Origin of the sequence: Mycobacterium sp. UM_11 (assembly GCF_001414075.1) — a bacterium.
Classification (GTDB): domain Bacteria; phylum Actinomycetota; class Actinomycetes; order Mycobacteriales; family Mycobacteriaceae; genus Mycobacterium.
Genome location: NZ_LATC01000042.1, coordinates 1 through 41,125, shown reverse-complemented (window position 1 = coordinate 41,125; position 41,125 = coordinate 1). Strand labels below are relative to the sequence as shown.

The window sequence follows — 41,125 nt, the reverse complement described above, 5'->3', positions numbered from 1 at the left end:
CGAGCAGGCCAACGCCCACGGGCAGAAGGTGCAGAGCGCCGGCAGCAACATGGCCAGCACCGACAGCGCCGTTGGGTCCAGCTGGGCCTGATCCGCGTCCTCACTCGAAGGGCCCGCACACCACGGTGTGCGGGCCCTTCGCCGTTGAACCAATAGCTCTGCCCCGCAATATCTTTGGGTCGGCCGGTCGGCTTATTCGACCGGTAAGCGAGCGTCCCCGCTGCGACCCCGCCCGGCCCCTCAACATTTGAGAACTCTATGAAGTCCGTGACAGTCACATCTGTGGCTTGCCAGAATGTAGGGACATGACCGCAATGTCGGGATACGCGGGGGGTCAGCGCCCCCGCCAGGCCATCCTCGGGCAGCTGCCCCGGATCTACCGCGCCGACGGCTCACCGATCAGGGTTCTGCTGGTCGATGACGAGCCGGCGCTGACCAACCTGGTGAAGATGGCGCTGCACTACGAGGGCTGGGTCGTCGACATCGCCCACAACGGGCGCGAGGCCATGGCCAAGTTCGAGAAGACCAGCCCCGACGTCCTCGTGCTCGACATCATGCTTCCCGACGTCGACGGGTTGCGGATTCTGGAGCGCGTCCGCCAATCCGATCTGTACACCCCGACGCTCTTCCTGACCGCGCGGGACTCGGTCATGGACCGGGTCACCGGCCTGACCGCGGGCGCGGACGACTACATGACCAAGCCGTTCAGCCTCGAAGAGCTCGTCGCCCGGCTGCGCGGGTTGTTGCGCCGTTCCGGTCAGCAGACCCCGCCGGCCGCGGAAACCCTCAGCGTCGGCGACTTGCGCCTCGACACCGCCAGCCGCGACGTCACCCGCGACGGCACCCAGATATCGCTTTCCTCAACCGAGTTCGAGCTGCTGCGCTTTTTGATGCGCAATCCCCGGCGCGCGCTTAGCCGCAGCGAGATCCTCGACCGCGTCTGGAACTACGACTTCGCCGGGCGCACCAGCATCGTGGATCTCTACATCTCCTATCTGAGAAAGAAGATCGATTCCGGCCGGAAACCGATGATTCACACCGTTCGCGGTGTTGGGTACATGTTGCGGCCACCGGAATGACCCGGCGCCGGGACGCCTTGTCCGGCGACCTTCCGGGGTGGCTACCCCGTTCGCTACGCCGCCAGTTGTTGTTGGGCGTCCTGGCCGTGGTCAGCGTGGTGCTGATGACGGTGGGAATCGTCTCCGTGCTGAGCCTGCGCGGTTACGTCACGTCGATGAGCGACGCCGACGTTGCCGGTTCGTTGGACGCGTTGGGCCACTCGTACACCAAATACCGTGACAGTCAACGCAATCCGGGTGAGGGCGCCAAGCCACTGGACCAGGCGATGCTGCAGTTCACCGATCAAACGCCGGGAAACCTGATCGTCGTGCTGCACAACGGCACCGTCATCGGCTCGGCGGTCTTCTCCGAAGCCGAGGCGCGACCGGCGCCCGCCGACGTCGTGCGCGCCATCGAAGCGCAGTCGTGGACCGACGGGCCGCCACGGACCGAAAACCTGGGCAGCCTGGGGTTCTACCGGCTCGACAGCCACGCCGACGGGCCCGACGTGCTGGTTGCAGGGGTGTCGCTGAACCTCGCCGACCAGATCATCGCGCGCAAGCAGCTCACCACCACCCTGCTCATCGCGGCGGCCCTGGCGGTCACCGCGGGGCTCACCGTTTGGGTCGTCGGCTACACGCTTCGCCCGTTGCGCCGGCTGGCCGCCACCGCGGCCGAAGTCGCGGCCATGCCGCTCGCCGACGACGACCACCGGATCAGCGTCCGGGTGCGGCCCCGCGACACCAACCAGCAGAACGAGGTCGGCATCGTCGGCCACACCCTGAACCGGTTGCTGGACAACGTCGATAGCGCGCTGGCGCAGCGCGCCGAATCCGACCTGCGAATGCGGCAATTCATCACCGACGCCAGCCACGAGCTGCGGACACCGCTGGCCGCGATTCAGGGATACGCCGAACTCACCCGGCAGGACAGCTCCGCGCTGCCGCCGACCACGGAGTACGCGCTGGCCCGCATCGAGTCCGAAGCGCGGCGGATGACGCTGCTGGTCGACGAGCTGCTGCTGCTGTCCCGCCTGGGCGAAGGGCAAGACCTGCAGAGCGAGGACGTCGACCTCGCCGAGCTCGTCGTCAACGCCGTCAACGACGCGGCGGTCGCCGCGCCGACGCACCATTGGGTGAAGGACCTGCCCGACGAACCGGTGTGGGTCCGCGGGGATCACGCGCGGCTGCACCAGCTGGTGAGCAACCTGCTCAACAACGCCCGGGTGCACAACCCGCCCGGGGTCACGGTCACGACCGGGATCACCTGCCACCGCGACGGGCCCGACGCGCCGTGCGTCGAACTGACCGTCACCGACGACGGACCGGGCATCGACCCCGAGCTTCTCCCCCGCTTGTTCGAACGGTTCGCCCGGGCGGACAACTCGAGACTCAACGGCACCGGCACCGGGCTCGGCCTGGCGATCGTCAGTTCCATCGTCAAGGCCCACCACGGCTCCGTCACCGCCGAATCCACCGAGGGCAGAACGGTTTTCCGGGTCCGGATCCCGATGATCGACGGCCCGGGCGCCGACGCCGGATAGCCGCGCGGTGCGCGTGCCGGCGGGTGTTAAGAAACCGTAAAGGTGAACCGCGACGCCGTTAGGGAAGTGTCAACCAAAGGCCCTAGCCCAGGGGCGCCAGCTAATTTCAAGCTGATATCGCCTCGAGAGACGGCGCCGTGGCGGCCTCGACGAGGCCCTTTCGTATGCGCGTGGTTGCGCTGAACGGAGACAAGGTGGGCTCGGAATGGGCGTAGTGGCGTTCGTCGTGTTGACGGTTGTCGTGTTCGCCGCACTGGGCTGGGTGCAGAAGTTGGTCGAGCGGCTGTGAGCTACGAAAACATCGTCGGCCTGGTGCTTTCCGTCATGCTCGCGCTGTTTCTCGCGTGCGCTCTGCTGTTCCCGGAGCGGTTCTGATGGGCGCGACGACGGCGGGTCTGCTCTTTCTCGGCCTCCTCGTCGTGGCGCTGGTGGCGGTGCATGTGCCGTTGGGCGACTACATGTATCGGGTCTACACGTCGCCAAAGGATGGCCCCGTCGAGCGGGCCATCTATCGGCTGATCGGGGTCGACGCGCGCTCGGAACAGAGCTGGGGCGCCTACGCGCGCAGCGTGTTGGCGTTCTCCTCGGTCAGCATCCTGTTCCTGTTCTTCTTCCAGCTCCTGCAGGGCAAGTTGCCATTGCATCTGCACGATCCCGCCACCCAGATGACCCCCGGGCTGGCCTGGAACACCGCGATCAGCTTCGTCACCAACACCAACTGGCAGGCCTACTCCGGTGAGTCGACCCAGGGCCATCTCGTCCAGATGGCGGGGCTGGCCGTGCAGAACTTCGTCTCGGCGGCCGTCGGCATGGCCGTGGCGATCGCGCTGGTGCGCGGCTTCGCCCGCACGCGCACAGGCGACCTGGGGAACTTCTGGGTCGATTTGGTGCGCGGAACACTGCGCATCCTTCTGCCGATCGCGATCCTGGGCGCCATCGTGCTGATCGCGGGCGGGGTTATCCAGAACTTCCACCTGAACGACCAGGTCGTCACCACCCTCAACGGGGCACACCAGACGATCACCGGCGGCCCCGTCGCCAGCCAGGAAGTCATCAAGGAGCTGGGCACCAACGGCGGCGGGTTCTACAACGCGAACTCCGCGCACCCGTTCGAGAACCCGACCCGGTGGACCAACTGGTTGGAGATCTTCCTGTTGCTGGTGATCAGCTTCTCGCTGCCCCGCACGTTCGGGCGCATGGTGGGCAACACCAAGCAGGGTTACGCGATCGCGTCGGTGATGGCTTCGCTGTATGCGATCAGCGTGACCTTCATGATGTGGTTCCAACTGCAGCACCACGGCACGGTGCCCACCGCGGTCGGGTCGGCGATGGAGGGGGTCGAGCAGCGGTTCGGCGTCGCCAACTCCGCGGTGTTCGCCGACTCGACGACGCTAACCTCCACCGGCGCCGTCGACTCGTTCCACGACTCCTACACCAGTCTCGGCGGCATGATGGCCCTGTTCAACATGCAGCTCGGCGAGGTCGCGCCGGGCGGCACCGGCTCCGGTCTGTACGGCATGCTGATCCTGGCGGTGATCACCGTGTTCGTCGCGGGGCTCATGGTCGGGCGCACCCCGGAGTATCTCGGCAAGAAGATCACCCCACGCGAAATCAAGCTCGCCGCAAGCTATTTCCTGGTGACGCCGTTGATCGTGCTGACCGGCACCGCGATCGCGATGGCGCTGCCGGGTGAACGCGCCGGCATGCTGAACGGCGGCCCGCACGGGCTGTCGGAGGTGCTGTACGCGTTCACCTCCGCGGCCAACAACAACGGGTCGGCATTCGCCGGAATCAGCGTCAACACCGACTGGTACAACACCGCCCTCGGGTTGGCCATGGTGTTCGGCAGGTTCCTGCCGATCGTCTTGGTGCTCGCCCTGGCGGGCTCGCTGGCCAAGCAGGGCCAGACACCGGAATCGGTGGGCACGCTGCCCACGCACCGACCCCAATTCGTGGGAATGGTCGCGGGCGTGACCCTGATTCTCGTCGCGCTCACCTTCCTGCCCATGCTGGCGCTCGGACCTCTCGCCGAAGGAATCCACTGATGGCCGCGACCACCGTCGACCCGACCGAGCAGGCGCAACCCGCCGGCTCGGCGAATACCAAACGGGTGCAAGGGGGCTTGCTCGATCCGAAGATGCTCTGGCGCTCGACGCCGGACGCGCTGCGCAAACTCGACCCCCGCTCGCTGTGGCGCAACCCGGTGATGTTCATCGTGGAGATCGGCGCCACTTGGAGCACCGTGCTCGCCATCATCGATCCGACCTGGTTCGCCTGGTTGACCGTGATATGGCTATGGCTCACCGTCCTTTTCGCCAACCTCGCCGAGGCGGTGGCGGAAGGGCGCGGCAAGGCCCAGGCCGAAACCCTGCGCCGGGCAAAGAGTCACACGATGGCGCGACGGCTCAAGGACTGGGCGCCCGGCAGCCCCGGCGTCGAGGAGGAGGTCGCCGCGCCGCTGCTGCAGCAGGGCGACATCGTCGTCGTCGAGGCCGGACAGGTGATACCTGGTGACGGCGACGTCGTCGAAGGCATTGCCTCCGTGGACGAATCGGCCATCACCGGAGAGTCGGCGCCGGTGATCCGCGAGTCCGGCGGCGACCGCTCCGCGGTCACCGGCGGCACCACCGTGCTGAGCGACCGGATCGTCGTGCAGGTCACCCAGCGGCCCGGGGAGAGCTTCATCGACCGGATGATCGCCTTGGTCGAGGGCGCCAACCGGCAGAAGACCCCCAACGAGATCGCGCTCAACATCCTGCTGGCCGCGCTGACGATCATCTTCGTCTTCGCCGTCGCCACCCTGCAGCCGCTGGCGATCTATTCCAAGATGAACAACCCGGGCGTCCCGGATACCCAGGCGCTCAACGCAAACGGTGTCACCGGGATCGTGATGGTGTCGCTGCTGGTGTGCCTGATCCCGACGACGATCGGTGCGCTGCTGTCGGCCATCGGCATCGCCGGCATGGATCGCCTGGTGCAGCGCAACGTGCTGGCCATGTCCGGACGCGCGGTCGAGGCCGCCGGCGACGTCAACACGCTGCTGCTGGACAAGACGGGCACGATCACCCTGGGCAACCGGCAGGCCGCCGCCTTCGTTCCGCTCGACGGCGTCACCAACGAGCAGCTGGCCGACGCGGCACAGCTGTCCAGCCTCGCCGACGAAACCCCGGAGGGGCGCTCGATCGTCGTATACGCCAAGCAGCACTTCGGTCTTCGCGCCCGCACGCCCGGCGAACTCTCGCAAGCCCAATGGGTGAGCTTCTCGGCCACCACCCGGATGTCCGGTGTGGACCTCGACGGCCATCAGCTGCGCAAGGGTGCGGCCAGCTCCGTCGCCGAATGGGTGCGCGAGCAAGGCGGCAAGGTGCCACAACAGCTCGGCGAGGTCGTCGACGGCATCTCCGCCGGCGGCGGCACCCCGCTGGTGGTCGGGGAAAGCCGCGGCGGCGACGCCTCGGTGCTGGGCGTCATCCACCTCAAGGACGTCGTCAAGCAGGGCATGCGGGACCGGTTCGACGAGATGCGCAAGATGGGCATCCGCACGGTGATGATCACCGGCGATAACCCGTTGACCGCCAGGGCGATTGCCGATGAGGCCGGCGTCGACGACTTCCTCGCCGAGGCCACACCCGAGGACAAACTCGCGCTGATCAAGCGCGAGCAGGAGGGCGGCAAGTTGGTTGCGATGACCGGCGACGGCACCAATGACGCGCCGGCGCTGGCTCAGGCCGACGTGGGCGTGGCCATGAACACCGGCACCTCGGCCGCCAAAGAGGCGGGCAACATGGTCGACCTCGACTCCGACCCCACCAAGCTCATCGAGATCGTCGAGATCGGCAAGCAGCTGCTCATCACCCGCGGCGCGCTGACCACCTTCTCGATCGCCAACGACATCGCGAAGTATTTCGCGATCATCCCGGCGATGTTCGTCGCCCTGTTCCCCGGGCTGGACACGCTGAATATCATGCGGCTGCACAGCCCGCAGTCGGCGATCCTGTCGGCGGTGATATTCAACGCGGCCGTGATCGTCGCGCTGATCCCGTTGTCGCTACGAGGGGTGCGCTACACGCCGAGCAGCGCGTCAAAGCTGTTGAGCCGCAACCTCTACATCTATGGCCTCGGCGGCATCGTCGCCCCGTTCGTCGGAATCAAGTTGATCGACCTGATCATCCAATTCGTCCCGGGGATGTCCTGACATGAGCTTCTCGAACTTCTTCCGCATGCACTGGGCGGCGTTTCGCGCGCTGCTGGTGCTCACCGTCATCACCGGCGTCGCCTACCCGCTGCTGGTCTGGCTGGTCGCGCAAGTTCCGGGACTGCACGATAAGGCCGACGGGTCGATTCTGACCGCGAACGGCAAGGGAATCGGCAGCCGGCTGATCGGGCAGTTGTTCACCGACTCCAGCGGCAACCCGCTGCCCCAGTACTTCCAGAGCCGCCCCTCGGCGGCCGGTTCCGGTTACGACCCGCTGTCGTCGGGCGCGAGCAACCTCGGGCCGGAAAGCATTGTCGATACGGCGGGCAAGCCGAGCCTGCTCACGCAGGTGTGCACGCGCAGTGCCGCGGTGGGGCGGCTGGAAGGCGTGGACGGGTCGCGACCGTTCTGCACGGGCGGCGGCGTGGGCGCGGTGCTGTCGGTGATCGGGCCCCGCGACTCCCGCGGAAACGTCGTCCACCCCACCCGGGTGGTCAGCGTGAATGAACCGTGCCAGACGACGCCGGCGCCGTTCTTGAGCCTCTATCAGGGGGCGCGGGTCGAGTGCGCCAAGGATGGCGAGGACTATTCGACGGGGCAGATCGTGCCGATCCGCGGCGCCGCGCCGGCCAATCCGGCCGTGCCCGCCGACGCCGTCACCACCAGCGGCAGCGGGCTGGACCCGAACATCTCGCCGGCCTACGCCGACCTCCAAGTGGCGAGGGTGGCCAAGGCCCGCCATGTCGGCGTCGAGGAGATCCGGGAGGTGTTGGCGCAGAATCGAAGCGGCCGCACACTCGGCTTTTTCGGTGAACCGTGCGTCAACGTGTTGCAACTCAACCTGCAACTCGATCACAAATATCCGGTCTCGAGCTAGCGCGATAGGGGGATGATGGTTGACGTGAGTGCCGTTGACCACCGCCCCAAGCGCGGCGAGCTGCGGATTTACCTCGGCGCGGCCCCCGGGGTTGGCAAGACGTACGCGATGCTCGGCGAGGCACATCGTCGCCTGGAGCGCGGCACGGACTTGGTGGCCGGCGTGATCGAGACCCACGGCAGGGCGAAAACCGCTGAGCTGCTTGAGGGCATCGAGTTCGTCCCGCCGCGCTTCATCGAATACCGCGGCAGCACCTTCGCCGAACTTGACGTGCCGGCCGTGCTCGCCCGCAAACCGCAGGTGGTCCTCGTCGACGAGCTCGCCCACACCAACACGCCGGGCAGCAAGAACGCCAAGCGCTGGCAGGACGTCGAGGAACTGCTCGACGCGGGAATCACCGTGATTTCCACCGTCAACGTCCAGCACCTGGAAAGCCTCAACGACGTCGTCGCTGCGATCACCGGCATCGAGCAGAAAGAGACCATCCCGGATTCCATCGTCCGGCAGGCGTCGCAGGTCGAGCTCATCGACATCACTCCGGAGGCGTTGCGCCGCAGGCTGTCCCACGGAAACGTGTACGCCCCCGAGCGCATCGACGCCGCGCTGAGCAACTACTTCCGCCGCGGAAACCTCACCGCGCTAAGGGAACTGGCGCTACTCTGGCTCGCCGACCAGGTCGACACCGCGCTGGCCAAATACCGCGCCGAGAACAAGATCACCGAGATATGGGAGGCCCGCGAGCGGGTGGTGGTCGCCGTCACCGGGGGCCCGGAGTCCGAGACGCTGGTACGGCGGGCATCCCGGATCGCGTCGAAGTCCAGCGCCGAGCTGATGGTGGTGCACGTCATCCGCGGCGACGGATTGGCCGGACTGTCGGAGACACGGATGGCCAAGATCCGCGAACTGGCCAGCAGCCTGGACGCCTCGCTGCACACCGTGGTCGGCGACGACGTGCCCACGGCCCTACTCGATTTCGCCCGCGAGATGAACGCCACGCAGCTGGTGATCGGCACCTCGCGGCGATCGCGATGGGCGCGGGTCTTCGAGGAGGGCATCGGCGCGCGGATCGTCGAGCTGTCCGGCAAGATCGACGTGCACCTGGTCACGCACGAGGAATCCAAACGCGGCTTTCGCGCGGCGTCGCTGGCGGCCGGCGAGCGGCGGGTGGCGTCGTGGCTGGCGGCCTTCATCGTGCCGTCGGCCATCTGCGCGGTGATCGTCACGGCGCTTGACCCGTATCTGGGCACCAGCGGCGACAGCGCCCTGTTCTTCGTCGGCGTGCTGCTGGTCGGACTGCTGGGAGGCGTTGCGCCGGCGGTGGTTTCGGCGGTGCTGTCCAGCCTGCTGCTGAATTATTTCCTGACCGCGCCCCGGCACACCTTCACCATCGCCGAACCCGATGCGGCCGTCACCGAACTCGTACTGCTGCTGATCGCCGTCGCGGTCGCCGTCCTGGTCGACGGCGCGGCCAAGCGCACCCGCGAGGCCCGGCGCGCCTCGCAGGAGGCCGAGCTGTTGACCCTGTTCGCGGGCTCGGTGCTGCGCGGGGCCGATCTCGAGACATTGCTGGAGCGGGTGCGCGAGACCTACTCCCAGCGCGCGGTCAGCATGCTGCGCGAACCCAGCGAGGAGGAGCGCGCCGACGGCAAGAAGGGCGACGTCGTCGCCTGCGTCGGCCGGGACCCTTGTGTCACCGTCGATTCCGCCGACACCGCGATCGAGGTCGGCGACGACGAATTCTGGATGCTGCTGGCCGGCAGGAAGCTTTCGGCCCGCGATCGGCGGGTGCTGGGCGCGGTGGCCAAGCAGGCCGCGGGCCTGGTCCGGCAGCGCGAGCTGGCCGAGGAAGCCAGCCGGGCCGAGGCGATCGTGCGCGCCGACGAGCTGCGGCGCTCCCTGCTGTCGGCGGTCAGCCACGACTTGCGGACGCCGCTCGCGGCGGCCAAGGTCGCGGTGTCCAGCCTGCGCGCCGAGGACGTCGCGTTCTCCCCCGAGGACACCGCCGAACTGCTGGCGACCATCGAGGAGTCGATCGATCAGCTGACCGCGCTGGTGGGAAACCTGCTCGATTCGTCGCGCCTGGCCGCCGGCGTGGTGCGCCCGGACCTGCGCCGGGTGTATCTCGAGGAAACGGTGCAACGCGCGCTGATCAGTATCGGCAAGGGCGCCACCGGTTTCTATCGGTCCGCCATCGACCGGGTGAAGGTGGACGTCGGCGACGCCGTGGTGCTGGCCGATGCCGGTCTCCTGGAACGGGTCCTTGCCAACCTGATCGACAACGCGCTGCGGTACGCGCCCAACTGCGTGGTAAGGGTCAACGCGGGGCGGGTGGGTGACCGGGTGCTGATCAACGTCATCGACGAGGGGCCCGGCATCCCGCACGGGACCGAGGAGCAGATCTTCGAGGCGTTCCAGCGCCTCGGTGATCACGACAACACCACGGGGGTGGGGCTGGGCATGTCGGTAGCGCGCGGCTTCGTCGAAGCCATGGGCGGCACCATCGCGGCCGGGGACACCCCGGGCGGCGGGCTCACCGTGATGGTGGAATTGGCGGCGCCGGAACCGATTGGTGCGCAATGACGCGCGTGTTGGTGATCGACGACGAGCCGCAGATTTTGCGCGCGCTGCGCATCAATCTGTCGGTGCGGGGCTACGAGGTGATCACCGCGTCGACCGGTGCCGGCGCGCTGCGCGCCGCCGCCGAGCACAAGCCCGACGTGGTGATTCTCGACCTGGGTTTGCCCGATATCTCCGGCATCGATGTGCTGGCCGGCCTGCGGGGCTGGCTCACCGCCCCGGTGATCGTGCTTTCGGCGCGCACGGATTCGTCGGACAAGGTCGAGGCCCTCGACGCGGGGGCGGACGACTACGTCACGAAACCCTTTGGCATGGACGAGTTTCTGGCCCGGCTGCGGGCGGCGATCCGCCGCAATACCGCGGCATCCGAGCTGGAGCAGCCGGTGATCGAGACGGACGCCTTCACCGTCGATCTGGCCGCCAAGAAGGTCACCAAGAACGGCGCCGAAGTCCACCTCACCCCCACCGAGTGGGGAATGCTCGAGGTGCTGGTGCGCAACCGGGGCAAGCTGGTGGGGCGCGAGGAGCTGCTCAAAGAGGTGTGGGGACCGGCCTATGCCACCGAAACACATTATCTGCGAGTGTATTTGGCCCAGCTACGGCGCAAGCTTGAGGATGATCCGTCGCAGCCCAAGCACTTGCTGACCGAGTCGGGCATGGGGTATCGCTTCGAGGCGTGAGTTCGTGCGGTGTCGGGGCCGCGACTTTCGGGCTCGCGGCGCTGGCGGGCCGTGGTCACATCCGTCACTTGCGCCTCCGCCCCGGAGGATGCGACTGTTTGCCCGCCTCACAGCGACAATTTTGCCGCCTCCCGCAGAGCCAGCACGCGCTGGTGGATACGGTATTCGGTGGACCGCGGGATGGGCCCGGGCCCGTACTGTCCCCAACCGACGCGACGGACGCGGTCTCGGGCGATCTCCCAACGCAAGGCGTCCGAGATGACTTTTGATGCCCTGCCGTTGACCTGAAATCCCTGCCGGGTAAGGGCTTCGATCATTTCGCCGATCGTCGCTCGACCATTGTGGGCGAGATACGTGGTCAGCACGTAACGCAGTTCGATTCCTTGCAGCTTCATCGCCGTACCTTCGCACGCCGGTCTGACACCTCCCCGAAAGTCGCTATGAGGCGGGCAAACAGTCGAATCCCCCGGCCAGGGACGCAAGTGGCCCCTGTGACTCAACCCGATCGCATCCGGCCGATGTCGCTATGAGGCGGGCAAACAGTCGAATCCCCCGGCTAGGGACGCAAGTGGCCCCTGTGACTCACCCCGCGATCGACAGCACGATGCCGTCCAGGATGTCGTGCTCGCTGACGATCAACTCGTCGATCCCGGCACGGGCACGCAACTCGCGCGCCAACTCCTCGACCACGATCGCGCCCCCGCCGATCACGTCGGCGCGTCCCTCGTGCATGGGCGGCAACGCGGCGCGCTCGGCGCGCGGCATGGCAATCAGCCGCTCGCACACCGCCAGCAGGTCACCGCCGGGAACGCGCGAAAGGTGAATGGCCGCAGAGTCATACGTCGTCATGTTGTGGGCCAGCGCGGACAGCGTGGTCATCGTCCCGGCCAGCCCGACCCAGGTCCGCGCCCCCTGAACGGGCACCACCCCCAGCGCGACGTCGAGGCGCTCGCGCACCACGGCGCGGGCCGCCGCCACCTCCTCGGGTGTCGGCGGGTCGGAATGCAAACAGCGCTCGGTCAGCCGGACGCAACCGATGTCGGCCGAGTAGCTCGCCACCACGGCGTCCCCGCCGAGCACGATCTCGGTGGAGCCCCCGCCCAGGTCGACGACGACAAAAGGACCCGTGGCAGGGTCCAATTCACCGACCGCGCCGCGGAACGACAGGGCGGCCTCTTCGGCGCCGCTGATCACCTCCGCCACCGCGCCGGGCACGACGGCGCCCAGCACCTCGGCCGTCATCGCAAAGAAGTCATCACGATTCGCGACGTCGCGAGCGGCCGACGTGGCCACCATCCGCACCCGCTCGACCCGGTGCCGACGCAGCAGGGCGGCGTAGTCGGCCAGCGCGTCGCGGGTCCGCGCGATCGCCTCCGGCGCGAACTGACCCGTGGCATCGACACCCTGGCCCAGCCGCACGATCCGCGTCTCCCGGTGCACGTCGCGCAGCCCGCCGTCGCGCATGTCGGCGATCAACAACCGGATCGAGTTGGTGCCACAGTCGATTCCGGCGAACCTGCTCACCATCGCCCCGCCACCAGGATGCCGGCCATCGCGGGCTCGGGCGCCAGGATCGCCAGCGCCTCGTCGCCGAGCGGGTTGCAGCCGGGCCCCTTGGCCAGCGAGTGCGCGATCAACACATGCAAACATTTCACCCGGTCCGGCATTCCGCCGCCGGAGAACGTCGTCCCCAGCGGCTCGATCGCGTCACGCTCGGCCAGATATGACTCGTGGGCCCGTCGGTACGCGGCCGCCAATTCCGGGTCCTGGCGCAGCCGTTCGGACATCTCGCGCATCAATCCCGTCGTCTCCAGCCGGCTCGCGGCCGCGGTCAGCACCGGATGGGTCAGGTAGTACAACGTCGGAAAGGGCGTTCCGTCAGGAAGTTTCGGCGCGGTCTTCACCACGCCGGGCTCACCGTTGGGGCAGCGATAGGCGACCTCGAGTACGCCGCGCGGCTCCCGCCCGAGCTGACGCGCCACGGCCTCGAGGTCGCCACGATCAACCACCGGGCGTCGTGGGGTTGGGTTCGGGCGGGGGCACGTTGGCGGGCGGCAGGTGCGGCGCGTCGGCGATGGTGTGCCACAGCGACGTGTACCAGGGATCGCTGCTCGCGGGTTTCGCCGCCTGGGCCCCGGGCTCGGACGGAGCCGCCGTCGGCGGAAGCTGAACCTGGAAGGGGATGTCACCCGGTTTCACGAACCCGAGCCGCTCGCGGGCCTGCGCCGCGATGTAGGCCGGGTCCCCGAGTTTGGCCTTTCTCTGCTCGAGGTCGGCGATCTGACGGCGCAGCGCGGCTTCGCTTGCCGTCAGCTGATTCATCTCGGTGCGCTGGGCGAAGTAGGTGCGCACCGGGCCGGCGATGGTCAGGGTCAGCACGCACACGACCGCGGCGAGCACCGCCGCGCGCCGCGCCGTGAAGCCGAGCCGCTGCTCGGACCGTTGCTCGACGGACTCGGCGACCTGGCGCTTGATGGGCTCGACCACATGCTCGTAGACCGAACGCGGGCTGGCCTGCTTCGCGGTTTGGGACGGCTTGGATGACGGCTTCGCGGTGCGGCGGCGCCGAACCGGATCCCCGGCCTTCCCCGGGCGCGATGCCGGGGAGCGCCGTTTCGGATCCGGCTTGCCGGGCAAGCTATTTGGCCTCCGGCGCGTAGCGCGGGAAGGCCAGATCGCCGGCGTATCGGGCGGCGTCGCCCAGCGCCTCCTCGATCCGCAGCAGCTGGTTGTACTTGGCGACGCGCTCGCTGCGGGCGGGCGCGCCGGTCTTGATCTGCCCGCTGCCGACCGCCACGGCCAGGTCGGCGATCGTGGTGTCCTCGGTCTCGCCGCTGCGGTGGCTCATCATCGTGCGGTAGCCGCTGTGGTGGGCCAGCGCTACGGCGTCGAGCGTCTCGGTGAGCGTGCCGATTTGATTCACCTTGACCAGCAACGCATTTGCGACGCCCTTCTCGATACCTTCCTCGAGGCGCTCGGGATTGGTGACGAAGATGTCGTCGCCGACGATCTGCACGCGGTCCCCGATCGACGCCGTCAGGGCCGCCCAGCCGTCCCAATCGTCTTCGGACAGTGGGTCTTCGATGGACACCAGCGGATAGGAGTCGAGCAGCCCGCCGTAGAACTCGGCCATCTGCTCGGCGCTGCGGGTGTTGCCCTCGAAGGCGTATCCGGTGCCGTCGGTGTAGAACTCGGTGGCCGCCGCGTCCAGCGCCAGCGCCACGTCGACGCCCAGCTTGAAACCGGCCGACTCGATGGCCCGGCCGATCAGGTCCAGCGCCGCGGTGGTGCCGGCCACGTCGGGCGCGAAGCCGCCCTCGTCCCCCAGCCCGGTGCTCAGGCCCTCCTTCTTCAGCACGGACTTGAGCGAGTGGTACACCTCGGCGCCCCAGCGCAGCGCCTCGCCGAAGCTCGGGGCGCCGATCGGCGCCACCATGAACTCCTGGATGTCGACGGCGGTGTCGGCGTGCGCGCCGCCGTTGAGGATGTTCATCATCGGCACCGGCAGGATGTGCGCGTTCGGGCCGCCGATGTAGCGGAACAGCGGCAGCTCGGCGGAATCGGCGGCCGCCTTCGCGACGGCCAGCGACACGCCCAGGATCGCGTTGCCGCCCAGCCGGGACTTGTCGGGGGTGCCGTCGAGGTCGACCAGCGCCTGATCCACCAACCGCTGGTCGTCGGCGTTGAGCCCGATCACCGCCGGGCCGATCTCGTCCAGGACGGCCTCGACGGCCTTGCGCACGCCTTTGCCGCCGTAACGCTCACCGCCGTCGCGCAACTCGACGGCCTCGTGCTCGCCGGTCGACGCGCCGGACGGCACGGCCGCGCGGGCAAACGTGCCGTCGATCAGGGCGATCTCGACCTCGACCGTCGGGTTGCCGCGGGAATCGAGGATTTCGCGGGCCCCGACCTGCTCGATAATCGGCACTGGGTTTCTCCTTGTGTTCGTAGCTGGTGCCGGCCTCGCCGCCGATAGCGTAAAGCCTGATACATCCTGCTACAGCGGGTGACCCGCCGCGTAGGCGGTCGCCCAGTCGCGCACCGCGCGCGCGTAGACGCCGGAGTTGTTGTAGGCCCGCAGCGCGGTGATCCAGCCGCGGGGCGTTGCCAGATCCTTTCCGCGCCAACACAGGTAACCGGCCGCCGCGAGCGCCGCGTCGTCGATGTTGTCCGGGCTGACGCGGCCGTCGTTGTGGGCGTCGACGCCGTAGAGCCGCCAGGTCTCGGGGATGAACTGCATGGGCCCCATGGCCCGCACCACCCCGTCGTCGTCGGCCACCTCTTCCTCGCTGTCGACGATGCGCAGCGTGCCGCCGCTGCCGTCCAGGCGGACGCCGCGGATCGGGGGGCTGACATCGCCGTTGGGCGCCAGCCGCGCGCCGCGGTAGGTGCCGTGGTGGCTCTCGACCTGCCCGATGCCCGCCAGCGTGGTCCACGCGATGTGGCACTTCGGGTTTTCGACCTGGGCGACCCGGGCGGCGTACGCGTAGGCCTCCAGCGCGATCACGGGGATCTCCAAAGTCGCCGAGCGCTGTTCGGCCCACGCCCGCAGCTGATCCGCGGGCCGCCCGCTGGCGTGCGTGTCCACCGGCGGCACGGGCGCCCCGGCCGGCGGCGGGACGCCCTCGGGAATGAACAGGCTGAGCTGCCAGGTGCAGCTGGAGGCCAGCAGCATCGCGGTCGCGCCGATCACGGCGGCCGCGCGCAACCAACGCCTCGGCGACACCATGCTGGTTAAAGCTCCCTCAAATCCCCTGCGCCAACTTCCGCCTAACCATCGTCCCATGGGTTTCGGTGTTGTCCGGTTGCGTTGGTCAGTCGGCTTCGGCCGTGGCGTCGGCGGCGGGCTCGTCTTTGGGCCAGTGCGCCCGCCACTCGTCCTCGGTGACCTCTCCGAGCGGGGCCGCGTCGAGCTCCTCCGGGACGCCGTCGCCGCGGCGGGTCGCGGCGATCGCCCGCTCCACCCCGCGGACGGTGTCCACGAACTGAAGAACCGCCGCGCGCAGCGCGCCTTCGGCGTCGCCGTCGGCGGACACGGAGACGGACGTGATGTCGGCGGGGACGAGGTCGGCCGGCAGGCCCGCCTTCTCGGCACGCTGAATCACCTTCTGCGCCAACGCCAACGCCGGTTGGCCGGTGTGCACGTCGTCCATCACCGACTTGCGCGGCTTTTCGGCCGCCTTGCGCTCCTCCCATTGCGCCAGCTGCTCTTCGAGCGAAATGGTTTGACCCGCAAGCACACCTGGCACCCGATTGCCCAGCTTGCGCATCAGCGTGACGGCGACGTCGTCGATGGTGAAGGGAAGCTGCGGGGCGTCCTCGGCGATGCGGGCGTGGAAGAGGACCTGCAGCAACACGTCGCCGAGTTCCTCACGCAGCGCCTCGGCGTTGCCGCTGCGGACCGCGTCCAGCACCTCGTACGTCTCCTCGAGCAGGAACCTGCGCAGCGAGTCGTGGGTTTGTTCGCTCTCCCACGGGCCGGCGGTGCGCAGTTTGTCCATCATCGCGACCACGTCGACCAGTCGTTCGCCGCGAGGCGTCTCCGGCGCGGAGATCAACCGGGCGCCGGCCGCGAGCCGGGCGGTGACCGCGGGATGTTCGGGGTCCGACGACAGCAGCACCGGCGCCGGATGGTCGGGGTCGCCGGAGTGCACCGGGCGCGCCGCGGGCAGCGACCACGGCACCGCGACGGGCATTTCCTCGGTGTACTGGACCTCCCCGCCGAGGTGTTCGATGGCCTCCACGGGTACCAGCGACGGGCGGCGCGGGTCGAACAGGACGACGATCGTCACGCGCGCCGCTCCTCCCCGCTCGTCGGTGCCGGTGACCCCGTTATACCAATGTCTATCTGTGGTTTTCCCTGCAGTGCGGTGACCAGATCGGCCACCATCTGCACCAACTCGACGTCCCGGATGCGCGCCGCGCCGACGCCGCCGGCCCGCGGGATCGGCACCTGCACGGTGGAGGTGGTGGCGCGGTAGCCCGCCGCCGGATACATCCGCTTGAGCCGCACCTGGGCCGAATCGGGCAGCGTGATCGGCGACAGCCGCACGGTTGCCGCGGACGGCGCGGACACCTCGGTGATGCCGGCGGCCCGGCACAGCAGCCGCAACCGCGCGACCGCCACCAGCCGCAGGGCCGGCTCGGGCAGCGCGCCGTAGCGGTCGACGAGCTCCTCCACGACGGCGCCGACGGCCTCGTCGTCCGAGGCCGCGGCCAGCCGCCGGTAGGCCTCCAGCCGCAGCCGGTCGCTGGCGATGTAGTCCGGCGGCAGGTGGGCGTCCACCGGCAGGTCGATCCGCACGTCCTTGGGCTCCTCGGCGGTGGTCACCGTCTGGCCGTCGGCGGCCGCCCGGTACGCCTCCACGGCCTCGCCCACCAGCCGCACGTACAGGTCGAACCCCACCCCGGCGACGTGCCCGGACTGCTCGACGCCCAGCACGTTGCCCGCCCCGCGGATCTCGAGGTCCTTCAGCGCGACCGCCATGCCGGCGCCCAGCTCGTTGTTCTGGGCGATGGTCGCCAGCCGGTCGTAGGCCGTCTCGGTCAGCGGCGCGTGCGGCGGATACAGGAAGTAGGCGTAACCGCGCTCGCGGCTGCGCCCCACCCGGCCGCGCAGCTGGTGCAGCTGCGACAGCCCGAACGTGTCGGCCCGCTCGACGATCAGCGTGTTGGCGTTGGAGATGTCCAGGCCGGTCTCCACGATCGTGGTGCAAACCAGGATGTCGTATTCGCGGTTCCAGAAGCCCTGCACGGTGCGTTCCAGCCGGTCCTCGGGCATCTGCCCGTGCGCGACGACGACCCGCGCCTCCGGCACCAGCTCGCGGACGTGCGCCGCGGCGCGGTCGATCGAGCTGACCCGGTTGTGCACGTAGAACGCCTGCCCGTCGCGCAGCAGCTCGCGCCTCAGGGCGGCGGCCACCTGCTTGTCGTCGTGCGGCCCGACGTAGGTCAGCACGGGGTAGCGCTCCTCGGGCGGCGTCAGGATGGTCGACATCTCGCGGATCCCGGCCAGGCTCATCTCCAGCGTGCGTGGGATCGGGGTGGCGCTCATGGTCAGCACGTCGACGTGCGTGCGCAGGCTCTTGATGTGCTCCTTGTGCTCGACGCCGAAGCGCTGCTCCTCGTCGACCACCACCAGGCCCAGGTCCTTCCAGCGCACCCCGGTCTGCAGCAGCCGGTGCGTGCCGATCACGACGTCCACCGACCCGTCGGCCAGGCCCTCGACCACGGCGCGGGACTCGGCGTTGTCGGTGAACCGCGACAGCCCCTTGACGGTCACCGGGAAGCCGGCCATCCGGTCGCTGAACGTCTGCAGGTGCTGGTCGGCCAGCAGCGTGGTCGGCACCAGCACGGCGACCTGCTTGCCGTCCTGGACGGCCTTGAAGGCCGCGCGCACCGCGATCTCGGTCTTGCCGTAGCCGACGTCGCCGCAGATCACCCGGTCCATCGGGATCGGCTTTTCCATGTCGGCCTTGACCTCGGTGATGGCGGTGAGCTGGTCGACGGTCTCGGTGAAGCCGAACGCGTCCTCCATCTCGGCCTGCCACGGGGTGTCGGGCGCGAACGCGTGACCGGGGCTGGCCTGGCGCTTGGCGTAGAGCGCGACGAGCTCGCCGGCGATCTCGCGGACCGCGCGGCGGGCCTTGGTCTTGGTGTTGGCCCAGTCGCTGCCGCCGAGCTTGGAGAGCGCGGGCGCCTGGCCGCCGACGTAGCGGGACAGCTGATCCAGCGAGTCCATCGGGACATACAGCTTGTCCGAGCCCCCGCCCCGCTTGGACGACGCGTATTCGAGCACCAGGTACTCGCGCCGCGCGCCGCCGACCGTGCGTTCGGTCATCTCGACGAACCGGCCGATGCCGTGCTGGTCGTGCACCACCAGGTCGCCGGCCGTCAGCGCCAGCGGGTCGACGGTGTTGCGCCGCTTGGCCGCCAGCCGCTTGCCTTCGACCGCGGTGGCCCGGCTGCCGGTGAGGTCGGCCTCGGTGATGACGACGAGGTTGGCACCCTCGATGATCACGCCGTCGTGCAGCGGGCCCTTGAGCACGCTGACGACCCCCGGCTTGAGGGAGGTGTCGGCCGCGTCCGGTTCCAGCATGGCGGCGGGGGTGTCGGAGTCGGCAAGCCGCTCGACCACCCGGTGGGCGGTCCCGGCGCCCGGGGCGACGACGGCGGCGTAGCCACCGGTCGACACGTGCGCCCGCAGCATCGCGAAGATGCCGTCGATGTCCTGCTGGTGCCCGCGGGCCGACGGCGCCGCCCGGATGTCCAGCTCCATCGCGGACTCGGCGGACAGCTGACTCAGCGTCCACCAGGGATGGCCGGTGCGCGCCGCGGCGGCGTGCACGTCGTCCAGCTCGGCGAACCCCGACCCGCCGAATTGCGCCACGTCGACGGGCGCGTCGGTGCCCAGCGCCGCCACCGACCAGGACGCCTCGAGGAACTCGCTGCCGGTCTTGATCAGGTCGGCGGCCCGGGTGCGCACCTTCTCGGGGTCGCACAGCAGCACCGGCGTGCCCGCGGCCAGCTGGTCGGTGAGCAGCACGTGCTCACCGGGCCGCAGCACGGGCAGCAGCGCCTCCATGCCGTCGACCGCGATGCCCTCGGCCAGCTTGGCCAGCATGTCGGTGACGCTGCCGGTGATGGCGGGCCCGGGCCCGGAGTGCCGGGCGGCGAGCGCGGCGGCGCGCTCCCGCACGTCGTCGGTCAGCAGCAGCTCGCGGCAGGGCACCGCGATAACCGTCTCCACCTCGATCTCGGGGATGGAGCGCTGGTCGGCGACGGCGAACATCCGCATCTCGCTGACCTCGTCGCCCCAGAACTCGATGCGCACCGGGTGCTCGGCGGTCGGCGGGAAGACGTCGAGAATCCCGCCGCGCACGGCGAACTCGCCGCGCCGACCCACCATGTCGACCCGGGTGTAGGCCAGCTCCACCAGCCGGGCGACCACATCCTCGAAGGCGATCTCCTCGCCGACCGTGAACGTGACCGGCTCGATGCGGCCCAGCTCCGGCGTCATCGGCTGCAGCAGCGACCGCACCGCCGTCACCACCACCCGCAGCGGCGGCCCCAACCGCGCGTCGTCGGGATGGGCCAGCCGGCGCAGCACGGTCAACCTGGTGCCGACGGTGTCGACGCCCGGTGAGAGCCGCTCGTGCGGCAGGGTCTCCCAGGACGGCAAGGCCGCCACGGCGTCGCCGAAGACACCGCGCAGTTCGGCGGTCAGGTCGTCGGCTTCGCGCCCGGTCGCGGTGACTACCAGCAATGGGCCCAACCGCGCCAGCGCGCTGGCCACAAAGAGCCGTGCGCTGGCTGGACCCACCAGTGCAAGCTCGGCCGGTCGCGCGGCCGCGCTTTCGATCAATTGCTGGAAGGTCGGCGCGGTGAGCGCCAATTCAACGAGCCCCGCGATCGGGGGTTCTGGGCGAGCAGGCCCCGGTGCGGTCATGATGAATACATTCTAGGGGCGCCAAGAATCGTCAATATCGAGCCCGGCGCCGTCAAGGGATCGTCAGGAAAGCGAAATCCGGCCGCCCGCGGGCGCACGTTGGACGCATGACCTTGCTGGACATCCTGCCGTCCCTGAGCCACGCGGCGTCCCCGCGATTCGACCCCGCGATCTGGCCCGTCACCGCCCGCCCCGACGAGCGGGGCGGGCTCTGCGTCGGCGATGTGCCGCTGGCCGATATCGCCGACGAGTTCGGCACCCCGGCCTACGTCGTCGACGAGACCGACTTTCGGCGCCGGGCCCGCCGCTACCGCAAGGCGCTGCGCGGGGTTGGGGTGGTCTACGCCGGAAAGTCGCTGCTGACCACGGCGGTGGCCGGCTGGGCCCGCGACGAGGGCCTCGGCATCGACGTCTGCTCGGGCGGTGAGCTGGCGGTCGCCCTCGCCGGCGGCATCGACCCGGCGCGCATCGTCATGCACGGCAACGCCAAGTCACCCGGGGAGTTGCGCGACGCCGTCCGCGTGGGGGTGGGGCGCATCGTGGTGGATTCCGGCATGGAAATCGCCTACCTCGCGGGCCTGGCGCGCCGGCGCCAGCCGGTGCTCATCCGGGTCACTCCCGACATCGACGTCCATGGGCACCGCGCCGTGACGACCGGGATCAGCGACCAGAAGTTCGGGTTCACTCTGACCGGCGACCACACCACCGACGCGGTGCGGAAAGTGCTGGCCCACCCCATCCTCGACCTGGTCGGGCTGCACTGCCACATCGGCTCCCAGGTGACCGACCCCGCCCTCTACGGTGAGGCGATCCGCCGATTGATCGCCGCCATGGCCGACGTCCGGGCCCGGTACGGCGTCATTCTCACCGAACTCAACCTCGGCGGCGGGCACGCCATCCCCTACGTCCCGGGCGACCCCGAGCTCGACCTTGCCGAGCTGGGCCGCGTCATCGAGGACGCGCTGGACGAGGCCTGCGCCGCCGAGCATTTCCCCCGCCCGAGCGTGGTGGTGGAACCCGGCCGGGCCATCAGCGGCCGCGCCGGCGTCACCGTGTACCGGGTGTGTTCGGTGAAGACACAATCGGGCGGGCGCACTTTCGTCGCCGTCGACGGCGGCATGAGCGACAACCCCCGGGTATCGCTGTATGGCGCCCGCTACACCGTCGCGCTGGCCAACCGGCACCCGCTGGGCCCCAAGCAGCGCGTCACCGTGGCCGGCCGGCACTGCGAGGCCGGCGACGAGATCGCCCGCGACATCGAATTACCGGCCGACCTGCGCCCCGGCGACCTGCTCGCCGTCGCCTGCACCGGCGCCTATCACCACAGCATGGCGTCGAACTACAACATGGTCGGCCGGCCCGCCGTGATCGCCGTCAAGGACGGCCGGGCCCGCGAACTCGTCCGCCGCGAGACGATCGCCGACTTGCTGGCGCGCGACCGGGGCTAACCGTCCTGCAGCCGGGGGTCGGCCTCCAGGTGGGTCAGTCCGTTCCACATCAGGTTGACCAGGTGCGCCGCGACCACCTCTTTCTTGGGCTCGCGGGTGTCGAGCCACCACTGGGCCGTCATCGACACCGAGCCCACCAGCGCCTGGGCGTAGAGCGGCGCCAGGTCCGGATCCAGCCCGCGACGGGCGAAGTCGCCGGCCAGGATGGAACTGACCTGGCTGACGGCGTCGTTGAGCAGGCTGGAGTAGGTGCCCGAGCTGATCGCGGCCGGCGAGTCGCGGATCATGATGCGGAAGCCGTCCGTCCGCTCCTCGACGTAGGTGAGCAACGCCAGCGCGACCCGCTCGACCCGCACCCGGGAGCGGTTGTTGGTCAGCGACGAGGTGATGCCGTCCAGCAGCGCCGACATCTCGCGGTCGACGACCACCGCGTACAGCCCCTCCTTGCCGCCGAAGTGCTCGTAGACCACCGGCTTGGACACGTTGGCGCGCAACGCGATCTCCTCGATCGAGGTGCCCTCGTAGCCGCGTTCGGCGAACAGCGAGCGCGCGATGCCGATGAGCTGCTGTCGGCGATCGCTACCGGTCATGCGGGCGCGCGGCGCCCGGGCTTCCTTGTCGGGCTCCTTGTCCAGAACGGCCACGTCAACCAGCCTATAGCGTCGCCCGCACCGATCCGGCCGTCTTTCCCTTGCCGCCGCGATCGGCCCGCCGACCGTCTAGAGTCTTGTTGGCGTGGGCCTCCGGGGCCCGCAATCCGTCGTGGTGTAATCGGCAGCACATCAGATTTTGGTTCTGAGAGTTCAGGTTCGAGTCCTGGCGACGGAGCCCCAAAAGGCACGAGCCCTTTGCCGCGAGCGCCCATGAGGTGACACGCTTAACGGCGTGTCGGCGTACCGACCCGCACGCTCGCGTCGAAAGGAGAAGCGTGGCGTCTCGTGGTGATACCGCGGTCCTGGTGCTCGCGGCCGGGCCCGGCACCCGGATGCGCTCGGACACCCCCAAGGTGCTGCACACCATCGCCGGGCGCAGCATGCTGTCCCATTTGCTGCACGCGATCACCAAGGTCGCGCCGCAGCACCTGGTGGTGGTGCTGGGCCACGATCACCAGCGCATCGCGCCGCTGGTCGCCGAAGCGGCCGACGCGTTGGGCCGCGGCATCGAGGTCGCCCTGCAGGACCGGCCGAGGGGCACCGGCCATGCGGTCGGTTGCGGCCTGTCGGCGCTGCCCGACGACTACGCCGGCGTGGTCGTCGTCACCTCGGGCGATACGCCGCTGCTGGACGCCGACACCCTGGCCGAGCTGATCGCCACGCACAACGCGGGATCGGCCGCCGCGACCGTGCTCACCACGACGCTCGCCGACCCCAGCGGCTACGGCCGCATCCTGCGCACGCAGGACAACGAGGTCACCGCGATCGTGGAACACGCCGACGCCACCCCCTCGCAGCGCGACATTCGCGAGGTCAACGCCGGGGTGTACGCCTTCGACGTCGCGGCGTTGCGCTCGGCGCTGAGCCGGCTGAGCTCGAACAACGCCCAGCACGAGCTCTACCTGACCGACGTCATCTCCATCCTGCGCGGGGACGGGCAGGCCATCCACGCCCAGCACGTCGACGACAGCGCGCTGGTGGCCGGCGTCAACAACCGCGTCCAGCTGGCGCAGCTGGGCGCCGAACTCAACCGCCGGATCGTCGCCGCCCACCAGATGGCCGGTGTGACCATCGTCGACCCGGCCACCACCTGGATCGACGTCGACGTCACGATCGGGCGCGACACCGTCGTCCACCCCGGCACGCAGCTGCTCGGCCGCACCCAACTCGGCGGCCATTGCGTCATCGGTCCCGACACCACGCTCACCGACGTCACCGTCGGCGACGGCGCATCGGTGGTGCGCACCCACGGCACGTCGTCGTCCATCGGTGCCGGCGCCACCGTCGGCCCCTTCACCTACCTGCGGCCCGGCACCGTGCTGGGTGACGACGGCAAGCTCGGGGCGTTCGTCGAGACCAAGAACTCCACGATCGGCACCGGCACCAAGGTCCCCCACCTGACCTACGTCGGCGACGCCGACATCGGCGAGCACAGCAACATCGGGGCGTCCAGCGTCTTCGTCAACTACGACGGAACATCGAAGTCGCGCACCACCATTGGCTCGCACGTGCGCACCGGGTCGGACACCATGTTCGTCGCGCCGGTCACGGTCGGCGACGGGGCCTACACCGGCGCCGGAACCGTGGTCCGCGACGACGTCCCGCCGGGCGCGCTGGCGGTGTCCGCCGGCCCGCAACGCAACATCGAGGGCTGGGTCAAACGCAAGCGGCCGGGCAGCGCGGCGGCCCAAGCGGCCGAGAAAGCCGCCGGCAACCCCGGCGAAACATCCGCACCCGAATAGACATGGTGATTTTGGTATCTGGTAACCCGGCCATATTTCCGTACCATTCGCTACGTACGATGGGGCGTCCCATTCCCGATCCCGATACGGCGAGGGCAGTGCGTTGAGCCACGACTGGACCGATAACCGCAAAAACCTGATGCTCTTCTCCGGGCGTGCGCATCCGGAACTGGCCGAGCAGGTGGCCAAGGAGCTCGACGTCCACGTCACCGCCCAGACGGCGCGGGAGTTCGCCAACGGCGAGATCTTCGTCCGATTCCACGAGTCCGTCCGCGGGTGCGACGCGTTCGTCCTGCAGTCCGCCCCGGCGCCGGTCAACGACTGGCTGATGGAACAGCTGATCATGATCGACGCGCTCAAGCGGGGCAGCGCGAAGCGGATCACCGCGGTCATGCCGTTCTACCCCTACGCCCGGCAGGACAAGAAGCACCGCGGCCGCGAGCCCATCTCGGCGCGGCTGGTGGCCGACCTGCTCAAGACGGCGGGCGCCGACCGGATCGTGACCGTCGACCTGCACACCGACCAGATCCAGGGGTTCTTCGACGGGCCGGTCGACCACATGCGCGCGCAGAACCTGCTGACCGGTTACATCGGGGACAACTACCCCGACGGCAACATGGTGGTCGTCTCCCCCGACTCGGGCCGGGTGCGCATCGCCGAGAAGTGGGCCGACGCGCTGGGCGGTGTCCCGCTGGCCTTCATCCACAAGACCCGGGACCCGCGGGTGCCCAACCAGGTGGTCTCCAACCGCGTCGTCGGCGAGGTGGAGGGGCGGACCTGTGTGCTGATCGACGACATGATCGACACCGGCGGGACCATCGCCGGCGCGGTGCAGCTGTTGCGCGACGACGGCGCCGCCGACGTGATCATCGCGGCCACCCACGGCGTGCTGTCCGATCCGGCCGCCGAGCGGCTCGCGGCGTCCGGCGCCCGCGAGGTCATCGTCACCAACACGCTGCCGATCGGCGAGGAGAAGCGTTTCCCGCAGCTGACGGTCTTGTCCATCGCGCCGCTGCTGGCCAGCACCATTCGCGCCGTCTTCGAAAACGGCTCCGTCACGGGGCTTTTCGACGGAGACGCCTAGATGGCCGACACCGTCATCTACCACAACCCCAAATGCAGTACCTCCCGCAAGACACTGGACTTGTTGCGGGACAACGGTTTCGAGCCGAACATCGTCGAGTACCTGAAGACCCCGCCGTCTCGGGCCGAGCTGGTTCGGATGATCCGCGACGCCGGCATCGACGTGCGCACGGCCGTGCGCAAGCGTGAATCCCTGTACTCCGAGCTCAACCTCGCCGACGCGACCGACGACCAGCTGCTGGACGCGATGGTCGAACACCCGATCCTGATCGAACGACCGTTCGTCGTCACCCCGAAGGGCACCCGGCTGGCCCGGCCGGTCGACGCCGTCCGCGAGATTCTGTGAGACGTGCGTGTGCGGCCGCGGCCATCGCGCTGACACTGCCCGCTGCGGCGTGCGGCCCGAAAACGCCTGACTATCAATCGATCTGGTCGACCACCCCGACGACCACCACCACCACGACGAGGGCCGCGAAGCCGGTGCCGCTGTCGCAGTACCTGCAGAACATCGGCGTCACCGGGCAGCAGGTGGCGCCGGGCAACCTGCCGGACCTGACGGTATCCATCCCGACACCGCCGGGCTGGTCGGCGGCGAACAACCCGCACATCGCACCCGAGACCGTGATGATCTCCAAGGGCAACAAGTATCCGACGGCCAGGCTCGTGGTGTTCAAGCTTAATGGCAATTTCGATCCGGCCCAGGTGATCCAGCACGGCAACGACGACGCCCAACTCTTCGAGGACTTCAAGCAGCTCGACGCCTCGACGGCGCCGTACGACGGCTTCCCGTCGTCGATGATCCAGGGCAGTTACGACTTGGACGGCACCCGGCTGCACAGCTTCAACCGGATCGTCATCGCCACCGGTTCCAAGCCCCCCAATCAGCGATACCTGGTTCAGCTCACCATCACCGGCCTGGCCAACCAGGCCGTCGAGCAGTCCTCCGACATCGAGGCGATCATGCGGAGCTTCGTCGTCGCCGCGAAGTGATCTTCGGCCCCGCCCAGATTGCCGCCACGGTCGTGGTCGGCACCCGAACCACAGCCGTGGCGGCAATCCCGGTGCGTCACGTGGGGCGCTGGTCCTTGAAGAGCTCCATCCGCGAGGCGATGCCGAGTTTGGCATACACGTGGGTGAGGTGGGTCTGTACCGTGCGCGGTGAGATGAACAACCTGGCACCGATGTCTTTGTTCCCCAGGCCTTCCCGCACGAGGCGCACCACATCGTTCTCCATGGGGGTTAGCGATGCCCAGCCGGTAGCTGGGCGTTTGCGCTCGCCGCGGCCGCGTTGCGCGTAGGCGATCGCCTCCTCGGTGGACAACGCCGCTCCCTCCGCCCAGGCAGTGTCGAAGCCATCAATCCCCAACGATTCCCGTGCCGTCTCGACCAAAGCGTCGTACCCCGCTTGATACATCGGGAGACGGATTGCCCCGATGGACCGACGAACGCCGTCCGCTGCGCCCAAGAGGCGCGCTGCGTAGGAGAGTTGGCGATCGTCGGCCGCCAGGCGTGCCCGACACTCCAGGATGTCCGTCACTCGTAGGTATGCCCGCGTACCGGTGGCGATCTCCAGGGCGTCGTGAACATCGCGCTCGGCCTGGCCTTGGTCACCTTGAGCCACTGCGATGTAGGCGCGTTGTGTCAGGGCCGACATCCGGTACCAGCCCGGTACCACGGCGACGGTGTCATCGGCCCAGCGGCGCGCTGCGGCCAAATCACCGCATGCCAGAAAGACCTCGGCTGTTTGACTGGCTCCCCTGACCCAGATTTCGCGTAGCGGGGTGGTCTGCCGCCAGGCCTCCTCCGCCGCTTGTCTGGCAGTAGCCGTCTCGCCGGCGGCAAGGTTGGCCGCCGCCAACGCCACATACACTGCGTCCGTGTAGATTCCCAGCGAGTTCGCCGCCTCGGAAGCTGATTGTGCCGCGCTCAGCGCGGCAGCCGCCTCACCTTTGTAGGCGAGCGTTATGCTGCGCGCTACCTGCACCATGATCGACATGGGCAGGTCCCCCGCGGCCGCGGAATCCGCTGCCAAGCAACCCAATACGTCAACCGCGTCTGCGAGATGTCCTTCCATGGCGAGGGCCGAGCCGAGCCACTCCCGGCAAAGCCGCGAATGAAGGTTGTCGCCGACGGAATCCGCGAGGTCACGCCCTTCTACGGCGGACGCGGCCGCCGCGATCGGTTCGCCGGCGTAATAGGACATGGTCGCCTGATAGGTGAAGATTTGGCACAGGCTCCACCGATCGCCGGCGGTTCGAGCCAGTTCGATCGCCTCGGCAAAATATGGCTGTGCGAGTTCAGCGCTGTATATCGCCACCGAACCGCACGCCATCAGGCCTCGACCGATCAACGCCGGGTCGTCACACTGGCGCGCGAGAGCCAGGGCTTCGCGGGCCCGATCCGGGCAAGCGGGGACGCCCATCCACACGGCGATCGCGCTTTGATCGGCGACCGCGCGCACCCACACCTCAAGTGCTATCTGCGGATCGCGCTCATCGGTCAGAACGGCTTCGAACGCCGCGAAAGCCTCGCGGAAACGGCTGCGCGTCAACCAAAACAGTTGCAGTGCGGACACCAGTCTCAGCGCCGTCTCGCGGTCGCCCTTCTCCCGGCTCCATGCGAACGCCGCCCGCAGATTGTCAATCTCCGCGTCCGCCCAACGCAGCAGCTGCTCAAGACCGGCCAGTCCTTGCGACTCCAACTCGATGGCCGTGGCCGCGTAGTAGTCACGATGCCGGGTGCGTATCTCGTCGGCCTCGCCGGACTCGCCGAGCTTTTCCTGCGCATATTGCCGCACCGTTTCGAGCAACCGGTAGCGCATGCCGGCCGCGGTGTCGTCGGCCACCACTAACGATTTGTCGACCAGCAGGCTGAGTTGGTCCAGTAGTTGATAGCCTTCTACGTCGCTGACGGCGCCGACCGCCTGGGCGGCGCCGAGATCGAACCCACCGCTGAAGACCGCTAGTCGCCGGAACAACACCCGCTCTGGCTCTGTCAGAAGCGCATGCGACCAGTCCACAGAGGCGCGCAGTGTCTGCTGGCGGCGCACTGCGGTGCGCGCCCCGCCGGTGAGTAACCGGAATCGGTCATGCAGGCTGTGGACGATCTGCGATAGCGATAGCGCCCGAACTCGTGCCGCGGCAAGCTCGATGGCCAGCGGCATGCCGTCAAGGCGTTCACAGATTTCTTCGACCAGCGCGCGGTTGTTCTCTCCGACATGGAATTCCGGCCGTATCCGCCTGGCCCGGTCCGCGAACAGTTCGACGGCCTCGTCGGTGATGGGCAGCGACGGGACGCGCCAGGTCAGCTCGCCGGGAACTCCAAGCGGCTCACGGCTGGTCGCAATGATCGTCAGTTTCGGGCAAGCCGCGAGCAGCTCGACGACCAAGGCACCACACGGATCGAGCAGATGCTCACAGTTGTCGAGCAAGAGCAACATCGATTTTTCTGCGAAGAACCGCACGAGGAGCTCCAAAGTGGAGAGCCCGGCGACATCGGGCACGCCGAGTGTGCGCGCCACGGCCACCTGCGCCATTGCGGGATTGGTGGTCGGCGCCAGGTCGACATACCACACGCCGTCGGCGAACTCGCGGCTTAGTCGGGCGGCGCCTTCGGCGGCGAGTCGAGTCTTGCCCGCACCGCCGGCGCCCGTCAGGGTGACCAACCGGTTGTGGGCCACCAGCTGACCCAGCTCGGCCATTTGCTCATGGCGCCCAATGAAATTCGTCAATTGGGTCGGCAGATTGTGCGATGGAACGCCGCTGCGCACCCGAAGCGGCGGGAACTCGTTGCGCAGGTCCGAATGACACAGCTGCACAACGCGTTCCGGGCGGGGTAGGTCGCGCAGCGGGTAATTGCCGAGATCGGTGAGCCACACCCCGTCCGGAAGGCGATCGACCACCAGCGGCTCCGTCGCCCCCGACAACACCGTCTGCCCCCCGTGCGCCAGATCGCGTAGCCGCGCCGCGCGATTGATGGTGGGTCCCGCATAGTTGGCATCGTCGCGCAGCTGAATCTCGCCGGTGTGGATCCCGAGGCGCAGCCGGATCGGCGCTAGCGGCGCGCGTTGCAACGCCAGCGCGCACGCCACCGCATCGCTGGCACGCGCGAAAGCGGTCACGAAGCTGTCCCCTTCGCCCTGCTCTTGCGGACGCACCCCGTCATGCGCGGCGACAGCCTCGTCGACGGTCTTGTTCAAAAGTGCCAGGGCGGCGGTCATCTTTTCGGGCTCGGTCTCCCACAACCGCGTAGACCCCTCGACGTCGCCTAGCAGCAACGTGACCGTTCCCGTCGGCAGCAACTCGCCCACGCCCAAATCGCTCCAGGTCAGCTGCGGCATCTCCGCGTGTTGGCTCATGGTAGCCAGCATCGCGTCCGAGACGGGGCAGAACATCCGCCAGAACGCGCAGATCGATTCCTGTCCGGCGCGCGCGGCTACGCGGTCGGTCCAACACCCGCCTGACTCCGTGGCCTTCGACGTCGTGAACGAGCCCCACTAGGCTCGTCAGCCATGACGAACTGGACCGCCGCAGACCTGCCCTCGTTCGCCGGGCGCACCGTCATCGTCACCGGGGCCAACAGCGGGCTGGGCGCGGTGACGGCGCGCGAGCTGGCGCGGCGCGGGGCCACGCTGATCATGGCGGTCCGCGACATCCGCAAGGGCGAGAAGGCCGCGCTGCAGATCAGGGGCACCCAGACCGGCCCGGTCGAGGTGCGTTCGCTCGACCTGCAGAACCTGGCGTCGGTGCGCGAATTCGCCGGGGGCGTCGACAAGGTCGACGTCTTGATCAACAACGCGGGGATCATGGCGGCCCCCTACGCGCAGACCATCGACGGCTTCGAAAGCCAGATCGGCACCAACCACCTCGGACACTTCGCGCTCACCAACCTACTGCTGCCCAAGCTCACCGATCGGGTGGTCACCGTGTCGTCGATGGCGCACTGGGCGGGGCGGATCAACCTCGACGACCTGAACTGGGAGCGGCGCCGGTACTCGCCGTGGCTGGCCTACAGCCAGTCCAAGCTCGCCAACCTGCTGTTCACCAGCGAGCTGCAGCGGCGCCTCGCCGCGGCCGGTTCCCCGCTGCGCGCGCTGGCCGCTCACCCCGGCTACTCGCACACCAACCTGCAGGGCGCCTCGGGCCGCAAGCTGGGTGACGCGATGATGTCGGCGGTCACCCGGGTGGTGGCCACCGACGCCGACTTCGGCGCCCGCCAGACGCTGTACGCGGCGTCGCAGGATCTTCCGGGCGACACCTTCGTCGGCCCGCGGTTCGGCCAGATGGGCCGCACGCAGCCGGTGGGGCGCAGCCGGGCGGCGCGGGACCCGAAGATGGCCGCGGCGCTGTGGGAGCTGTCCGAGCAGCTCACCGGCACCAAATTTCCGCTCTGAGGTGCACATGCGCTAACCTGACCGGGCGTCACGGCGAGGGTGGCTGGCCAGCCAGCACCGTTATCGACGGAGACCGACGAACTGTCGCGACCCTGGCCGTGCCCCCACACTCAGGCACTGAGCACACAGGAGCGACACGATGGCCAAGTCCGCAGGCAACCAACTGACCGCCACGGTGCGCAGCGAGACCGGCAAGGGCGCGTCCCGCCGGGCCCGCCGCGAGGGCAGGATTCCCGCCGTCCTCTACGGCCACGGCGCCGACCCGCAACATCTCGAGCTGCCGGGCCACGACTTCGCGGCCGTGCTGCGGCACGCGGGCACCAACGCGGTGCTGACCCTCGACATCGACGGCAAGGAACAGCTGGCGCTGACCAAGGCGCTCGACATCCACCCGATCCGCCGCACCATCCAGCACGCCGACCTGCTGGTCGTGCGCCGCGGGGAGAAGGTGGTCGTGGAGGTCACCGTCGTCGTCGAGGGCGACGCCGTGCCCGGCACCCTGGTCACTCAGGACACCAACACCATCGAGATCGAGGCGGAGGCGCTGTCGATTCCCGAAAACCTCACCGTGTCGGTCGAGGGCGCCGAGCCGGGTACCCAGTTCACCGCCGGACAGATCACGCTGCCGCGGGGCGTCAACCTGATCTCCGACCCGGAGATGCTGGTGGTCAACGTCGTGGTGGCGCCGACCGCCGAGGACCTCGAGGAAGAGGGCGCGGGCGAGGCCGCCGAGGGCGAGGAAGCCCCCGCGGAAGAGGAAGCCGGCGAGGCCGAGGCGTCCGCGGACGAGTCCGAGTAGGCGGATCGCAACGTGGCCGAGCCGTTGCTGGTGGTCGGCCTGGGCAACCCCGGGGACAACTACGCCCGCACCCGGCACAACCTCGGGTTCATGGTCGCCGACCTGCTCGCCGACCGGCTGGGCTCGAAGTTCAAGGTGCACAAGCGGTCCGGCGCCGAGGTGGTCAGCGGCCGGTTGGCCGGCCACCCGGTGTTGGTGGCCAAGCCGCGCTGCTACATGAACGAGTCCGGCCGCCAGATCGGGCCGTTGGCGAAGTTCTACTCCGTGCCGCCGGCCGACATCGTCGTCGTGCACGACGACCTCGACCTCGACTTCGGCCGCATCCGGCTCAAGATCGGCGGCGGCGAGGGCGGCCACAACGGGCTGCGCTCGGTGGCGGCCGCGTTGGGCACCAAGGAGTTCGCGCGGGTCCGCATCGGCATCGGCCGACCGCCGGGACGCAAAGACCCGGCGGCCTTCGTGCTGGAGAACTTCTCCGCCGCCGAGCGCACCGAGGTGCCGACCATCTGCGAGCAGGCCGCCGACGCCACGGAGTTACTCATCGAACTCGGGCTGGAGCCGGCGCAGAACCGCGTCCACGCCTGGTAGGCGCCTTGAAAGGTGCTAGGTGACCAGGGTGGCCGAATGCGACCGGCGCAGCTTGCCCGACGGCGTCTTCGGGATGGTGCCCGGCCCGAGCACCACCACGTTGCGGGGCCGCATGTCGACCTCGGCCACCACCTCGCGGGCGACCTGGTGCTCGATGCGGCGCACCTCGGCCGGGTCCTGCCACGCGTTGGACTCGACGGCGACGGCGAACGTCTCGCGGGAGTGGCCGGCGTCCAGTCGCACCGCGACGGCGCAACCGGGGCGCACCCCGTCGACGCGGCAGGCGGCCCGCTCGATGTCGGTGGGGTAGATGTTGCGGCCCGCCATGATGATGACGTCCTTGACGCGGCCGCACACCACGACGTGGCCCTCCTCGGTCAGGTAGCCGAGGTCACCGGTGTCATACCAGCCGTTCTCGTCCTGCGCCGGGATGAAGCCGCCCATGGTCAGGTAGCCGGGCGTCAGGGACTCGCCGCGCAGCTCGATGACGCCGACGCCGCGGGCGGGCATCACGTCGCCGTTCTCGTCGATGATGCGCGCCTCGAGGTCTTGCAGCAGCGGGCCGAGGGTGGCCAGCCTGCGGGTGTTGCCCTTGGTGGCGGGCACCGCGCGGCGCAGGGCGGCCAGCAGGTCGGCGTCGACCTCGTCGACGACCAGACCGGCGTTGCACTCCGAGAACGACACGGCCAGGGTGGTCTCGGCCATGCCGTAGGCCGGCAGGATGGCCGACGGGTTCAGGCCGAACGGCTTACCCGCGTCCAGCAGGTCCTCCACGTCGGCCGGTTCGACGGGCTCGGCGCCGGACAGAGCGAACCGCAGCGTGGACAGGTCGAAATCACCGGGCTTGGCGTTGCGGCGCAACCGCTTGGCGAGCAGCGCGTAGGCGAAGTTGGGCGCCGCGGTCATGGTGCCCTTGTACTTGTCGATGAGCTTGGCCCACAGCAGCGTGTCGCGCAGGAAGTCCATCGGGGTGACCTTGACGAGCTCGGCGCCGAAGTACATCGGAATGGTCAGGAACCCGACCATGCCCATGTCGTGGAAGCAGGGCAGCCAGCTGACCATGACGTCCTTGTCGACGTCGTACTGGGCACCGATGAACATCGCCTCGGCGTTGGAGTAGATGTTGCGGTGGGTGATCTGCACGGCCTTCGGGGAACCGGTGGACCCCGACGTCAGCTGCATCAGCGCCAGGTCGTCCTCGCCGACGTCGACGGGGTCGATCGGCTCCGACGCCAGCAGGTCGGCCACGGTGAGGACCTTGATGCCCTTCTCCTCGAGCACCGGGGTGGCCACCAGGAAGGGCTCGGAGACGATGACGGCTTGCGCCTCGATCATGCCGATGACGTTCATGGTGTCTTCGGCCCACACGGCCAGGTCGGTGCGCGGCGTCGGCTGGTGCAGCATCGTGAGGCTGGCCCCGCGCATCCACAGCCCCTGCGCCGTCGGGGCGATCTCGACCGGGAAGCCGGCCAGCACCCCCACGGCGTCGCCGAGGCCGATTCCGGCGGCGGCCAGGCCGCCGGCGATGCGGCGAGCGCGCTCGTGGACCTCTCCCCAGGTGTGCCGGACCGGTTCGTGGGGTTCACCGGTGACCATGCCCGTCTTCGCGGTGCGGGCATTGTGGTACATCTTCTCGGTAAACCTGCTCACACAAACCTCCTCGGTTCCGGCGCTTGCCCCAACGCCCGGGATCTCATATTCCGCCCACTGGATAACACTTCGAAGCAGGCGCGCAAACACAGTCGGGCGGCGGTTAGGTCTCGAATCGGCGATGAGCCCCCAAGCGCTAGTCGTCCGCCGGAGGGCCCGGCGGACGACGACAATAAGAGTTCTTGCTCAGAGCTACCCGTCACCGCGCATTATCTTAAACTCCTCTTAGGGAACAGCCCAAACGAATGCGCGTTTTGGGTCGATTTTCACACTTCGGTGGGCGCGGGAACCACGCGCGCCCCGGCGACCGGCCCGCTGGCGACCCGCACCGTGCGGCAGACGCCCGCGCCGGAGACCTCGGTGCCCACGTCCACCGCCGAGCCCGCCGAGGGGCACAAGAAGGCGCACGTCGGGCCCGAGCCGGACACGATGCCCGCCAGGGCGCCCGCCTCGACGCCCGCGCGCAAGGTCCGGCGCAGCTTCGGGTTCAGGCTCACCGCGGCCGCCTGCATCTCGTTGCCCAACAGGGCCGCCAGCTGTTCGGAGTCGCCGGCGGCCAGCGCCGCCAGCACCGGGCCGGGGCCGTCGAGCCGCGGCGGGTCGCCCGCCTCCCGCAGCCGGTCCAGCTCGGCGAACACCTTGCGCGTGAGCAGCTCGCCGTCGGCGAACGCCAGCACCCAGTGGAACGTGTTGCGGGACAACACGGTCGCCAGCTCCTCGCCGCGGCCGGTGCCCAACGCGGTGCCACCGTGCAGCGCAAACGGCACGTCGCTGCCCAACCGCGCGGCGAGCATGCGCAGGTCGCGGCGCGGCACGTTGAGCTCCCACAGCGAGTTCATGGCGACCAGCACGGCCGCCGCGTCGGCGCTGCCACCGGCCATCCCGCCGGCGACCGGGATCGACTTGTCGATCATGATCGAGACGTCGGGCGCCCGGCCGACGTGTTCGGCCATCAGCTCGGCGGCCTGCCAGGCCAGGTTGCGTTCGTCGGTGGGCAGCTTGTCCGCGCCCTCGCCGACGAGCTCGAGGGAGAGCACGTCGGCGTTGCGGACCGTCACCTCGTCGAGCAGCGAAACCGCCTGAAACACGGTCGTCAGCTCGTGATAGCCGTCCTCGCGGCGGTCGCCGACCGCCAGATACAGGTTGACCTTCCCGGGCACTCGAACCGTGACCGACCCGGTGGGCACCCACTGGGCGGCGGTATTGCCGCCAGTCATGTCGACCACCGCAGCAGACTATCGCTGCGAGAAGCCAACCACACGCAGCGGCGCCGCCCTCAGCTCGGGGACGGCTGCTGTTGGGCCGCGGGCGGGGTGGTACCGGCCGATCCGGTCGACCGCCGCAACAGCCGCACGAAGTCGTCGATGGACAGCGTTTCACCGCGGCGGGCCGGGTCGATGCTGGCGGCCAGCAGCCGGTTCGCCGACTCGCTGCCCGAGCCGGCCCACTCGATGAACGCGTTGCGCGCCGTCTTGCGTCGCTGCGCGAACGCGATGTCCACCAGCTGAAACACCTGTCGGCGGAACGCCTCGTCGGTGGGCCACGGCGCGGCGGCGTAGCGGTCGATGCGGACGAGCCCGGAGTAGACGCGCGGAATCGGCCAGAAGACGGTCGGCGACACCATGCCGCAGCGTCGGACCGTGCCGAAGAAGCGGACCTTGACGCTGGGCACGCCGTAGTCCTTGCCGCCGGGTTCGGCGGCAAGGCGTTCGGCCACCTCCGCCTGCACCATGACGGTCACGGTCCTGATGGACGGGAATTCGGCGAGCAGATGCAGCAGCGCGGGCACCGCGACGTTGTAGGGCAGGTTGGCCACGACCGCGTTGGGTTGCGCGGCCAGCTCGTCGCCGCGCAGGGTCAACACGTCGCGGTTGACCACGGTGAGTCGCTGGCTTTCGCTGTGCGAGCGCTCGGCGACGGTTTGCGGCAGCCGCTCGGCAAGCACCGGGTCGATCTCGACGGCGGTGACGGTGGCGCCGCGCTCCAGCAGGGCCAGGGTCAGCGAACCCAAACCCGGACCGACCTCCAGCACGTGGTCGGACCGACCCACGCCGGAGGTCGAGACGATCCGCCGGACCGTGTTGGCGTCGTGAACGAAGTTTTGGCCGAGCGATTTCCGTGGCCGGAAGTCAAGTTCTTTGGCAAGCCGCCTGATCTCGGTGCGACCGAGCAGCCGGACGGTCAGCTCGCACCAGCTCTTCCGCTGCACACCGGCCACGCACCCCAGCCCTGACGCGCCCGCGTCACCTCGGCCACGGCGATCTGCTCTTCCCGAGTCGCCAGGTCGGCGCGCGCGGCGAACCGCAGCCCGCCGTTGCGCTCCCAGGTGCCCTGGTCGAACTGCACACCGCCGTAGTAGCCGTTGCCGGTGTTGATCGCCCAGTTCCCGCCGGCCTCGCAGCCGGCGATCGCGTCCCAGATGGAGCCGTTGGTCACCGGCGGCACGTCGGTGCCGGGCTTGGTGCCCACCCGCACCACGGCGTCGCGGGCCGGGGTGATCACGGTGTTGGCAATCGGCAACCGGCCGGTCTCGACGCCGTTGACGGTGGCCACCGCGAACGTGACGTCCTGGGTGCCCGGGCTGCCCGGGTCCTCGACGACCTGGCGGCTCATGTTCATGTCCGGGTCCTCGACGCGACGGGCGTTCGGCTGCAACGGCATTCGCTCGGTGACCCGCTGGATCCGGTTACGGGTGACCTGGATCTCCATGCCGTCGACGATGGGCGAGGACGCGCTGGGCGTGGCCTGATCCCCCTCGAGGAGCGGCGCGCCGGCGGCGCTCAGCAGGCCGGCGACGTTGGGCGCCGGCAGGTGGACCGTGCGGGTCGCGCCGCCGTCGGTGATGCGGACGGTCTTGGCGCTGACGACGGGCAGCGCCATGCCGGCCAGCGGGACCCGGCTGCCGCGGGAGGCCGCGGCCGGGGCGGTGTCGGTCATGGCGAGTTGGGCCAGCGCCTCGTCGACGGTCGACGCCGTCGTCCACACCTGCTTGGTGTCGTGGCCGTCCAGCGAGATCTGCAGCGGCCGGCTGCGGCGCAACACGATGTTGGCGGCGTCGTGCACCTTGACGTCCCCGGCGGGGTACAGGTCGTCCCGCTCGTCGACGGCGAAGCCGTTCTCCTGCACGATGTCGATGACCCGCGACTTCATGGTGGTCACCCGCATCGCGATCCCGTCGACGGTCAGCGTCACCGTCTTGCACGCGGAGACCGCGAATCCGCCGGCGCACGCCAGAACTACCAGCAGGCCTCCGACGATCAGTCGCAGCATCGGGGAGGGGGTCTGATGCAGTTTTGTTAATACAGTCAACGCGCGTCTATCCCGAACACAGCAAGCACTCCAACGACCTAATCAGCACCAAGCGACAAATAAGGGCCCGTAGGCCCCATCCCTTTCGATCACAAGACGGTAACGAACCGGCCAAAGTTGAGCAACTCCGGCGAGGGTTTGTTAACGCAATCGTCCCGTCGGGCGACTTATGCCCGAGCCATTCCGTAGACCCGCCGGGCGTTGCTCGTGGTGGCCCGCGCCAGCTCTTCGGCGGGACGACCCACCAATTCCGCGATCGCTCGCACAGTATAAGGAAGGCAATACGGTTCGTTGGGCGACCCGCGGTAGGGGTGCGGCGTCAGGAACGGCGCATCGGTTTCCACCAACAGCTGGTCCAGCGGGATCAGTGGAACGGCTTCGCGCAGGTCGCGGGCGTTGCGGAAGCTGGCCGTCCCCGACAGGCTGAGCAACCACCCGGCGTCCACGCAGCGGCGGGCCATCGTGGCGTCCGACGAGAAGCAATGGAAGATCACGGTGTCGGGAGCGCCCTCGGCCGCCAGCACGTCGAGCACCTCGGCGTCGGCCTCGCGGTTGTGGATCATCAGGGGTTTTTCGCACCGCTTGGCCAGGTCGATGTGCCAGGCGAAGGCGTCCCGCTGCGTGTCCGGTCGCGCGCAGCCGTCGAGCCGGCCGGGCCAGTAGAGGTCCAGGCCGGTCTCCCCCACCGCCACCACCCGGGGATGCGCCACCAGGCGCTCGATCTCGCTGCGGGCGTCGTCGTCCAGCGCGTCGGCGCGGGTGGGGTGCAAGGCCACCGCGGCGTAGACGCGCGGATCCCATTCGGCGGCCCGCGTCACCCAGCGCGCCGAATCCAGGTCGTCGGCGATGGTGACCATCGCCCCCACCCCGACCGCCTCGGCCCGGTCGGCGATCGCGCGCACGTCCTCGGCGTCGCGCGCGCCGCACGCGTCCAGGTGGGTATGGGCGTCGATCAGCGGCGCCAGCGGATCCGGGGCGGGCGGGGCTTCGCGTTCTCGGCGTTCTCGCGGTTTGGAGCTCACGCGCACACAATAAGGTGGACTCTCGATGAGGCCCTTCTACGTCACCACCGCGATCACGTATCCCAACGGCAATCCGCACGTCGGGCACGCGTATGAGTACGTCGCGACCGACGCCATCGCCCGGTTCAAGCGGCTCGACGGCTTCGACGTGCGCTTCCTGACCGGCACCGACGAGCACGGCCTCAAGATGATGGAGACGGCGGCGGCCGAAGGCATCCCGACCGCCGATCTGGCGCGGCGCAATTCCGACATCTTCCAGCGGCTCCAGGAGAAGCTGAACATCTCCTTCGACCGGTTCATCCGCACCACCGACGCCGACCATCACGAGGCATCCAAGGCGATCTGGCGGCGGATGGAAGCGGCCGGCGACATCTACCTGGACAGCTACGCCGGGTGGTACTCGGTGCGCGACGAGCGGTTCTTCGTCGAATCGGAGACCGCCGAGGTCGACGGCATCCGGGTCGCCGTCGAAACCGGCACGCCGGTCACCTGGACCGAGGAGCAGACCTATTTCTTCCGGCTGTCGGCGTATACCGACAAGCTGCTGGCCCACTACGAGGCCAACCCCGACTTCATCGCGCCCGACGTGCGGCGCAACGAGGTGGTCAGCTTCGTCTCGGGCGGTCTGCGGGATCTGTCGATCTCGCGGACGTCGTTCGACTGGGGCGTGAAAGTGCCCGAGCATCCCGATCACGTCATGTACGTCTGGGTGGACGCGCTGACCAATTACCTGACCGGGGTGGGCTACCCGGACACCGATTCGGCGATGTTCCAACGTTATTGGCCCGCGGATCTGCACATGATCGGCAAGGACATCATCCGCTTCCACACGGTGTACTGGCCGGCGTTTCTGATGTCGGCCGGGATCGATTTGCCGCGAAGGGTTTTCGCGCACGGGTTCCTGCTCAACCGGGGCGAGAAAATGAGCAAGTCGGTGGGCAACGTCGTCGACCCCGTCGCGCTGGCGGATACGTTCGGCGTGGACCAGCTGCGCTATTTCCTGTTGCGCGAGGTGCCGTTCGGCCAGGACGGCAGCTACAGCGAAGAGGCCATTATCACCCGGATCAACACCGACCTGGCCAACGAGCTGGGCAACCTGGCCCAGCGGTCGTTGTCGATGGTGGCCAAGAACCTGGACGGGGTGGTGCCCGAGCCCGGTGAGCTGAGTGCCGCGGACGCCGAGCTGCTGGCGACGGCCGACGGGTTGTTGGAGCGGGTCCGGGTCAGCTTCGACGGGCAGGCCATGCACCTGGCGTTGGAAGCGATCTGGCTGATGCTCGGCGACGCGAACAAGTACTTCTCGGCCCAGCAGCCGTGGGTGTTGCGCAAGAGCGACGCGGAGGCGGACCAAAAGCGTTTCGCCACAGTGCTTTACACGACGTGTGAGGCGGTTCGCATTGCGGCGCTGTTGATTCAGCCGGTGATGCCCGACTCGGCGAGCAAGCTGCTGGATCTGCTCGGCCAACCGCCCGAGCAGCGCGGGTTCGACGCCATCGGCACCCGGCTGGCGCCCGGCACGGCGCTGCCCGCGCCGGCCGGCGTCTTCCCGCGCTACCAGGTCGACTAGCGGGTTGCGAGGCGGACGCGAATAGTGACACGCCCCTTGGCGTCTCGGTGAGCGATCGCATGGCCGGCGCGTTCGGTGCCATCCAGCGTCAGCGACAGCGGAGCGCCTTCGCCGACGAAGTTGCGCCACCACGTCTTGGTATCCGGCATGTTCGCGACGATCTCGACATCGTCGCCGCGGCGCCGGTAGGCCACCGGGATCGAGAAGGTCCGTCCCGAGCGCCGACCCGTGTAGGTGACCAGTGTGATGCTGCGCTGGAGCCGTGCACCCAAGCGCGGCGAGGACGCAATCGCCGCGACCGGCGTGTTCAACAACGGAGCCGCGCGCATCACCAGGCGGCCGACCTTCTTGGCTACGGACATTTTCGATACCCCTTTCGGTTCAAACCAGCATTGACAGGCACAGCGCGGTGACGGCCAGGCCCTGCAGGGTGGCCCTGAGCGTGATCACCTTGTCCCAGTCGCGTTGCAGCGCCCGAGCATCGGTGGGCAGCTCGGGCCGGTCGGCGCCGGCGATGAGTTGCCGGTTGATCGGCGCGCTCACCTTCAGGTAGAGCAGCAGCCACACCAGCAGCAGGGCGACGGCGGCGCCGGCAGCGCCGGCTTGCGCCCAGCGGCCGAACGCCGAAGCGAGCGCCGCGCTGATGGCCGCCGCGGCCAGGCCGAGCAGGCCGGGTAGTCGCATCCGGCGGTCACCGTAGCGATGCACGTTGCCCATCACCGCGAGCAGGGCGTGGTCGTCGACGCGGGCCAGCGCGGGGCGCTGCACCATCGCGCAGAACACGTCGGTGCCGTAGACCACCCCGGTCCCCAGCACCGCAACGACCGCAAACAACGTGGCAACCATGATGCGACTCCTCGTCTCCGTAGGTGTTAGCAACGCTAACCCCTAGGATTCAGTGTGTCAATAGCACCGCTAGCATTGATATCGGCGCTAGTATCACGGCATGGCCATCGAGGACCGCAGGGCACGCGAACGGGCGGCCCGCCGCGCGCTGATCACCACTACCGCGCGCAAGCTGGCCGAGGAAGAGGGCTGGGACGCCGTCACCACCCGTCGGCTGTCCGCCGAGATCGAATACAGCCAACCGGTGCTCTACAAACACTTCTCCGGCATGGAGGACATCGCCGCCTCGGTCGCCGTGGAGGGATTCGGCGAGCTCGCGCACGCGCTGCGCGGCGCCCGCGGCGACGCCACCGACGGGCGGGATGCGGTGACGCGGGTGGCCCGGGCGTTCATCGGGTTCGCTCGGGACAAACCCGCCCTCTTCGACGCGATGTTCACCCGCGCGACGACGCTGCCGTTCGCCGCCGAGGACACTCCGGCCGAGCTGACGGCGGCCTTCGCGGAATTACGGGCGGCGGTGGCGATGGTCGCGGGCCCACGGGACCCCGACACGCTGACCGAGGTGGTGTGGGCCGCCCTGTACGGTCTGGTCACCCTCGAGCGCGCCGGGCGGTTACGCCCGGATCAGCACCTGTCTCTTATACACA

Annotated in this window: 35 protein-coding genes, 1 tRNA gene and 1 pseudogene; 20 read left to right on the top strand and 17 right to left on the bottom strand. The window is 69.0% G+C overall.

Translation table 11 applies throughout. The annotated features are described in order from the left end of the window. The 9 genes and pseudogenes from WU80_RS25435 to WU80_RS12855 all read left to right on the top strand — a co-directional run. Positions 1-91, top strand: a pseudogene (locus tag WU80_RS25435) (type VII secretion protein EsxI); the annotation flags it as partial. A gap of 214 nt (positions 92-305) precedes the next feature. Then, complete coding sequence (locus WU80_RS12895; RefSeq protein ID WP_055403114.1) at positions 306-1,079, top strand: response regulator transcription factor; 774 nt, start codon at positions 306-308, stop codon at positions 1,077-1,079. Continuing rightward, positions 1,076-2,602 (top strand): cell wall metabolism sensor histidine kinase WalK, encoded by a 1,527-nt coding sequence (locus WU80_RS12890; protein WP_055403113.1) that lies wholly within the window; start codon positions 1,076-1,078, stop codon positions 2,600-2,602. The genes WU80_RS12895 and WU80_RS12890 overlap by 4 nt, the downstream gene beginning before the upstream one ends. Positions 2,603-2,887: 285 nt before the next feature. Beyond that, positions 2,888-2,977 (top strand): K(+)-transporting ATPase subunit F, encoded by a 90-nt coding sequence (gene kdpF, locus WU80_RS25840; protein WP_055403110.1) that lies wholly within the window; start codon positions 2,888-2,890, stop codon positions 2,975-2,977. Beyond that, complete coding sequence (gene kdpA, locus WU80_RS12875) at positions 2,977-4,647, top strand: potassium-transporting ATPase subunit KdpA (protein WP_055403108.1); 1,671 nt, start codon at positions 2,977-2,979, stop codon at positions 4,645-4,647. Before kdpF ends, kdpA begins: the two co-directional genes overlap by 1 nt. Then, positions 4,647-6,797 carry a potassium-transporting ATPase subunit KdpB gene (gene kdpB, locus WU80_RS12870; RefSeq protein WP_055403106.1) on the top strand — a complete coding sequence of 717 codons (2,151 nt, stop codon included), beginning with the start codon at positions 4,647-4,649 and terminating at the stop codon, positions 6,795-6,797. The genes kdpA and kdpB overlap by 1 nt, the downstream gene beginning before the upstream one ends. 1 nt (position 6,798) lies before the next feature. Next, entirely contained in the window at positions 6,799-7,674 is an 876-nt protein-coding gene (locus tag WU80_RS12865; protein WP_055403104.1) for a potassium-transporting ATPase subunit C, read from the top strand. A gap of 12 nt (positions 7,675-7,686) precedes the next feature. Then, positions 7,687-10,254, top strand: a complete 2,568-nt coding sequence (locus tag WU80_RS12860; RefSeq protein ID WP_055403102.1) for a sensor histidine kinase KdpD — start codon at positions 7,687-7,689, stop codon at positions 10,252-10,254. Then, positions 10,251-10,931: a response regulator gene (locus WU80_RS12855; RefSeq protein ID WP_055403100.1), complete on the top strand. Its 681-nt coding sequence runs from the start codon at positions 10,251-10,253 to the stop codon at positions 10,929-10,931. The genes WU80_RS12860 and WU80_RS12855 overlap by 4 nt, the downstream gene beginning before the upstream one ends. Positions 10,932-11,038: 107 nt before the next feature. On the opposite strand, the gene WU80_RS12850 is transcribed toward WU80_RS12855, so the two are convergent. The 8 genes from WU80_RS12850 to mfd all read right to left on the bottom strand — a co-directional run bounded on the left by WU80_RS12850 (position 11,039) and on the right by mfd (position 20,379). Beyond that, on the bottom strand, positions 11,039-11,326 hold the full coding sequence (locus WU80_RS12850; RefSeq protein WP_055403098.1) for a hypothetical protein: 288 nt from the start codon (positions 11,324-11,326) through the stop codon (positions 11,039-11,041). Between the two features lie 187 nt (positions 11,327-11,513). Beyond that, positions 11,514-12,458 carry a Ppx/GppA phosphatase family protein gene (locus WU80_RS12845; protein ID WP_055403095.1) on the bottom strand — a complete coding sequence of 315 codons (945 nt, stop codon included), beginning with the start codon at positions 12,456-12,458 and terminating at the stop codon, positions 11,514-11,516. After that, positions 12,452-12,940: a DUF501 domain-containing protein gene (locus WU80_RS12840; RefSeq protein WP_055403093.1), complete on the bottom strand. Its 489-nt coding sequence runs from the start codon at positions 12,938-12,940 to the stop codon at positions 12,452-12,454. The genes WU80_RS12845 and WU80_RS12840 overlap by 7 nt, the downstream gene beginning before the upstream one ends. Beyond that, the gene (locus WU80_RS12835; protein WP_055403092.1) at positions 12,933-13,568 is read right to left on the bottom strand and encodes a septum formation initiator family protein; all 636 of its coding nucleotides are present in this window, start codon (positions 13,566-13,568) and stop codon (positions 12,933-12,935) included. Before WU80_RS12835 ends, WU80_RS12840 begins: the two co-directional genes overlap by 8 nt. A gap of 1 nt (position 13,569) precedes the next feature. Next, the gene (eno, locus tag WU80_RS12830) at positions 13,570-14,859 is read right to left on the bottom strand and encodes a phosphopyruvate hydratase (RefSeq protein WP_055403090.1); all 1,290 of its coding nucleotides are present in this window, start codon (positions 14,857-14,859) and stop codon (positions 13,570-13,572) included. A gap of 69 nt (positions 14,860-14,928) precedes the next feature. Further along, entirely contained in the window at positions 14,929-15,657 is a 729-nt protein-coding gene (locus WU80_RS12825; protein WP_156349535.1) for a lytic transglycosylase domain-containing protein, read from the bottom strand. Between the two features lie 88 nt (positions 15,658-15,745). Further along, positions 15,746-16,717, bottom strand: coding sequence for a nucleoside triphosphate pyrophosphohydrolase (locus WU80_RS12820; protein WP_156349534.1), 972 nt, complete (start codon positions 16,715-16,717; stop codon positions 15,746-15,748). A gap of 2 nt (positions 16,718-16,719) precedes the next feature. Continuing rightward, the gene (mfd, locus tag WU80_RS12815) at positions 16,720-20,379 is read right to left on the bottom strand and encodes a transcription-repair coupling factor (protein WP_055403086.1); all 3,660 of its coding nucleotides are present in this window, start codon (positions 20,377-20,379) and stop codon (positions 16,720-16,722) included. A 107-nt stretch (positions 20,380-20,486) separates the two neighbouring features. Between mfd and lysA the strand changes: the two genes are divergently transcribed. Then, positions 20,487-21,827, top strand: a complete 1,341-nt coding sequence (gene lysA, locus WU80_RS12810; RefSeq protein ID WP_055403085.1) for a diaminopimelate decarboxylase — start codon at positions 20,487-20,489, stop codon at positions 21,825-21,827. Here lysA and WU80_RS12805 read toward each other — a convergent pair. After that, a complete protein-coding gene (locus WU80_RS12805; protein ID WP_156349533.1) occupies positions 21,824-22,417 on the bottom strand; it encodes a TetR/AcrR family transcriptional regulator in 594 nt (197 codons plus the stop codon). The two genes, lysA and WU80_RS12805, sit on opposite strands and share 4 nt — an antisense overlap. Before the next feature lie 166 nt (positions 22,418-22,583). On the opposite strand from WU80_RS12805, the gene WU80_RS12800 reads away from it, so the two are divergent. The 5 genes from WU80_RS12800 (at position 22,584) to WU80_RS12780 (ending at position 26,295) form a co-directional block, all read left to right on the top strand. After that, positions 22,584-22,655: transfer RNA gene (locus WU80_RS12800), tRNA-Gln, on the top strand. 100 nt (positions 22,656-22,755) lie between these two features. Continuing rightward, complete coding sequence (gene glmU, locus WU80_RS12795) at positions 22,756-24,222, top strand: bifunctional UDP-N-acetylglucosamine diphosphorylase/glucosamine-1-phosphate N-acetyltransferase GlmU (RefSeq protein WP_055403083.1); 1,467 nt, start codon at positions 22,756-22,758, stop codon at positions 24,220-24,222. A 103-nt stretch (positions 24,223-24,325) separates the two neighbouring features. Then, a complete protein-coding gene (locus tag WU80_RS12790) occupies positions 24,326-25,306 on the top strand; it encodes a ribose-phosphate diphosphokinase (RefSeq protein ID WP_055403082.1) in 981 nt (326 codons plus the stop codon). Continuing rightward, positions 25,307-25,651, top strand: coding sequence for an arsenate reductase (glutaredoxin) (gene arsC, locus WU80_RS12785; protein ID WP_055403080.1), 345 nt, complete (start codon positions 25,307-25,309; stop codon positions 25,649-25,651). Next, positions 25,648-26,295 carry an LpqN/LpqT family lipoprotein gene (locus WU80_RS12780; RefSeq protein WP_055403078.1) on the top strand — a complete coding sequence of 216 codons (648 nt, stop codon included), beginning with the start codon at positions 25,648-25,650 and terminating at the stop codon, positions 26,293-26,295. The genes arsC and WU80_RS12780 overlap by 4 nt, the downstream gene beginning before the upstream one ends. A gap of 76 nt (positions 26,296-26,371) precedes the next feature. Here WU80_RS12780 and WU80_RS12775 read toward each other — a convergent pair whose 3' ends face one another. Beyond that, on the bottom strand, positions 26,372-29,662 hold the full coding sequence (locus tag WU80_RS12775) for a LuxR C-terminal-related transcriptional regulator (protein ID WP_156349531.1): 3,291 nt from the start codon (positions 29,660-29,662) through the stop codon (positions 26,372-26,374). 153 nt (positions 29,663-29,815) lie between these two features. Here WU80_RS12775 and WU80_RS12770 point away from each other — a divergent pair, with 153 nt between their 5' ends. From WU80_RS12770 to pth, 3 genes are all read left to right on the top strand, one after another. Then, positions 29,816-30,697 (top strand): oxidoreductase, encoded by an 882-nt coding sequence (locus tag WU80_RS12770; protein ID WP_055403076.1) that lies wholly within the window; start codon positions 29,816-29,818, stop codon positions 30,695-30,697. Positions 30,698-30,836: 139 nt separating this feature from the next. Next, a complete protein-coding gene (locus WU80_RS12765) occupies positions 30,837-31,496 on the top strand; it encodes a 50S ribosomal protein L25/general stress protein Ctc (protein WP_055403074.1) in 660 nt (219 codons plus the stop codon). Positions 31,497-31,508: 12 nt separating this feature from the next. Next, on the top strand, positions 31,509-32,084 hold the full coding sequence (gene pth / locus WU80_RS12760; protein WP_055403071.1) for an aminoacyl-tRNA hydrolase: 576 nt from the start codon (positions 31,509-31,511) through the stop codon (positions 32,082-32,084). A 15-nt stretch (positions 32,085-32,099) separates the two neighbouring features. Here the strand turns inward: pth and WU80_RS12755 are convergent, their stop codons facing one another. The 5 genes from WU80_RS12755 to WU80_RS12735 all read right to left on the bottom strand — a co-directional run bounded on the left by WU80_RS12755 (position 32,100) and on the right by WU80_RS12735 (position 38,071). After that, positions 32,100-33,734 carry a fatty acyl-AMP ligase gene (locus tag WU80_RS12755; protein ID WP_055403069.1) on the bottom strand — a complete coding sequence of 545 codons (1,635 nt, stop codon included), beginning with the start codon at positions 33,732-33,734 and terminating at the stop codon, positions 32,100-32,102. Between the two features lie 266 nt (positions 33,735-34,000). Further along, the gene (locus tag WU80_RS12750) at positions 34,001-34,951 is read right to left on the bottom strand and encodes a 4-(cytidine 5'-diphospho)-2-C-methyl-D-erythritol kinase (protein ID WP_055403115.1); all 951 of its coding nucleotides are present in this window, start codon (positions 34,949-34,951) and stop codon (positions 34,001-34,003) included. 59 nt (positions 34,952-35,010) lie between these two features. Then, positions 35,011-35,952, bottom strand: a complete 942-nt coding sequence (rsmA, locus tag WU80_RS12745) for a 16S rRNA (adenine(1518)-N(6)/adenine(1519)-N(6))-dimethyltransferase RsmA (protein WP_055403067.1) — start codon at positions 35,950-35,952, stop codon at positions 35,011-35,013. Then, positions 35,916-37,043 (bottom strand): resuscitation-promoting factor, encoded by a 1,128-nt coding sequence (locus WU80_RS12740; RefSeq protein ID WP_197281225.1) that lies wholly within the window; start codon positions 37,041-37,043, stop codon positions 35,916-35,918. Before WU80_RS12740 ends, rsmA begins: the two co-directional genes overlap by 37 nt. 167 nt (positions 37,044-37,210) lie before the next feature. Beyond that, on the bottom strand, positions 37,211-38,071 hold the full coding sequence (locus tag WU80_RS12735; protein WP_055403063.1) for a TatD family hydrolase: 861 nt from the start codon (positions 38,069-38,071) through the stop codon (positions 37,211-37,213). A gap of 19 nt (positions 38,072-38,090) precedes the next feature. On the opposite strand from WU80_RS12735, the gene metG reads away from it, so the two are divergent. Next, positions 38,091-39,632: a methionine--tRNA ligase gene (gene metG / locus WU80_RS12730; protein ID WP_055403061.1), complete on the top strand. Its 1,542-nt coding sequence runs from the start codon at positions 38,091-38,093 to the stop codon at positions 39,630-39,632. Here the strand turns inward: metG and WU80_RS12725 are convergent. Both WU80_RS12725 and WU80_RS12720 read right to left on the bottom strand, forming a co-directional pair. After that, a complete protein-coding gene (locus tag WU80_RS12725; RefSeq protein WP_055403059.1) occupies positions 39,629-39,994 on the bottom strand; it encodes a nitroreductase/quinone reductase family protein in 366 nt (121 codons plus the stop codon). The two genes, metG and WU80_RS12725, sit on opposite strands and share 4 nt — an antisense overlap. Before the next feature lie 19 nt (positions 39,995-40,013). Continuing rightward, complete coding sequence (locus WU80_RS12720) at positions 40,014-40,478, bottom strand: DUF1772 domain-containing protein (protein WP_055403057.1); 465 nt, start codon at positions 40,476-40,478, stop codon at positions 40,014-40,016. Positions 40,479-40,578: 100 nt separating this feature from the next. Between WU80_RS12720 and WU80_RS12715 the strand changes: the two genes are divergently transcribed. After that, positions 40,579-41,125, top strand: a 547-nt coding sequence (locus tag WU80_RS12715; protein WP_055405767.1) for a TetR/AcrR family transcriptional regulator, incomplete at its 3' end; no start/stop codon positions are given.

Coding starts and splice junctions, on each gene's coding strand:
- WU80_RS12895 (WP_055403114.1), top strand. CDS start 306: ATGACCGCAATGTCGGGATACGCGGGGGGTCAGCGCCCCCGCCAGGCC.
- WU80_RS12890 (WP_055403113.1), top strand. CDS start 1,076: ATGACCCGGCGCCGGGACGCCTTGTCCGGCGACCTTCCGGGGTGGCTA.
- kdpA (WP_055403108.1), top strand. CDS start 2,977: ATGGGCGCGACGACGGCGGGTCTGCTCTTTCTCGGCCTCCTCGTCGTG.
- kdpB (WP_055403106.1), top strand. CDS start 4,647: ATGGCCGCGACCACCGTCGACCCGACCGAGCAGGCGCAACCCGCCGGC.
- WU80_RS12865 (WP_055403104.1), top strand. CDS start 6,799: ATGAGCTTCTCGAACTTCTTCCGCATGCACTGGGCGGCGTTTCGCGCG.
- WU80_RS12860 (WP_055403102.1), top strand. CDS start 7,687: ATGATGGTTGACGTGAGTGCCGTTGACCACCGCCCCAAGCGCGGCGAG.
- WU80_RS12855 (WP_055403100.1), top strand. CDS start 10,251: ATGACGCGCGTGTTGGTGATCGACGACGAGCCGCAGATTTTGCGCGCG.
- WU80_RS12850 (WP_055403098.1), bottom strand. CDS start 11,326: ATGAAGCTGCAAGGAATCGAACTGCGTTACGTGCTGACCACGTATCTC.
- WU80_RS12845 (WP_055403095.1), bottom strand. CDS start 12,458: ATGGTGAGCAGGTTCGCCGGAATCGACTGTGGCACCAACTCGATCCGG.
- mfd (WP_055403086.1), bottom strand. CDS start 20,379: ATGACCGCACCGGGGCCTGCTCGCCCAGAACCCCCGATCGCGGGGCTC.
- lysA (WP_055403085.1), top strand. CDS start 20,487: ATGACCTTGCTGGACATCCTGCCGTCCCTGAGCCACGCGGCGTCCCCG.
- WU80_RS12805 (WP_156349533.1), bottom strand. CDS start 22,417: ATGACCGGTAGCGATCGCCGACAGCAGCTCATCGGCATCGCGCGCTCG.
- arsC (WP_055403080.1), top strand. CDS start 25,307: ATGGCCGACACCGTCATCTACCACAACCCCAAATGCAGTACCTCCCGC.
- WU80_RS12775 (WP_156349531.1), bottom strand. CDS start 29,662: ATGAGCCAACACGCGGAGATGCCGCAGCTGACCTGGAGCGATTTGGGC.
- WU80_RS12770 (WP_055403076.1), top strand. CDS start 29,816: ATGACGAACTGGACCGCCGCAGACCTGCCCTCGTTCGCCGGGCGCACC.
- WU80_RS12765 (WP_055403074.1), top strand. CDS start 30,837: ATGGCCAAGTCCGCAGGCAACCAACTGACCGCCACGGTGCGCAGCGAG.
- WU80_RS12750 (WP_055403115.1), bottom strand. CDS start 34,951: ATGACTGGCGGCAATACCGCCGCCCAGTGGGTGCCCACCGGGTCGGTC.
- metG (WP_055403061.1), top strand. CDS start 38,091: ATGAGGCCCTTCTACGTCACCACCGCGATCACGTATCCCAACGGCAAT.
- WU80_RS12725 (WP_055403059.1), bottom strand. CDS start 39,994: ATGTCCGTAGCCAAGAAGGTCGGCCGCCTGGTGATGCGCGCGGCTCCG.
- WU80_RS12720 (WP_055403057.1), bottom strand. CDS start 40,478: ATGGTTGCCACGTTGTTTGCGGTCGTTGCGGTGCTGGGGACCGGGGTG.